Origin of the sequence: Aeromonas sp. s8 (assembly GCF_040907785.1) — a bacterium.
Lineage (GTDB): Bacteria > Pseudomonadota > Gammaproteobacteria > Enterobacterales > Aeromonadaceae > Aeromonas > Aeromonas veronii.
Genome location: NZ_JBFOCL010000019.1, coordinates 1 through 56205 on the forward strand (window position 1 = coordinate 1; position 56205 = coordinate 56205).

Annotated in this window: 55 protein-coding genes and 7 tRNA genes (1 of these 62 only partly in view); 19 read left to right on the plus strand and 43 right to left on the minus strand. The window is 59.8% G+C overall.

Translation table 11 applies throughout. The features are described 5' to 3' along the window. The 3 genes from AB5Y86_RS06560 to AB5Y86_RS06570 all read right to left on the minus strand — a co-directional run. Window positions 1-2021, minus strand: a 2021-nt coding sequence (locus tag AB5Y86_RS06560) for a retention module-containing protein (protein ID WP_368192490.1), incomplete at its 3' end; no start/stop codon positions are given. 231 nt (window positions 2022-2252) lie between these two features. Further along, window positions 2253-3914, minus strand: a complete 1662-nt coding sequence (locus AB5Y86_RS06565; RefSeq protein ID WP_005335335.1) for a putative transporter — start codon at window positions 3912-3914, stop codon at window positions 2253-2255. Between the two features lie 127 nt (window positions 3915-4041). Continuing rightward, complete coding sequence (locus AB5Y86_RS06570; protein ID WP_042080056.1) at window positions 4042-4677, minus strand: hemolysin III family protein; 636 nt, start codon at window positions 4675-4677, stop codon at window positions 4042-4044. Window positions 4678-4852: 175 nt separating this feature from the next. Between AB5Y86_RS06570 and AB5Y86_RS06575 the strand changes: the two genes are divergently transcribed. The 3 genes from AB5Y86_RS06575 to AB5Y86_RS06585 all read left to right on the plus strand — a co-directional run bounded on the left by AB5Y86_RS06575 (window position 4853) and on the right by AB5Y86_RS06585 (window position 7339). Beyond that, window positions 4853-6376: an aminotransferase class V-fold PLP-dependent enzyme gene (locus tag AB5Y86_RS06575; RefSeq protein WP_368192440.1), complete on the plus strand. Its 1524-nt coding sequence runs from the start codon at window positions 4853-4855 to the stop codon at window positions 6374-6376. 90 nt (window positions 6377-6466) lie between these two features. After that, entirely contained in the window at window positions 6467-7018 is a 552-nt protein-coding gene (locus AB5Y86_RS06580) for a septation protein A (protein WP_128835008.1), read from the plus strand. A 24-nt stretch (window positions 7019-7042) separates the two neighbouring features. Beyond that, entirely contained in the window at window positions 7043-7339 is a 297-nt protein-coding gene (locus AB5Y86_RS06585) for a YciI family protein (RefSeq protein ID WP_047436050.1), read from the plus strand. Window positions 7340-7418: 79 nt separating this feature from the next. Here the strand turns inward: AB5Y86_RS06585 and cysQ are convergent, their stop codons facing one another. The 11 genes from cysQ to rpoE all read right to left on the minus strand — a co-directional run bounded on the left by cysQ (window position 7419) and on the right by rpoE (window position 17079). Next, the gene (gene cysQ / locus AB5Y86_RS06590) at window positions 7419-8174 is read right to left on the minus strand and encodes a 3'(2'),5'-bisphosphate nucleotidase CysQ (protein WP_368192491.1); all 756 of its coding nucleotides are present in this window, start codon (window positions 8172-8174) and stop codon (window positions 7419-7421) included. Between the two features lie 203 nt (window positions 8175-8377). Further along, a complete protein-coding gene (pdxJ, locus tag AB5Y86_RS06595; RefSeq protein WP_368192441.1) occupies window positions 8378-9115 on the minus strand; it encodes a pyridoxine 5'-phosphate synthase in 738 nt (245 codons plus the stop codon). A gap of 84 nt (window positions 9116-9199) precedes the next feature. After that, complete coding sequence (gene recO / locus AB5Y86_RS06600) at window positions 9200-9910, minus strand: DNA repair protein RecO (protein WP_005335391.1); 711 nt, start codon at window positions 9908-9910, stop codon at window positions 9200-9202. Further along, a complete protein-coding gene (era, locus tag AB5Y86_RS06605; protein ID WP_005335393.1) occupies window positions 9911-10810 on the minus strand; it encodes a GTPase Era in 900 nt (299 codons plus the stop codon). It lies immediately after the preceding gene. Then, a complete protein-coding gene (gene rnc, locus AB5Y86_RS06610) occupies window positions 10807-11478 on the minus strand; it encodes a ribonuclease III (RefSeq protein ID WP_005335394.1) in 672 nt (223 codons plus the stop codon). Before rnc ends, era begins: the two co-directional genes overlap by 4 nt. Further along, a complete protein-coding gene (gene lepB / locus AB5Y86_RS06615) occupies window positions 11479-12402 on the minus strand; it encodes a signal peptidase I (protein WP_005335395.1) in 924 nt (307 codons plus the stop codon). It abuts the gene before it with no gap. Window positions 12403-12405: 3 nt separating this feature from the next. Then, on the minus strand, window positions 12406-14199 hold the full coding sequence (gene lepA / locus AB5Y86_RS06620; protein WP_005335396.1) for a translation elongation factor 4: 1794 nt from the start codon (window positions 14197-14199) through the stop codon (window positions 12406-12408). Between the two features lie 116 nt (window positions 14200-14315). Then, window positions 14316-14777: a SoxR reducing system RseC family protein gene (locus tag AB5Y86_RS06625; RefSeq protein ID WP_201972855.1), complete on the minus strand. Its 462-nt coding sequence runs from the start codon at window positions 14775-14777 to the stop codon at window positions 14316-14318. A gap of 93 nt (window positions 14778-14870) precedes the next feature. Continuing rightward, complete coding sequence (locus tag AB5Y86_RS06630) at window positions 14871-15851, minus strand: MucB/RseB C-terminal domain-containing protein (protein ID WP_005335407.1); 981 nt, start codon at window positions 15849-15851, stop codon at window positions 14871-14873. A 21-nt stretch (window positions 15852-15872) separates the two neighbouring features. After that, entirely contained in the window at window positions 15873-16475 is a 603-nt protein-coding gene (locus AB5Y86_RS06635; RefSeq protein ID WP_005335409.1) for an RseA family anti-sigma factor, read from the minus strand. Between the two features lie 22 nt (window positions 16476-16497). After that, window positions 16498-17079, minus strand: a complete 582-nt coding sequence (gene rpoE / locus AB5Y86_RS06640) for an RNA polymerase sigma factor RpoE (RefSeq protein WP_005335411.1) — start codon at window positions 17077-17079, stop codon at window positions 16498-16500. 182 nt (window positions 17080-17261) lie between these two features. On the opposite strand from rpoE, the gene nadB reads away from it, so the two are divergent. After that, entirely contained in the window at window positions 17262-18869 is a 1608-nt protein-coding gene (nadB, locus tag AB5Y86_RS06645; RefSeq protein ID WP_368192442.1) for an L-aspartate oxidase, read from the plus strand. A gap of 154 nt (window positions 18870-19023) precedes the next feature. On the opposite strand, the gene AB5Y86_RS06650 is transcribed toward nadB, so the two are convergent. Both AB5Y86_RS06650 and AB5Y86_RS06655 read right to left on the minus strand, forming a co-directional pair. Continuing rightward, the gene (locus AB5Y86_RS06650; protein ID WP_368192443.1) at window positions 19024-19416 is read right to left on the minus strand and encodes a protein YgfX; all 393 of its coding nucleotides are present in this window, start codon (window positions 19414-19416) and stop codon (window positions 19024-19026) included. 19 nt (window positions 19417-19435) lie between these two features. After that, window positions 19436-19705, minus strand: coding sequence for a succinate dehydrogenase assembly factor 2 (locus AB5Y86_RS06655; protein WP_005335417.1), 270 nt, complete (start codon window positions 19703-19705; stop codon window positions 19436-19438). Window positions 19706-19816: 111 nt separating this feature from the next. Between AB5Y86_RS06655 and ygfZ the strand changes: the two genes are divergently transcribed. Then, the gene (ygfZ, locus tag AB5Y86_RS06660) at window positions 19817-20725 is read left to right on the plus strand and encodes a tRNA-modifying protein YgfZ (RefSeq protein ID WP_368192444.1); all 909 of its coding nucleotides are present in this window, start codon (window positions 19817-19819) and stop codon (window positions 20723-20725) included. A gap of 6 nt (window positions 20726-20731) precedes the next feature. Here ygfZ and AB5Y86_RS06665 read toward each other — a convergent pair whose 3' ends face one another. Continuing rightward, window positions 20732-21613, minus strand: a complete 882-nt coding sequence (locus AB5Y86_RS06665) for a LysR family transcriptional regulator (protein WP_042080104.1) — start codon at window positions 21611-21613, stop codon at window positions 20732-20734. 125 nt (window positions 21614-21738) lie between these two features. Here AB5Y86_RS06665 and AB5Y86_RS06670 point away from each other — a divergent pair, with 125 nt between their 5' ends. After that, window positions 21739-22185 (plus strand): PACE efflux transporter, encoded by a 447-nt coding sequence (locus AB5Y86_RS06670; protein ID WP_005335423.1) that lies wholly within the window; start codon window positions 21739-21741, stop codon window positions 22183-22185. Between the two features lie 162 nt (window positions 22186-22347). Here the strand turns inward: AB5Y86_RS06670 and AB5Y86_RS06675 are convergent, their stop codons facing one another. Next, the gene (locus tag AB5Y86_RS06675) at window positions 22348-22704 is read right to left on the minus strand and encodes a hypothetical protein (RefSeq protein ID WP_047436071.1); all 357 of its coding nucleotides are present in this window, start codon (window positions 22702-22704) and stop codon (window positions 22348-22350) included. A gap of 244 nt (window positions 22705-22948) precedes the next feature. On the opposite strand from AB5Y86_RS06675, the gene cutA reads away from it, so the two are divergent. From cutA to AB5Y86_RS06695, 4 genes are all read left to right on the plus strand, one after another. Beyond that, window positions 22949-23266, plus strand: coding sequence for a divalent-cation tolerance protein CutA (gene cutA / locus AB5Y86_RS06680; protein ID WP_216952959.1), 318 nt, complete (start codon window positions 22949-22951; stop codon window positions 23264-23266). Then, window positions 23263-25062, plus strand: a complete 1800-nt coding sequence (locus tag AB5Y86_RS06685) for a protein-disulfide reductase DsbD (protein ID WP_368192445.1) — start codon at window positions 23263-23265, stop codon at window positions 25060-25062. Before cutA ends, AB5Y86_RS06685 begins: the two co-directional genes overlap by 4 nt. Continuing rightward, entirely contained in the window at window positions 25052-25543 is a 492-nt protein-coding gene (locus AB5Y86_RS06690) for a GNAT family N-acetyltransferase (RefSeq protein ID WP_368192446.1), read from the plus strand. The genes AB5Y86_RS06685 and AB5Y86_RS06690 overlap by 11 nt, the downstream gene beginning before the upstream one ends. A 70-nt stretch (window positions 25544-25613) precedes the next feature. Further along, the gene (locus tag AB5Y86_RS06695; RefSeq protein ID WP_042080037.1) at window positions 25614-26027 is read left to right on the plus strand and encodes a hypothetical protein; all 414 of its coding nucleotides are present in this window, start codon (window positions 25614-25616) and stop codon (window positions 26025-26027) included. 54 nt (window positions 26028-26081) lie between these two features. On the opposite strand, the gene AB5Y86_RS06700 is transcribed toward AB5Y86_RS06695, so the two are convergent. The 11 genes from AB5Y86_RS06700 to AB5Y86_RS06750 form a co-directional block, all read right to left on the minus strand. Further along, window positions 26082-26669 carry a hypothetical protein gene (locus tag AB5Y86_RS06700; protein ID WP_368192447.1) on the minus strand — a complete coding sequence of 196 codons (588 nt, stop codon included), beginning with the start codon at window positions 26667-26669 and terminating at the stop codon, window positions 26082-26084. Between the two features lie 240 nt (window positions 26670-26909). Continuing rightward, complete coding sequence (locus AB5Y86_RS06705) at window positions 26910-28214, minus strand: NAD(P)/FAD-dependent oxidoreductase (RefSeq protein WP_368192448.1); 1305 nt, start codon at window positions 28212-28214, stop codon at window positions 26910-26912. 159 nt (window positions 28215-28373) lie between these two features. Then, a complete protein-coding gene (fbaA, locus tag AB5Y86_RS06710; RefSeq protein WP_005340963.1) occupies window positions 28374-29453 on the minus strand; it encodes a class II fructose-bisphosphate aldolase in 1080 nt (359 codons plus the stop codon). A gap of 115 nt (window positions 29454-29568) precedes the next feature. After that, window positions 29569-30732 carry a phosphoglycerate kinase gene (locus tag AB5Y86_RS06715; RefSeq protein ID WP_120415498.1) on the minus strand — a complete coding sequence of 388 codons (1164 nt, stop codon included), beginning with the start codon at window positions 30730-30732 and terminating at the stop codon, window positions 29569-29571. 61 nt (window positions 30733-30793) lie between these two features. Then, window positions 30794-31804, minus strand: coding sequence for an erythrose-4-phosphate dehydrogenase (gene epd / locus AB5Y86_RS06720; RefSeq protein WP_005335438.1), 1011 nt, complete (start codon window positions 31802-31804; stop codon window positions 30794-30796). Window positions 31805-31864: 60 nt separating this feature from the next. Next, window positions 31865-32794, minus strand: a complete 930-nt coding sequence (locus tag AB5Y86_RS06725; protein ID WP_257687804.1) for an ROK family protein — start codon at window positions 32792-32794, stop codon at window positions 31865-31867. Window positions 32795-32906: 112 nt separating this feature from the next. After that, window positions 32907-33974, minus strand: coding sequence for a uroporphyrinogen decarboxylase (gene hemE, locus AB5Y86_RS06730; protein WP_005335440.1), 1068 nt, complete (start codon window positions 33972-33974; stop codon window positions 32907-32909). 182 nt (window positions 33975-34156) lie between these two features. Beyond that, window positions 34157-34936 (minus strand): NAD(+) diphosphatase, encoded by a 780-nt coding sequence (gene nudC, locus AB5Y86_RS06735; protein ID WP_368192449.1) that lies wholly within the window; start codon window positions 34934-34936, stop codon window positions 34157-34159. Window positions 34937-35168: 232 nt separating this feature from the next. Then, entirely contained in the window at window positions 35169-38333 is a 3165-nt protein-coding gene (putA, locus tag AB5Y86_RS06740) for a bifunctional proline dehydrogenase/L-glutamate gamma-semialdehyde dehydrogenase PutA (RefSeq protein WP_368192450.1), read from the minus strand. Window positions 38334-38662: 329 nt separating this feature from the next. After that, window positions 38663-39268: a TIGR04211 family SH3 domain-containing protein gene (locus AB5Y86_RS06745; protein WP_005335443.1), complete on the minus strand. Its 606-nt coding sequence runs from the start codon at window positions 39266-39268 to the stop codon at window positions 38663-38665. Window positions 39269-39414: 146 nt separating this feature from the next. Continuing rightward, entirely contained in the window at window positions 39415-40167 is a 753-nt protein-coding gene (locus AB5Y86_RS06750) for a potassium channel family protein (protein ID WP_005354446.1), read from the minus strand. Window positions 40168-40268: 101 nt separating this feature from the next. Between AB5Y86_RS06750 and AB5Y86_RS06755 the strand changes: the two genes are divergently transcribed. Next, complete coding sequence (locus AB5Y86_RS06755; RefSeq protein WP_005335445.1) at window positions 40269-41519, plus strand: methyl-accepting chemotaxis protein; 1251 nt, start codon at window positions 40269-40271, stop codon at window positions 41517-41519. A gap of 145 nt (window positions 41520-41664) precedes the next feature. Here AB5Y86_RS06755 and gltX read toward each other — a convergent pair whose 3' ends face one another. Then, entirely contained in the window at window positions 41665-43080 is a 1416-nt protein-coding gene (gene gltX, locus AB5Y86_RS06760) for a glutamate--tRNA ligase (RefSeq protein WP_368192451.1), read from the minus strand. 274 nt (window positions 43081-43354) lie between these two features. Between gltX and AB5Y86_RS06765 the strand changes: the two genes are divergently transcribed. The 3 genes from AB5Y86_RS06765 to AB5Y86_RS06775 all read left to right on the plus strand — a co-directional run bounded on the left by AB5Y86_RS06765 (window position 43355) and on the right by AB5Y86_RS06775 (window position 46708). Further along, window positions 43355-45457: a methyl-accepting chemotaxis protein gene (locus AB5Y86_RS06765; protein ID WP_362784770.1), complete on the plus strand. Its 2103-nt coding sequence runs from the start codon at window positions 43355-43357 to the stop codon at window positions 45455-45457. Window positions 45458-45556: 99 nt separating this feature from the next. After that, entirely contained in the window at window positions 45557-46225 is a 669-nt protein-coding gene (locus AB5Y86_RS06770) for a LysM-like peptidoglycan-binding domain-containing protein (protein WP_103250429.1), read from the plus strand. Between the two features lie 273 nt (window positions 46226-46498). Continuing rightward, the gene (locus AB5Y86_RS06775; protein ID WP_005338972.1) at window positions 46499-46708 is read left to right on the plus strand and encodes a cold-shock protein; all 210 of its coding nucleotides are present in this window, start codon (window positions 46499-46501) and stop codon (window positions 46706-46708) included. A gap of 239 nt (window positions 46709-46947) precedes the next feature. Here AB5Y86_RS06775 and AB5Y86_RS06780 read toward each other — a convergent pair. From AB5Y86_RS06780 to orn, 8 genes are all read right to left on the minus strand, one after another. Then, window positions 46948-47023 (minus strand) — tRNA-Gly (locus tag AB5Y86_RS06780). A 24-nt stretch (window positions 47024-47047) separates the two neighbouring features. After that, a tRNA-Gly gene (locus tag AB5Y86_RS06785) sits at window positions 47048-47123 on the minus strand. Window positions 47124-47147: 24 nt separating this feature from the next. Continuing rightward, window positions 47148-47223: transfer RNA gene (locus AB5Y86_RS06790), tRNA-Gly, on the minus strand. Window positions 47224-47247: 24 nt separating this feature from the next. After that, window positions 47248-47323: transfer RNA gene (locus AB5Y86_RS06795), tRNA-Gly, on the minus strand. Window positions 47324-47348: 25 nt separating this feature from the next. Next, a tRNA-Gly gene (locus AB5Y86_RS06800) sits at window positions 47349-47424 on the minus strand. 33 nt (window positions 47425-47457) lie between these two features. Beyond that, window positions 47458-47533: transfer RNA gene (locus AB5Y86_RS06805), tRNA-Gly, on the minus strand. Window positions 47534-47570: 37 nt separating this feature from the next. After that, a tRNA-Gly gene (locus AB5Y86_RS06810) sits at window positions 47571-47646 on the minus strand. Window positions 47647-47824: 178 nt separating this feature from the next. Continuing rightward, window positions 47825-48370, minus strand: a complete 546-nt coding sequence (gene orn / locus AB5Y86_RS06815) for an oligoribonuclease (protein ID WP_042080584.1) — start codon at window positions 48368-48370, stop codon at window positions 47825-47827. A gap of 91 nt (window positions 48371-48461) precedes the next feature. Between orn and rsgA the strand changes: the two genes are divergently transcribed. Genes rsgA through AB5Y86_RS06840 form a run of 5 tightly spaced genes read left to right on the plus strand, consistent with a single transcriptional unit; the run spans window position 48462 to window position 51296 of the window. After that, window positions 48462-49496 (plus strand): small ribosomal subunit biogenesis GTPase RsgA, encoded by a 1035-nt coding sequence (gene rsgA / locus AB5Y86_RS06820; RefSeq protein WP_368192452.1) that lies wholly within the window; start codon window positions 48462-48464, stop codon window positions 49494-49496. A 28-nt stretch (window positions 49497-49524) separates the two neighbouring features. Further along, on the plus strand, window positions 49525-50397 hold the full coding sequence (gene asd, locus AB5Y86_RS06825) for an archaetidylserine decarboxylase (protein ID WP_026034874.1): 873 nt from the start codon (window positions 49525-49527) through the stop codon (window positions 50395-50397). Next, on the plus strand, window positions 50394-50663 hold the full coding sequence (locus tag AB5Y86_RS06830; protein ID WP_368192453.1) for a VF530 family DNA-binding protein: 270 nt from the start codon (window positions 50394-50396) through the stop codon (window positions 50661-50663). Before asd ends, AB5Y86_RS06830 begins: the two co-directional genes overlap by 4 nt. Further along, window positions 50653-50904, plus strand: a complete 252-nt coding sequence (locus tag AB5Y86_RS06835) for a DUF2960 domain-containing protein (RefSeq protein WP_005338984.1) — start codon at window positions 50653-50655, stop codon at window positions 50902-50904. The genes AB5Y86_RS06830 and AB5Y86_RS06835 overlap by 11 nt, the downstream gene beginning before the upstream one ends. Before the next feature lie 2 nt (window positions 50905-50906). After that, a complete protein-coding gene (locus tag AB5Y86_RS06840; RefSeq protein ID WP_323918732.1) occupies window positions 50907-51296 on the plus strand; it encodes a hypothetical protein in 390 nt (129 codons plus the stop codon). A 97-nt stretch (window positions 51297-51393) separates the two neighbouring features. Here the strand turns inward: AB5Y86_RS06840 and AB5Y86_RS06845 are convergent, their stop codons facing one another. The 5 genes from AB5Y86_RS06845 to gpt all read right to left on the minus strand — a co-directional run. Then, a complete protein-coding gene (locus AB5Y86_RS06845; RefSeq protein ID WP_368192492.1) occupies window positions 51394-52683 on the minus strand; it encodes a glutamate-5-semialdehyde dehydrogenase in 1290 nt (429 codons plus the stop codon). Continuing rightward, window positions 52683-53786, minus strand: coding sequence for a glutamate 5-kinase (gene proB / locus AB5Y86_RS06850; RefSeq protein WP_005358365.1), 1104 nt, complete (start codon window positions 53784-53786; stop codon window positions 52683-52685). The genes AB5Y86_RS06845 and proB overlap by 1 nt, the downstream gene beginning before the upstream one ends. Before the next feature lie 179 nt (window positions 53787-53965). Then, window positions 53966-54358 carry a sigma factor-binding protein Crl gene (gene crl, locus AB5Y86_RS06855; protein ID WP_005339003.1) on the minus strand — a complete coding sequence of 131 codons (393 nt, stop codon included), beginning with the start codon at window positions 54356-54358 and terminating at the stop codon, window positions 53966-53968. Between the two features lie 62 nt (window positions 54359-54420). Continuing rightward, window positions 54421-55689: an esterase FrsA gene (gene frsA / locus AB5Y86_RS06860; RefSeq protein ID WP_005349360.1), complete on the minus strand. Its 1269-nt coding sequence runs from the start codon at window positions 55687-55689 to the stop codon at window positions 54421-54423. 172 nt (window positions 55690-55861) lie between these two features. Continuing rightward, on the minus strand, window positions 55862-56205 hold the 3' portion of the coding sequence (gene gpt / locus AB5Y86_RS06865) for a xanthine phosphoribosyltransferase (RefSeq protein WP_005339007.1). 124 nt of this gene lie beyond the right edge of the window; only the last 344 of its 468 coding nucleotides appear in the window; the start codon falls outside the window, past its right edge; it ends in the stop codon at window positions 55862-55864.

Consider the following 56205-nt stretch of genomic DNA (forward strand, 5'->3'; position numbering starts at 1 on the left):
GTCTCGCCTTTGCCCAGGTACTGCACCAGGCTGTTGTCGACGTTGTAGGTCCAGGTGCCGTCAGCCGTGATGCTCAGGCTGCCCAGTGCATCCGGGCTCGCGGTGATGCTGGCCGCGTCGGTCTTGAACGCCACCTCATCCGCGCCGTCCACGTCGCTGATCTTCAGCTGGCCGCTGTCGCTCAGCAGGCCTGTGCTCGAGACGTTCAGGTCTTCGGTCACCGCGCCCGCGTCATCGCTGCCGCTGATCTGTACCGAGCCGTCGTTCACCCCGGTGATGATGATGGTCACCGTGTGCGGTGTGCCATCGACACTCTGCACGGTGAAGGTCTCTTGCTTGGTCTCGCCTTTGCCCAGGTACTGCACCAGGCTGTTGTCGACGTTGTAGGTCCAGGTGCCGTCAGCCGTGATGCTCAGGCTGCCCAGTGCATCCGGACTCGCGGTGATGCTGGCCGCGTCGGTCTTGAACGCCACTTCATCCGCGCCGTCCACGTCGGTCACTGTCAGCACGCCGGTATCGGTCAGTACATCTGGGCTGGCATCTTCAGTCACAGCGCCGGTGTCGTCACCCGCGATGATGGCAGCATCATTGACGGGGGTAACAGTTCCGGTAACACCGCCTGTCGAGCTGTTCACACCATCGGTAATGGTATATTCAAAAGAGATATCACCATTGAAATCAGGGGCTGGCGTAAAGATCAGCTGGCCATTACTCAAGGTGACGGAACCATTACTGATCGCTACTGTGCCGCCTTCGGCAATGGATTGGCCATTGATGGAGGTAATAGTGAGGCGATCACCATCCGCGTCTGTGTCGTTGCCAAGCACATTAATGGTGACGGTGCCGTCCTCCTCCACGCTGAACTGGTCGTTGCTTGGCAAGGGGGCTGCATTCACCACGCTGTTGTCGGTTCCCTTGGGTGAGGTGTTACCCACAGGGTCGGTCAGAGTGGCATCCACCGTGATCGGGCCGTTGACCGGCAGATCCGTGGTGGGTATGGTCAAAGTAACCTGTGTACGGCCGATATCATCGGCTGTCAGAATAGTGCTGGAATCAGGCACGCCATCACCATTCCAGTCTACATCAAGGCGATCGCCGATCTTGGCATCACCCGGTAAACGGATAATGACACCCACTCCGGTTTCACGCTCATTAGCAGAGATGACACTATCTGTCCCATCTAGGATTTCGACCTGTGGAGCGGAAGGTGATGCACTGTCAACGCTGCCGTCATCGGTAGCACTGCCGGTATTGCCTGCAGGATCTGTCACTGTGGCGGTCACGGTATAAGAGCCCTCAGCCAAAGGGGTCACCACATCCACGGTGAAGGTACCGCTGGGTGTGACAATCGCGGTCAGGGTTTGTTGATTACCGTTTGCATCGGTGACTAGCAGGGTCACGATGCTGCCAACGGGAGCATCTGTGGTTCCGGTCAGGGTCGGAGTGGTGTCATTGGTGTTGTCTGGCGCAACGACGGAAATGGTGGGCGGAGTCAGGTCAAATACCTCATCTTCGCCAGCAGCACCCAACGGTGGCTCACCATTGGCGTTGTAGGTGGTATCGAAGGTAGCTTCAGCAATGGTTGCGGAACCGGTACGGTCGATGGTAACAAAACCGCCGTTGCCACTGGCACCGGCGACGCCCCCAATACCGCCACCACCGGCGGCAGGTGCACCGCCTGCGGCAGAGGCTTCAAAGGCCTGGGTCGGGTCCGCGCCGCCCAAAATGGCCTGTTGTAGGGCACTGATATCATCAGGAGTACCTGCAGCGCCGTTTTGCGCCAGCTGGGGAGCATCTCCCTCTTCGGCAGGCTCACTCTGTTCGCTGGCTGGTTGCACAGTGAACGACTGTCCGCCGCCCATGAAACTGGCGCCATCCGGCGACATGATCACCGCCCCTTTCGGCAGCACATCACCTTCAGCCAACAGCTTCCGGCTGCCATCTGCGGCAACCAGATAAATTTGTCCTTTAAGTTGGGTTACGGTTACGCCCTGTTCCAAGGTAACGGCATTGGTGATCATGTTCTCTCCTGAATCCTGATTTGAATGCAATAAGCCACAGCCTACTTTGCAGACTGAGGGGAAAAATAACCAGCTCGAAAATTCGAAAGGATAGACCGATTTGAGGCTGAACTGTTCAGCCAGACAGAAGTGTATAAAGCGAGGTTGCGAGAGTGGTAAAAACCAAAATTATCAATAAATTACAGAATGATGACAGGAGCATGACAAGGCATGCTCCCGTCAGGATGAATCCTAGGCTCCCGCCCAGAGGATTATAGCCAGCAGCTGTGGCGAGATGATCCGCAGGAACATCACCAGCGGGTAGACAGTGGCGTATGAGAGCGCACTGGCGCCACTGGTCGGGTGCATGGCGTTGGCAAAGGCCAGCGCGGGAGGATCAGTCATAGAGCCGGCCAGCAAGCCGCACAGGGTCAGATAGTTCATCTTGCCGTAGAGGCGCGCCAGCACACCGACCACCAGCAGCGGGATCAGGGTGATCGCCATGCCGTAGAGCATCCAGGCTGGGCCATCACCGTTGATCAGGGTATCGACGAAACCGGCACCGGACTTGAAGCCGACCACCGCCAGAAACAGCACGATCCCGATCTCCCGCAGCGCCAGGTTGGCACTGGGGGGCATGAACCAGTAAAGCTTGCCGATGCTGCCGATCCGCGACAGGATCAGCGCCACCACCAGCGGCCCACCCGCCAGACCCAATTTGAGAGCGGCCGGGAAACCGGGCAGGTAGAAGGGGATGGAGCCGAGCAATACGCCAAGGCCAATCCCGATAAATACCGGCAACATCTGCACCTGTTGCAGCTTTTGCTGCACGTTGCCGACCACATTGGTCACCGCTTCGATGGCATCGAGACGGCCAACCAGGTTGAGGATGTCACCAAACTGCAGGCTGGTCTGGCTGGTCGGCACCAGTTCGATACCGGCACGGTTGAGACGGGAGATCACCACGTCATAGCGCTGTTTGATGTCCAGATCGCGGATCTTCTTGCCAAGAACCTGCTCGTTGGTCACCACTACTCGCTCGACGCGCAGATCGGTGCCCCGGGTCGAGAGCGAGGTCTCCACCTCCTCCCCCAACACCAGCAACACCTTGTGCAGCGCGTGACGCTCACCCACCAGGTGCAGCAAGTCACCCAGTTCGATACGGGATTCCGGCCGTGGCACCATCAGCTCGTCGCCCCGTTTGAGCCGTGAACAGATGACATCAGACTCGTCGAGACTCGGGATCTCGCTCAGCATCAGGCCGTGCATGTTGGGGTTGCGCACCGCGATGTTGATGGTCTGCAAGCTCTCCTTGGTTTTACCGGTTTGTAGCTCGAACTGGGCGGCTTCATCGTCGATCTTGATGCGAAAGAAGACCCTGACCAGCCACATGGTGAGCAAAATGCCACAGATACCAAACGGATAGGCAACCGCATAGCCCATCCCCATCAGGCCGGTAGAGCCAGGCGCGGCGCCCAGCTCGGCCAGGATCTGCTGGCCAGCACCGAGGGATGGCGTATTGGTGACGGCACCGGAGAAGACCCCCAGAATGACCGGCAACGGCACATCGAAAAATTGATGCAAGCCAGCGGCCACCACGCAGCCAAGGATGACCAGCAAAGCGGCAAAGGCGTTGAGTTTGAGACCCGAACTGCGCAATGACGAGAAGAAACCCGGCCCAACCTGGATGCCGATGGTATAGACAAACAGGATCAGGCCAAATTCTTGAATAAAGTGAAGCGTTTGTGCATCCAGCGCGAGATCGGAGGCGCCTGCAAAGTGACCCACTATGATGCCGCCGAACAGCACCCCCCCTATTCCCAAGCCAACGCCATAGACTCGCCAGTTTCCCAGCCAGAGTCCTAGCACTGCCACCAGCGACAACATGCTGATGGAAAGCGCGATTTCACTCATTTCGTGCATCCTTTGCGAATTGAACTGGCCCTAGCTTGTCAGCAAACGCTGATGCCAACTGTGTGATACCGCACGAATTTATCCTTTTACGCGCTAAAAATACCAATTAAGGGCTAGTTGCAAGACGTTAGGCGACGTAGCCGTAAATGGCCATAAAGTGACAAACACTGCCACCCAGCACAAAGAGATGCCAGATAGCGTGGTTATAGGGGATCTGCTTGGCCACATAGAAGATGACCCCGAGGCTGTAGATAAGGCCACCGAGCCCGAGCAGCAGCAGCCCCTCACCGGCCAGATGGATATAGAGCTGATAGATGACCACCAGCGACAGCCAGCCCAACATCAGGTAGGTAAAGAGCGACAACTTCTTGAAGCGGTTGATAAACACCAGCTTGAACACCACACCAGCCAGCGCCAGGGCCCAGATCACCACCATCAAGCCCTTCGCCAGCGGCGTGTCGAGCGCCACCAGCAGGAAGGGGGTATAGGTGCCGGCAATCAGCAGATAGATGGCGCAGTGATCAAACACCTTGCACCAACGTCTGGCCCGCCCTGACCCCATGCTGTGATAGAGGGTCGAGGCGAGATAGAGCAGCACCAGACTTCCACCATAAAGGCTGTAGCTCACCAGCGCCTGCGTACCCTGCCCCCATCCCTTGATGAGCAACAGCACCAGCCCGACAATCCCCAGCAACAATCCCGCACCATGACTCAGCCTGTTTGCCAGCTCCTCCCGGGGGGAGTAATCCATCACACCACTCATAACATCGACTCCACAATAACTGCGGCTCACTCTACCCAGCGCCATTTCGGAGTACAAGTGTTCGCTTAAAAAATGGAGTGGCTGTCACCTGCCAACCTTTGGTGTATGCTCTGCCGCCGATGCCCGAGACAAGCGGCATAGACACCTACCCCGGTGACCTGGTCTGGAGAACCTGATGAAGTTGACTGAGCTGTTTGCACAAGCAGATCCCGCCTTTGGCGAGGCGATGAACACCTTGCTGGAGAGCTTCCACCACTCCGACGACAGTCAGGCCCCCTATCAGCGCGACCTGTTCACCCACCAGCTCGATCAATCCCGCATGCCTGCAGTCGGCCAACCTATCGAGGAGTATCTGGCGCGGCTGGCCACTCTGGTGCCCGGCGCCTCGCACCTCACCTCGCCACGCTACATGGGCCACATGACGGCGCCCCTTCCGGCCTATACCGCCGAGCTGTCGCGCCTGCTGGTGATGCTCAACCAGAATCCGATGAAGATGGAGTCCTCCCGCCTGCTCAGCTTTCTGGAGCGGGAGGTGCTGGCCAAGCTGCACCGCCTCATCTATGGCAGGGACGATGCCTTCTACGGCGAGCAGATGCATGCCAAGGATGCCGCCCTCGGCGTCATGACCAGCGGTGGCACCATCGCCAACGTCACCGCCCTCTGGCTGGCCCGCAACAGCGCCTGTGGCGACAACCTGTTCGCCCTCTTTGAGCAGGGCTATCGCGGCGCCGTCATTCTGGGTTCCCGGCTGATGCACTACTCCTTCGACAAGGGGATGGATCTGCTGGGACTGGGCGCCCGCAGCGTCTGGCGCCTTGAGACCGACGAGCAGAACCGTCTCAGTCTGGCTGCGCTGGAGCAGGCGCTGATCCAGTGCAAAGAGCAGAAATTGAAAGTGCTGGCGCTGGTCGGCGTGGCAGGCAGTACCGATTTTGGCTCCATCGATCCGCTGCCGGAGCTGGCAGCCATCGCCGAGCGCGAGCAGATCCACTTCCACGTGGATGCGGCCTGGGGCGGCCCGACCCTCTTCTCCCCCCGCTATCAAGGTCTGCTGGCCGGAATAGAGCAGGCCGACACCGTCACCCTCGATGGCCACAAGCAACTGCTGGTGCCGCTTGGTACAGGCATGCTGCTCTGCCGCCAGCCCGACCTGATGATGGCGGTCAAGCGAGAGGCGCCCTACGCCATTCGCGCCACCTCGTTCGATCAGGGTCGCTTTACGCTGGAGGGCACCCGCCCGGCCAACGCCCTCTATCTGGATGCCGCTTTCCAGCTCTTCGGCCAGCAAGGCTATGCCGACCTGATCGAGGCCAACTACGACCGAGCCCGGCTAATGGCCGAGTTCATCGAAAGTGACCCCGCCTTCGAGCTGATGTCGGCACCGGTGATGAACCTGCTCTCCTACCGCTGCATCCCGCCCCATCTGCAGGGCAAGGTGCTGGACGAAGCGGCCAACGAGCAGATCAACGCCTTCAACGTGGCGCTACAAAAAGCCCAGCGGGCCGAGGGGCACAGCTTTGTCTCCCGTACCCAGCGGGCCGTGGTGCGCTACGGTGCCCAGCCGCTTACCCTGTTGCGTGCCGTGCTGCTCAATCCCCTGATTGAAGAGCGCCATATCCGCGACCTGCTGGCCGATCAGCAGCGACTGGGGCTCACCATTGCTCGCCAACTGTTTGGCGATAGCGCGGAACCGGCGTAAAAATGAGCGGTCTTATTCATTTGCCGTTGTCTGCTGTACAGGTAGACTGGGCGAAATTTGCAGGCCATCTTTGAGGACTAGGCGCCAACAATGAAGCAATTTATTGAATTTATTCCACTTATCGTTTTCTTCGCGGTCTACAAGTTCTACGACATCTACATGGCCACCGGCGCACTGGTGGTAGTCACCGGTCTGCAGCTCGCCTATAGCTGGATCCGCTATCGCAAGGTCGAGAAGATGCAGCTCTTTACCTTCCTGCTGGTCGGCTTCTTCGGCGGCCTCACCGTCTTCTTCCACGATGACACCTTCATCAAGTGGAAAGTGACTGTCATCAACGTGCTGTTCGCACTGGGTCTGCTCATCAGCCGCTACGGCTTTGGCAAGAATCTGATCAAACAGATGTTGGCCAAGGAGCTGCAGGCACCCGATGCAGTCTGGGACAAGGTCAATCTCGGCTGGGTCGGCTTCTTTACCGTCTGTGGCCTGCTCAACCTCTACGTGGCGTTCAACCTGCCGCAGGAGATGTGGGTCAACTTCAAGGTGTTCGGCCTGCTGGGGATGACGCTGGTCTTTACCCTGCTGAGTGGCGTCTACCTCTACCGCCACATTCCGGCTGATCAAAAAGAACAGCTGAAAAAATAACCCTCATCAGAAAAGGATTGTCTCATGTGGTATCTCATCTACTCCGAAGATGTCCCCGATAGCCTGCCACTGCGCAAGCAAGTTCGCCCTGCCCATCTGGCTCGCCTGCAAGCCCTGCAGGATGAGGGTCGGCTGCTGACCGCCGGCCCCAACCCGGCTATCGATGCCGAAGATCCGGCAGATGCAGGCTTTACCGGCAGCACCGTCATCGCCGAGTTTGCCTCGCAGGCTGACGCCAAAGCCTGGGCCGATGCCGATCCCTATGTGGCAGCTGGCGTCTATGCCAAGGTCACCATCAAGCCGTTCAAGAAGGTCTTCTGATCCAAAGCACATAGCGAAATAAAAAAGGCCGGACTGGCAGTTCACTCCAGTCCGGCCTTTTTGCATCCCGATATCAGCCTCACGCCCTGGCGACAAACCAGGGGTTGAGGATATCGGGCTTGTTGTAGGCAAGGGACGAGCCATCGAGCTGGGTGACGCTGCCCCCCGCCCCCTCCAGCACCGCCTGCGCCGCACCAGTATCCCACTCGCAGGTAGGAGCGAGGCGCGGATAGAGCTCGGCGCACCCCTCGGCAATGATACAGAACTTGAGGGAGCTGCCCATCGAGACCAGCTCGATCTCGCCAAAAGGAGCCAAGAAATCGAGGGTCTCCTGCGACAGGTGGTTGCGACTGCCCACCACTCGCCACGCCTCGCCTTCACGATGAGGCCGGGTCTGGATAGGCTCGCGCTTGCCATCGGCGATACGCCAGGCACCGAGCCCCTTTCCGCCATACCAGAGCTTGTCCAGCACAGGGGCATAGACCAGCCCCCAACGCGGCGCCCCCCCTTCAATCAACGCGATATTGACGGTGAACTCGCCGTTGCGGGAGACAAACTCCTTGGTTCCGTCGAGGGGATCCACCAGCCAGTAGCGGGACCAGCCGTGGCGCGCCGCCATCACCTCGGACCCAGACTCCTCAGACAGTACGGGAATATCCGGAGTCAGCCGTGCCAACCCCTGAACGATCACCTCATGAGCCCCCTTGTCGGCAGCGGTAAGCGGGCTCTCGTCGCTCTTGTACTCCACCGCGAAGGGCTGGCTGTAGATGGCCATGATGGCCGCCCCCGCCGCGCGGGCGACAGGTTCAAGTTCGGTGATATCGGGGTGGTACAGGGTGTGATCCATAACAATCTCGTCCAACTCACAGGGTCAACCAGTGTAACCCTTTTGACATCAACTGCTTATAGCCGATTGTGCTGGGTTATTACGGCGCGGGAGTCGCCATCGTTTGAACAGGGCCAAAAACAACAAGGGACGCCGTGGCGTCCCTTGTTGTTTTTGGCAGCCTGTCTCAGGCCGCGGGCCTATTTTGCAACTCAGATCCCCTGACGGGCTTCCTTCATCAGCAGGCGCATATCGCTCACGGCTTTGGCCAGACCATCGAAGGCGGCGCGGCCGATGATGGCGTGGCCGATATTGAGCTCATAGAGCTCGGGGATGGCGGCGATGGCCTTGACGTTGTGGTAGTGCAGGCCATGGCCGGCATTGACCTTGAGCCCCTTGCCAGCGGCATAGGAGGCGCCGGCGGCGATACGCTTGAACTCGGCGTTGCGCTCGGCATCGGTGGTGGCATCGGCGTAACGGCCGGTGTGGATCTCGATAAAGGGGGCGCCACTCTCGGCAGCTGCATCAATCTGGATGGGATCGGCATCGATAAAGAGGGATACCTGGGCACCCACAGCAGAGAGGCGGGCAACTGCGTCAGTCACCTTGTCCAGCTGACCGGACACGTCCAGACCGCCCTCGGTGGTCACTTCGGTGCGCTTCTCCGGCACCAGACAGACGAAGTGGGGCTTGATGCGGCAGGCGATGCCGATCATCTCTTCGGTCACCGCCATCTCCAGGTTCATTCTGGTCTGGATAGTCTGGCGCAGGATCTCCACGTCGCGGTCGGTGATGTGGCGGCGATCTTCACGCAGATGCACGGTAATGCCATCGGCCCCGGCCTGCTCGGCCACGAACGCAGCCTGTACCGGATCCGGATACTGGGTGCCACGGGCGTTGCGCAGAGTCGCGATATGGTCGATGTTCACACCCAGATAGATTTCACTCATTGAGAACTCCTTGAAAGGCTTCATCTGTTGACTGCGCGGTCAGCGAATCACACCGCGCCAATATCCGTATGTCTGTAATCTGTATCAGCCTTGCATGCTGGCTTTGCGTTTTAAAAACAGCTCCCGGCTCTTTAGCTGGCGCTTGCCCAGATAGGGTTGCAACGCCAATCGGCTGAAACGTTTGGCCGCCTGCAGCAAGGGAGGGGTATCGAAACGTCCCTCGGCAAAGGCGAGCAGGTGGGCACCGAGAAACAGGGTACGGGGATCCGGCGCCCGCTCGCAAGCAACAAAGCCCAATTCACGCTCGAAGCCATAGAGCAAGGTCGGCTCGATGGGCGACTCGTCGTCCGCCGTGTATTCGAAATCCACCGCATAGCCGAGCGCCTGCAACAGCAGGAACTCGAAGCGACGCAGCGGCAGCTCCGGCGTCTCGCCGTCGGCCAGCGCCATGATGGCACGGGCATAGGCATCGAATACTTCGGGGAACGGGGTGTGCGCTTCCAGCAGGTAGTAGACCAGCTCGTTGAGATAGAGGCCGTAGAAGAGGCGATCGCCGCCGAGACGCAGGGAGTGATCCGGGCATTCGACCTGGGTGAGGTTCTTGAGATCCCCCTTGCCACGCCAGGCGATGGTGAGCAGGGTAAAGGGTTGCAGCAGCCCCTTGAGAGGGGAGCGTGGCCCGCGAGAACCGCGAGCCACCAGAGTAAATCGGCCACTATCCTGGGTGAAGACCTCGACCAGCTGGCTGGTCTCCCGATAGGGCCGACTGTGGATGACGAAAGCTGGAGTCAGCAATCAGTCGTCGCCATACCCGAGGCTGCGCAGGGCGCGCTCATCATCAGCCCAGCCCGACTTGACCTTAACCCACAGCTCGAGGTGCACCTTGTTCTGGAACAGACGTTCCATGTCGAGGCGCGCTTCGGTGCCGATGGTCTTGATCTTCTCGCCCTTGTTGCCGATGACCATCTTCTTCTGGCCATCGCGCTCGACCAGGATCAGGCCGTGGATGTGGTAGAGGCCGTTCTCTTCCACCTTGAAGCGCTCGATCTCCACCGTCACCGAGTAGGGCAGCTCCTCACCGGTGAAGCGCATCAGCTTCTCGCGGATGATTTCGGAGGCCATAAAGCGGGAAGAGCGGTCGGTCACGTAATCTTCCGGGAAGAAGTGGACGTTTTCCGGCAGCAGATCCTTGGCCCACTCGCGGATCTTCTCCACGTTGGTGCCCTTTTCGGCACTGATGGGCAGAATATGGGCGAAGTTCATCTGTTGGCCCAGCCACTCAAGGTGCGGCAGCAGATCTTCTTTCTCTTTGACGTTGTCGATCTTGTTGACCGCCAGCACCACCGGGCACTTGAGATTGCGCAGCTTGCCCAGCACCATCTCGTCGTCTTTGGTCCAGTGGGTACCGTCGACCATGAACACCACCATGGCCACATCACCCAGCGAACTGGTGGCGGCACGGTTCATCAGACGGTTGATGGCCCGTTTCTCTTCAATGTGCAGACCCGGGGTATCTACATAGATGGTCTGGTAGTTATCCTCGGTGTCGATCCCCAAAATCCGGTGACGGGTGGTCTGGGGCTTCTTCGAGGTGATGCTGACCTTCTGGCCAAGCAGCTTGTTGAGCAGGGTGGACTTGCCCACATTCGGGCGGCCCACGATGGCAACAAAGCCGCAGTAGGTGGTATCTGTCATGACAGTTTTTCCAATGCTTGCTGCGCCGCGGCCTGTTCGGCCTTGCGACGGCTGGTGCCGACCCCGACGAGGGGACCATCCAGACCTTCCACGTCACACTGGACAGTGAACTCCTGGTTGTGGGCCTCGCCCTTGACGTTGGTCACAGTGTAGGTCGGCAGGGATTTGCGGCTTCCCTGCAAAATTTCTTGCAGACGGGTCTTGGGATCTTTCTGCTCGATGCCCGGCTTGATCTCTTCCAGGCGGCTGGCGTACCAGCTCAGCAGCAGTGTCCGCACCGTCTCAAGATTGGTATCCAGATAGACGGCACCGATCACCGCCTCGACCGTGTCGGCCAGAATGGATTCGCGGCGAAAACCGCCGCTCTTGAGTTCGCCGGGGCCCAGGATCAGGTGATCCCCGAGGTCAAACTCCCGGCCCAGTTCGGCCAGGGTCTTCTCGCGCACCAGGGTGGCGCGCATCCGGCTGAGATCCCCTTCCGCCGCTTGCGGGAAGCGGTGGAACAGATCATCGGCAATCACCAGACTCAAAATCGAGTCACCCAGAAATTCCAGTCGTTCATTGTGACGGGAACCGGCGCTGCGGTGAGTCAGCGCGCGGGTCAGCAGTTCCAGATCCGCAAAGACGTGCCCGAGACGGGACTGCAGTCTGTTCATCTTGATATTCATTTACTTGATTCCGCCAATGCGGTTGAAGCGCACACCTGTCGGTACCCAACTTGGCAGCAGGGAGCCTTCTTCGCGCTCGAATTCAAAACTTATCCAGATAGCGACCGCCTTGCCGACCAGATTCTGCTCGGGCACAAAGCCCCAGAAGCGGCTGTCGGTGCTGTTGTCGCGGTTGTCGCCCATCACGAAATACTGGCCTTCCGGTACCACCCACTCGTCGGGGTAGGTGCCGGGCTGGCGATAGTAACGGCCAACCATGTCGGGCATCAGCGGATTGCGCAGGGTCTCGTGGGAGACATCGCCCAACTGCTCGGTATAGCGATCAAGGGGGATCCCCATCTGGGTAAATTCGCCTCTTTGTTCAAACTTGACGTCGAGCTTCTTGAAGCCCGGACACGTTTTCCCTTCCTGCTCTTCGCACTTGGGCCGGATCATCAGCTCCTTGTTGCGATAGATAACCCGATCACCCGGCATGCCGACCACCCGCTTGATGTAGTCAACGCGCGGTTCAAGGGGATACTTGAACACCACCACGTCGCCACGCTTGGGCTCGCCAGTCTCGAGGAACTTGGTGTTGGTCACCGGGTCCCGCAGACCGTAGGCAAATTTTTCCACCAGGATGAAGTCGCCCACCAGCAGGGTGGGCATCATGGAACCTGACGGGATCTGGAACGGTTCAAAAATGAACGAACGCAGGATCAGCACAAAGGTGATGACCGGGAAGACCCCGGCGGTCTGCTCAATCCAGACCGGCACGGGGGCCACCTTGGCCAGGGTCTTCTCATCCAGGTGGGCACCGCCATGGGCACGAGCCACGGCAATCTTGGCGGCGCGCTGCTTGGACCAAATCATCTTGTCCAGACACCAGATAACACCGGTGATCGCGCAGACCACCACCAGGATCAGGGAAAACGTGCTTGCCATCTATTAATCCTTTCCGACGTGGAGAATCGCGAGGAAGGCTTCCTGCGGCACGTCGACACGGCCGAGGGACTTCATCCGCTTCTTACCTTCTTTCTGCTTGTTCAGCAGTTTCTTCTTACGACTCACGTCACCACCGTAACACTTGGCGGTTACGTCTTTACGCAGAGCCTTGACGGTGCTGCGAGCGATGATCTGGTTGCCGATGGCCGCCTGAATCGCGATATCGAACATCTGGCGCGGGATCAGCTCGCGCATCTTCTCCACCACCTGACGACCGCGATACTGGGCGTTGTCTTTGTGGGTGATGATGGCCAGGGCATCGACCCGCTCACCGTTGATCATGATATCCAGACGGACCATGTCGGAGGTTTCGAAACGCTTGAAGCCATAGTCCAGCGAGGCGTAACCACGACTGGTGGATTTCAGACGGTCGAAGAAGTCGAGCACCACTTCCGCCATCGGGATTTCATAGGTTAGTGCCACCTGCTTGCCGTGGTAGACCATGTTGGTCTGCACGCCACGCTTCTCGATACAGAGGGTGATGACGTTGCCCATGTACTCCTGCGGCAGCAGGATATGACACTCGGCGATCGGCTCGCGCATCTCCTTGATGCTGGTGATGGCGGGCATCTGGGCCGGGCTGTCGATGTGGATAGTAGAACCGTCGGTCAGCTCGATCTCGTACACTACGGTCGGCGCCGTGGTGATCAGATCCAGATCGTATTCACGCTCCAGACGCTCCTGAATGATCTCCATGTGCAGCATACCGAGGAAGCCACAACGGAAGCCGAAGCCCAGCGCAGTGGAGCTCTCCGGTTCGAAGAACAGGGAGGCATCGTTCAGGGAGAGCTTGTCGAGGGCGTCACGGAACGACTCGTAGTCATCGCTGGAGATGGGGAACAGACCCGCATAAACCTGCGGCTTCACCTTCTTGAAGCCAGCCAGCGCCTTGTCGGCACCGTTCTTGGCCTGAGTCAGGGTATCGCCCACCGGCGCGCCGTGGATGTCCTTGATACCGCAGACAACCCAACCTACCTCGCCGCAACCCAGACCCTGGGTATCCACCTGCTTGGGCGTGAAGATACCGATACGATCGACCCCCCACACCTGACCGGTACTCATCACCTTGATCTTGTCGTTCTTCTTCAGGGAACCGTTCTTGATCCGAACCAAAGAGACAACGCCCAGATAGGAGTCGAACCAGGAGTCGATGATCAGCGCCTGCAGCGGGGCATCCGGGTCACCTTCCGGTGCCGGGATCTTGGCGACGATCTCTTCCAGCACCAGATCAACACCCAGGCCGGTCTTGGCGGAGCAGCGCACCGCATCAACCGCGTCGATACCGACGATGTCTTCGATCTCCTCGGCAACCCGCTCGGGTTCTGCGGCCGGCAGGTCAATCTTGTTCAGCACCGGCACCACTTCCAGATCCATTTCCATGGCGGTATAGCAGTTGGCCAGAGTCTGTGCCTCAACCCCCTGGCCGGCATCCACCACCAGCAGCGCCCCTTCACAGGCCGCCAAAGAGCGGGAGACCTCGTAGGAGAAATCCACGTGGCCCGGGGTGTCGATAAAGTTCAGCTGGTAGGTGTTACCGTCTTGTGCCTGGTAGTTCAGGGTCACACTCTGTGCTTTGATGGTAATGCCGCGCTCGCGCTCCAGATCCATGGAGTCAAGCACCTGAGCCTGCATCTCGCGGTCGGACAAGCCACCGCAAGTCTGGATCAGACGGTCCGACAGGGTCGATTTACCGTGGTCGATGTGCGCAATAATCGAAAAGTTACGAATGTGTTTCATCGAGCAAGAGTCACTCAAAATTAGTTAAGGTCAGTTATGGAGGCGCGATTTTACTGGATAACCCGGCTGACGGCCATTCTTTAGTCGCCAGCGCCAGTGAAATAGCGCCTGTTCAGTCAGGGGAGGATGCGGACAGGGACGACCACGCCGAGCATCTGCGGGCCGTAGCGCCCCTGATCCAGGCGGTTGGAAAAGTAACGAACCAGTAAAAAGCCCAGCACGCCCCCCAGCAGGCAGCAGAGAATGGTAATCCCCTCCCCGCCCGAGAGCAGCGGCGCCAGCCAGAGCTGCCCCAGCAAGGCGCCGGCCAACAGACAGAAAAGCGGCAGCACATAGACCAGCGTAGCCCCGCGCAGCAGACTCTCTTGCGGGATACCGAGCCTCACTTGCTGGCCAACCCGCACCTCGGCGGTCAGCCTGACCCGCAAGCGGGGAGCTTTCAGGGGAAATGCCTTGGCCACGGTGCCGGTACCGCAGTTGGACTGCTGCTGACAACCACTGCAGGCGGAGCGACGCTCGCACTCCACCCAGGCATGGTCACCCTCAATGGCCACCACGGTCGCCAGCTCTTCACTCATCTCATTCACGGCAACACCTCGGGTTCACACAATCAGGGGATCTGACCACGACTCGCCACGCTCGGCAAGCGGGGAACAACCCCGCATCCCCCGTTACTGCACCGCTTCGTTGCGGGCCAGCGGCTGGACCGACTCGGCGATGCGCTTGGCGGTTTCGGCAGGCACCTCGCCGACCACGGTGATCTCGACCCCTACCTCGTTGACATAGCTCACCAGCGAGGTTGCCCCCTGGCGGATCAGCTGCTGGCGCACCGCCTGCTTGGGATCGACCCGGGAGACGTAAACCGAGAGATCCACCAGCCCGTCGGAGAGCATCATGTAATCCACCGGCATACTGGTGGTCACCAGCTGGTGCCGGTCTTGCGACAGCACCTTGAAGCCATCGGGCAGCCAGGTAATCTGCCAGTTCAACTGCTGTTGTGGCGCTGGATAGGCGTCCTCCAACGCCAGCGCCGGAGGCTGCTTGCTGTTGGCCAGCTTCACCAGCCAAGGGGCCGGTTTGCTCTGCAGATCCAGCTCGACACCGAGCACCTGCTCCACCAGATTGCCTTCCCGCTCGACCATGTCGATCCGCAGCAGCAAGTGGCTCTGCTCATCAATCCAGAGCACGAAACCATATTTATCGGCCTCTTTAGGCACCAGCCTCACCACCTGTGCCACCACACCGGCGACCCGGCTGCGGCCGGCCAGCACAGGATCATAGCTCTCCAGCACCTGCGCCAGCGGCATCTTCACCAGGGTCGACCAGATGCCGGGGAAGCGGGCATCCTTCAGGGTGTAGGGATCGTGGCTGTTTTCAAAGAAGGTGTATTCGTTCTGGCGCTGGAGATACTCGATCGCCTTGCCGTCGAGGTAACTGAGGTGGGCCACTTCCTTGCCGTTGATCACGGCATGGCTGATCCGGATCGGTTCAAGACGCCCCTGACGGGCCTTGACCATGGACAACTCGAAATTCTGTTGCTGCACGGCACTCTGCATCTGCTGCAACAAGGCCTCGGCCGACTTATCGTCGGCCGAGGCCTTGGCACTAATCAGCAGGAGAGAGGCCAGCAAAATACGGCTGGACTGGCGCACGTTTGTATCCCTGACAATTCGTTATTGTTGGATCTGTCTGTCTTGCAACAGGCGCTGCTGCAACTGGTGGTCACGCAGGAAGGCGTTAATCCGCTCCCGCTGCTCCTGCATCTGCTGTTCGGTCAGCCCTTGCTGACGGGCTCGGGCGCCATCCTGTTGCGGATAGTGAACACTCACAGGCGCCGCACTGCCACCGATTGGAATGGTATTGAGCACCGGATTGGCCGGAACGCCATCCTGTCCCTGATACTGCTGCACCCCGAAGATAACGGCAGCGGCCACAGATGCCGCAATGGCATATTGACCCAGCTGCTGACCGACACGGCGGAACAACGGAACCACATTGGAATCTGTCTTGACCGGTGCAACGGCAGGTTGCAGCACGGGAGCCGTCTCGACCGGCTTGGGTGCCAGTATGGTGGGCTCATCCTCCAGCGCAGCCATGATGCTGTCACTGAGATCCAGTTGCAGATTGACCGGCAGGTCACCCCGCATGGCATCGCCGATCAGGTGGTAACGACCCCAGGTATCTTGCAAGTCGGAGTCCATCTCCAGCTCGTTCAGTACCTCTGCGTCACTCAGGTCACCATCCATCAGGGCAGAGATTTGCTCTTTATTTGCCATAAGTTAACCCGTCTTTCCCCAGTTAATTCTCGATCAGAGGTTGCAGCTTTTTATCGATTGCTTCCCTCGCCCGGAAGATACGGGATCTGACCGTACCCACTGGGCAATCCATGATTTCGGCAATCTCTTCGTAGCTCAGCCCTTCCAGTTCGCGAAGGGTGATAGCTGTCCTCAGGTCTTCCGGCAATGCCTCTATGGCTGAAAACACGGTGCGTTTGATCTCGTCAGTCAGCGCCAGGTTTTCGGGGGTTGAGACCTCTTGCAAGGCTTCACCACCACCATAAGACTCCGCTTCGTCAGCCTCCACATCACTGCTGGGCGGCCTGCGCCCCTGGGAGGTGAGATAATTCTTCGCCGTGTTCACGGCAATTCGGTACAACCAAGTGTAAAAAGCACTTTCGCCACGGAATGTCGGCAATGCACGGTAGGCTTTTATAAAGGCCTCTTGCGCCACATCGGGCACATCACCGGGATTGTTGACATACCTGGCAACCAGGTTGACCACCTTATGCTGGTATTTTTTTACCAACAGGTTGAAAGCTGCTTTATCGCCGCGCTGGACCCGTTCAACCAGCTGTTCGTCCAGTAGATTCTGGTCGCTCATCAGAGCCGTAAAACCCCCATCAGGTTATCGTTTTTCTTTTCCGGCCCTTCCTAAGCGCACAAGTTCAGACAGGGAGAATCAGAGAAAGTTCGCTTCAATTGAAAAAAATGTGATGCAGGCTGCATCCTCGCCCTCGCTTGGGCTACCATGGTGCCAGTTCTTAATCCAGGCCAATGATACTTATGAAAGCAAGTGTTGAATACCTTTGCGATGTACTGATCATTGGCAGCGGTGCCGCTGGTTTGTCCCTCGCGTTGCGATTGGCAGACCACGCCAAAGTCCTGGTTCTGAGCAAGGGGCCCATCAGTGAAGGGGCCACTTTCTATGCGCAAGGAGGCATCGCTGCCGTTTTCGACGAAACCGACAGCATCGAATCCCACGTGAGCGACACGCTCAACGCGGGCGCCGGGTTGTGTGACCCGACAGTGGTGGAGTTCACCGCTCGCCACGCCCGCGAATCCATTCAGTGGCTCATTCAACAAGGGGTCCCCTTCGATCAGGAGGAGAACGCCGACGGTGAATCCCAGTACCACCTCACCCGGGAAGGGGGCCACAGCCATCGCCGCATCTTCCACGCTGCGGATGCCACCGGTAAGGCGGTGCAGCTCACCCTGATCGATCAGGTGCGCGCTCACCCCAATATCCAGCTGATGGAGCGCTTCAACGCGGTCGACCTCATCACCACCCGCAAGCTCAACCTGCCAGGCAACAAGGTGCTGGGCGCCTACGTCTGGAACCGCAATGCCGAGCAAGTCGAGGTGATCCGTGCCCGTTTCGTGGCACTGGCCACCGGTGGTGCCTCCAAGGTCTACCAGTACACCTCCAACCCGGATGTGAGCTCTGGCGATGGCATCGCCATGGCATGGCGGGCCGGCTGCCGGGTGGCGAACCTGGAGTTCAACCAGTTCCACCCCACCAGCCTGTTTCACCCGGACGACCCCAACTTCCTGCTGACCGAAGCGCTGCGTGGCGAGGGGGCCTATCTGCGCCGCCCGGACGGCAGCCGCTTTATGCCGGAGTTCGACGAGCGGGCCGAGCTGGCACCGCGCGATATTGTCGCCCGCGCCATCGACCACGAGATGAAGCGGCTCGGGGCGGATTGCATGTATCTGGACATCAGCCACAAACCGGCCGACTTCATCATCAAGCACTTCCCGACCATTTATGAGCGCTGCCTCGCGGTCGGCATCGACATCACCAAGGAGCCGATGCCCATCGTGCCGGCCGCCCACTACACCTGTGGTGGCGTGATGATCGACAACAACGGCCAGACCGATATCCCCGGCCTATACGCCATCGGCGAAGTGACCTACACCGGTCTGCACGGCGCCAACCGCATGGCCTCCAACTCCCTGCTGGAATGCGTGGTCTATGCCCATCAGGCGGGTGCCGACATTCTGGCCAAGCTGCCGATGAGTGTGGAGCCGCCGCGCCTGCCGGTGTGGGACGAGAGCAAGGTGGAAGATTCCGACGAACTGGTGGTGATCCAGCACAACTGGCACGAACTGCGGTTGATGATGTGGGACTACGTGGGGATAGTGCGTACCAACAAACGCCTGGCCCGCGCCAAGCGCCGCATCGACCTGCTCAAGCAGGAGGTGCAGGAGTACTACGCCAACTTCCGCGTCTCCAACAACCTGCTGGAGCTGCGCAACCTGCTGCAGGTGGCCGAGCTTATCGTCAACTGCGCCCTGCAGCGCAAGGAGTCTCGCGGCCTGCACTACAACCTGGATTATCCGGATATGCTGCCGGACTCCAAACCGACTGTGCTGACCCCGGAACGGGATTAATTCCCTTCCCGCAAAGCGTTGCAGCAATCAGTGACCCCGCCCCGGCGGGGTCACTTGTTTTCAACCGTTTTTCAGCCACAAAAAGAGTGTCGCCAGCCACATGGCAACAGCTTATCGCGATAAATCAGCGCATGGTCATCACGGAAAGCAGGCATCAGCGCCGAGACGGCAGAAAGTGGATGGCTCGCGCCAGCAGGCGGTAATGTTCGGGGGGAAGGGCATCGGAGAAGAGCCACAATTGCCGTGGCGACACAGCTCCACTCTCTTGCGGTTCGGGACAAAGCGCCAGCCTGAGCACACCGGGCAGAATGCGGCTTTTCTTGTCGAGCTGATAGCGGCGACCTTGCCACTGCAACCACTGACCATCCCAGACAAGCTCGAACGGGGGCTCGGCAAGCGCACGCCAGCTCAGCCAGAGCGCCACCAGCCAGACGGGCAGCAACAGCGCCCACTGCCAACCGGCAATCAGGCCAGCCACCGGCCAAAGCAGCAACAGAAAGAGGGCCACCAGCAAATATTGCCGATGGCGGGAGGGGTGAACCTTCATGATCACCCGCTCCACGGTATTACCCCTGGCGGTCGTGGCGCGCCTGATTGCGCTCCAGGATCATCGGGATCATGGCGGCAAATGCGGGATCGGCAGGTACACCATGACCCATGCACCATTTGAACAGATCCGGATCGTCGCTCGCCAGCAGGCGGATAAAGGTCTGCTGATCGGCTTCGCTCAGGGAGTCGAACTCGTGTTCGAAAAAGGGCATAAAGATCACATCCAGCTCGAGCATACCGCGACGGCAGGCCCACTTCAGGCGGGATTTTTCAACTGGGCTCAACATGGCACTCTCCTTACAAAGACCGGGGGATGGTACCAGCTGGATTTTCCGGCTGACAAACATTAGTTACGTCTTTACCATGCAGCTCACATACTTTCTCTCTGGAATACCATCGTGAGCCTGCAACCACCTGTTTTTCCTGCCGAGCCGACCCGCTTCCCCCTGACCAAGCTGGCCATCACCCGTATCAGCGGCCAAGATCGCGCCAAATATCTGCAAGGTCAGGTCACCTGTGATGTCAACGCCCTGCAACCGGGGCAACAGACCCCGGGCGGCCACTGTGATCCCAAGGGCAAGCTGTGGAGCAATTTCCGCCTGCTCTGCCTCGACGACAGCCTGCTGCTGCTGACCAGCCCTTCAGTGCTGGAACGTCAGTTGCCGGAGCTGAAGAAATTTGCCGTCTTCTCCAAGGTCGAGATAACCGCCGATGAGCGTCACGCTACCGGGATCGCCGGTACGGGCAGCGACGGCTGGATCGCCACGCAGTTTGGCCTTCTGCAGAGCGGTCTTATCGACGGCGGCATGGCGGTGAAGATTGAGCAGGATCGCTGGCTGCTGGTGAGCAATCAACAAGCCGACGCCCTGCCGCAAGGTGACGAGTCACTCTGGTGGGGGCTCGAGATCAAGGCGGGTCTGCCGCACATGGAAGCGGTGCATCAGGGGGAGTTCATCCCGCAGATGCTCAACCTGCAGGCACTGGACGGCATCAGCTTCAACAAGGGCTGCTACATGGGGCAGGAGACGGTGGCCCGCGCCAAGTATCGCGGCGCCAACAACCGTGCCCTGTTCCTGCTGGCGGGGACTACCGGCGAGCCGGTCGCCAGCGGCGATACCCTTGAACTGCAACTGGGTGACAACTGGCGCCGCAGCGGCATGGTGCTCAACGCCTGGCAACAGGCCGGGCAGGTGTGGCTCACCGCCGTACTGCCGAAAGATACCGAGGCTGACGCCCAATTCCGCCTCAAGCAGGACGAAGGCTCCCGCCTCACCCTGCAACCCCTGCCTTACGCCCTGACCGAGTAAGGTCGGCTAGCGAGGCACCCGCGCCAGCAGTGCCTCCTTCAGCCAGCGCCCCGCCTGCCCCAGCGGGCGGGCGCGATGCCACTGCAGCTCCAGCGCCAGCGCGTGGCTGGCGATAAAGTCCGGCTCCAACACAACAACCTCGCCCCGCTTCAGCGGTTGATGCAGCAGAAATTCCGGAATAGCGGACCAGCCAAGGCCCCGCTTGACCAGCTCCAGCACCCCGAGATCCCCCTCGACCCACCACACCTGAGCCGAGATGCGAAAACGCTGGCGCTCACTCCCTTCCCGTCGGCCGGTCACCATCAGCTGACGTGCCCCCTGCAGATCGACCTCCCGCAGCGGCTGCTTGCGGGCCAGCGGATGATCCGGTGACACCACCAGCGGCATGGTCACCTCCCCCAGCGAACGGGCAACAATCTCCCGCTGGGGATGCACTTTCTGATAGCTGATGCCGAGCTGGGCCCGGCCAGTCACCAGCATCTCGGTCACATCCTCCATCAGCGGGAAGAGCAGCTCCAGCTCCACGGTCGGGTAACGAGTGGCGAATTCCTCCAGCAGGGTGCCGAGCCAGGGGAGGTGGGAGTCATCATCGATGGCCAGAGTGAGCCGCGTCTCCACCCCGGCCGCCAGCTCCCCGGCAATGGATTGCAACCGTTCACTCTGCGCCAGCAGGATCCCCGCCTCCTGCACCATGCGGGCCCCCGCCTCCGTCAGCTGCGGATAGCGGCCGCTGCGGTCAAACAGAGTGAGCGCCAGATCGATCTCCAGATTGGCGATAGCGCTGCTCACTACCGACTGCGCCTTGCCCAGCTTGCGGGCGGCAGCGGAAAACGAGCCGGTTTCGGCGGCCGCCAGCAAGATCCTCAGTTGTTCCAGTGATGGCGTCATCTTATGGCCCTCCGGCAAGCCCTCTCATCCATCTATTTTAGCGATGGATACCAACATGAATCTATCGCTAAAGATCTATAGATTAACCAGCAATCCGTGAATGAACCTGATTGAGAGAGTGACTTATGCGTACCCGTAACGATCGCCTGCGCCATGCCATTGGCTTTGAATTCATTGGCCTGCTGATTGCCGCCCCGCTGGCCAGCTGGGTTACCGGGGTCGGGCTCAACCATATGGGCCCGCTGGCACTGTTCTTCTCGGTGCTGGCCACCGTCTGGAACTACATCTACAACATCGGGGTCGACAAGCTGCTGCTGAAATATCAGGGCCATACCCACAAGACCCTGTGGCAACGGGTGCTGCATACCTTCGGCTTTGAGGGCGGTCTATTGATCGTCGCGCTGCCGGTCATGTCCTGGTGGCTGAGCGTCAGCATGCTGGAGGCGCTGGTGCTGGATCTGGGCTTCGTCGTCTTCTACCTGATCTATGCCTTCGTCTACAACTGGGGCTATGACAAGGTGTTCCCCATCCCCCGCGAAGTGCCGCACGGCATGCCACAAGAGGCGCGCTAAGGCACGAATCAGTTGGATTGAAACCGAGAAGTGAAGGGCAACAAGGAAAGACTACAGAAGAAACGACACGGCCCCATCATGGCAGACATGATGGGGCCGCAAGAGGGATCAGCGCTGGCAGGCCGGCTGATTCAGAGGTAAGGATTCAGGCCTGCCCGTCGCTCAAGCCTGGGCCTTGAGCTCTTCGCCGCTCTCGTCGGCAGCGACAGCCTCTTCAGGCTGGGCCTGAGCGGCCTGCAGCGCTTCCAGCTCGCTCTGATAATCGCTCAGGATCTGCTGGGCAACCGCCATATCTCCCTTGTGTTTGCGCTCGAACAGATGGTGCTGCACCACGCCGTTGAGATACTCCACCGTGATGGGCTGCTCCAGGGTGGCCATCAGCTCCTCTTTCTCCAGCTCGGCATTGATTTCATCGGCGGTCGTGCGCAGCAGCCCGGCCAATTGAACCAACATGCGGCGCTCACCTTCGCGCAGCAGGCTCAACATGCGGTTTCTCTGCTGCTCATTCTGTTGGGTCATACATTTCCTTACGTCAATTGGGAACAAGCCCGCTCATTCTGCCCTGTCCCCATGACAGCGTCTATCTCATGCCCCCCACAAATTTTTGGCGCTGGCTCACAAATGGCTACAGATGCTATTTGAAGCGCCTCTGGGGTATAGTAGCCGCTGATTTTCAGGCGCTTTTTTCACCTTCATCCGCATAAAGGGATGAGATGGCAAGGGCGCCTGCCCGGTTTACCCCAACGAGGTGAAGATCCACTTTATGACCGACGCCATTGTGGTGCTCTGCACCTGCCCAGATCAAACCAGTGCCGACCTTCTCTGCGAACAGCTGCTGAACCAGCGGTTGGCCGCCTGCATCAATCAACTGCCGGGCATTACCTCCGTCTATCGTTGGCAAGGCAAGGTGGAGCGCGCCACCGAGATCCAGCTCATCATCAAATCCCGCCAGTCGCGCTTTGCCGAGCTGCAGGCATGTATTCAGGCCAATCACCCCTATGAAGTGCCCGAGCTGCTGGCCCTGCCGGTGAGTGCCGGACTACCCGCCTATCTCGACTGGCTCAATGGGGAGACCCCATGACATTCAACCGCTTGCTCTCTCCCCTGTTGCTGCTCTGTGCCCTGCTGATGACAGCGATGGGCAGCTCCCCAGCCCACGCCAGCGGCGCCGATCTGCTCAGCTCGCTGGGCATTGAGGCCAATGCCAAACCCAAATTTTTGCAGGTCGATGAGGCCTTTCAGATCGAGAGCGAACAGCGTGGCGATCAGCTGCTGCTGACCCTCCATATCGCCGACGATTACTACCTCTATCGCCACAGCCTGCGCTTCAAGGGGAACAACCTCACCTTCAGCGAGCCGACCCTGCCGGAAGGCACAGAGCACGAGGATGACTTCTTCGGCAAGACCCGGGTCTACTACCAGCAGGTAAGCATCGCGGTGCCGCTCAAAGAAGTGGGCGACGGCGCCACCCTGCGGGTGCGCTATCAGGGCTGCACCGACGGCCTCTGCTACCCGCCGACCGACAAGCTGATCGATGTGGCCCCGCTGGTCACGGCAACCACAGCATCCACTGCTGAAACGGCACAAAGCGTCGCACCGGTTAGCCAGCAGGATCAGCTCGCCGCAGCCCTCGGCAATCAGGGGTTCTGGCTCAGCATCGTCGCCTTCTTCGCGCTGGGGCTGGGGCTCGCCTTCACCCCCTGCGTATTCCCCATGTACCCAATCCTGACCGGCATCATCGCCGGTGCCGGCCATCGCCTCTCCACCGGTCGCGCCTTCCTGCTCTCCATGGTCTATGTGCAGGGGATGGCGGTCACCTACACCCTGCTGGGGCTGGTAGTGGCCTCGGCAGGTCTTAAATTCCAGGCGGCGCTGCAACACCCCTATGTGCTGATCGGCCTCTCGGTGATGTTCGTGCTGCTGGCCCTCTCCATGTTCGGACTCTATACCCTGCAACTGCCGAGCAGTTTGCAAACTCGGCTCTCCGGTCTCTCTAACCGCCAGCAGGGCGGCTCTGTGGCCGGGGTCGCTATCATGGGAATGATCTCCGGGCTGGTCTGCTCACCCTGCACCACGGCGCCGCTCTCGGGGGCACTGATCTACGTGGCCCAGAGCGGCGATCTCTGGCTCGGCGGGGCGGCGCTCTATGCGCTGTCACTGGGGATGGGTCTGCCGCTGCTGCTGCTCGGCACCTCGGGTGGCAAGCTGCTGCCCAAGGCGGGCGCCTGGATGGATGTGATCAAGCAGCTGTTTGGCTTCGCTCTGCTAGCAGTGCCGATCCTGCTGCTGTCACGGCTCTGGAGCGATCAGATTGCCACTCTCGCCTGGTTCGGCTGGGGGCTGCTGCTGTGCGGTTATCTCTATCACCACAACCAGCACCAGCCCCACTCGGTGGCCAAAAGCGTGCGCGGCTTCGTACTGTTGCTGGCGATGATCAGCGCCGTGGTAGTGGGCAAGGATCTGCTGCAACCGGCCCCCCCTGCTGCCATCACGGCGGATACCAGTCAAACGGTACCGCAGTTTATCCGCATCAAGACGCTGGATGATCTCAAGGTGCAGCTGGCCGCCGCCCGCGGCAAACCGGTGCTGCTCGACCTCTACGCCGACTGGTGCGTCGCCTGCAAGGAGTTCGAGCACAAGACCTTCAGCGACCCGGCGGTGAGGGCGCGCTTCGGCCAGATGGTGCTGCTGCAGGCGGATGTCACTGCCAACGACGATGCCGATATCGAGCTGCTCAACAGCCTCAATGTGCTGGGGCTGCCGACCCTCATCTTCTTCGATCGCGTGGGCAAGGAGCTGACAGGGCAGCGGGTCACCGGCTTCATGGGACCTATCCCCTTTGCCAAACATCTCGAGATGGTAAGTGATGCACACTGAGTTGCGTCGGCTGCAGACAAGCGATGCACCTGCCTTGCAACGGCTGTTCGAGCAGGCCCTCTCCTATCAGGCGGCGGTGAGCAATGACCCTCTCTCTGCACAGGCAGGAGAAGAGGAACTTGTCGCCTGCCCATCCGGCCTGCCTCTCTCCGACAAACATCTCATCGGCCGCTGGGAGCAGGGAGAACTCACCGCTGTCATTGATCTGCTGCGCGGCTACCCCAATCCAGACACCGCCTATCTGGGTCTGTTACTGGTGGGGGAACCCTGGCAAGGGAGTGGCCGTGGTCAGTCGCTCTATCTTCACGCCTGCACGCTGGCAAGCTCATGGGGGGCTACCCGGCTTCGCCTGTCAGTGATTGCCAGCAATGAGAGTGCTCTATCCTTCTGGCTGCGCAGAGGGTTCACCGAGTGCTATCGCCGCGAGCTGGCTGGTTATCGGGCCGAGGCCATCGTGCTGGAACGTTCACTGGAACCGTGAGCCGAGGTTTGCCGCCGCGCATTCGCGTGGCACAATCGCCCCTCTCGTTTTGCACTTGTCCGGAGTTTTGATGAAAAAGTGGTTCATCCCCCTGCTAGCCCTCTGGCTTTATGGCTGCAGTGCAGGGCCCGGTGAAGAGGATATCCGCCAGCAGGTCACCGCCAAGCTGCTGGCCGAGACAGACGCCAACCTGTTCGATATCAGCGACTTCACCATCCTCGGCAAGGAGGAGCGGATGGAGGGGGTCTATCTGGTCAAGGTGAGTTACCAGCTCCACTTCAAACAGGGACTCGATCAGTTGCAGGTGTTGCACGACGAGGATCTGGTCTACGACCGGGTTGGCCCCTTCCAGCAGGAGATGGGTCTGATGGAGCTCGAGCGTAAATATGGCGAGTTCGAGGCGGGCCAGGTGCTGCCACAAGAGGCCGAGGTGTGGATGATGAAGGACGAACAGGGATGGCGGCTGGCGGAACCGGCCCAATAAAGCGCTTTCCGCCCCCTATGCTCTGCAACGGCTGGGCTGCCGTTGCCAACCAGCTCAAACCTGGGTATCGACCCGATACCCTTTTCGCTCGGCAGGTTCGTTCGGCAGCTTGCTGGCCAACCCTGACAGCACCTCCTTGAGGGTGACCCCGCTCTCTGCCGCACCACTGCTCTCCAGCAGCTTGGTAAGCTGGCTCTGCAAGGGGTTGACCGCTTCACGCTCGGCTCCTTGCTCGCTCTCTTTTCCCTGCTTGCCCTGTTGATCCAGCTTCTCCAGCAGGCGCTCCAGATCCCGCTTGAGCGGGTTCTCGCTGCTGTCGGCGATGGCGAGTTTGCGCTGTTCCTGCTCTTGCCGCTGTTGTTGCTGCAATGCCAGCTGTTGCTCCTGCTGCTGTTGCAGGGAGCCCATCATGGTGTTGATGAACGCTTCCAGCGAATCTCTGATTGAGATGCTGCTTCCGCTGCTATCCTCCCCTTGCGGTGACAGCCCCAGCTCATCCAGCACAGCGCCAAGGTCGCGCACCAGGCTGTCACTGCCCGTTGATGGTGAAGTCGCAGCCCTCTCCTGTACCTGCACGGCGGGAGAACCCTGCCGTTGCGCCAGCGGGCTGAGCCCGCCTGACGCGACCACATTTATCTCCATCTTGGCCCTCCTCTCCCCGCCCTCTGGCCCTTTTTCGGCAAATATTCCGGCAATCTGACAAACTCTTGCCCCTTGGCAGATAACCGCACTCACACCTAAAAGATAGCGCCAACCGGACGAGATTGGCGCGAATGCATCTTTTGGTCTATCGGGCGGAACGATAGTGCCAACCCGCTATAAACAAGGGGTTGGCAAAAAGGGGCCACGTTCAGCCAGCACTGCGCAGGCTGACAATGGGGGTCAGAAGATATCCTTCATCCGGTGCCACAGCATACCCAGTGCCAACAGCGGGGAGCGCAGCGCCGGGCCGCCGGGGAAGGTGATATGGGGCACACTGGCAAAGAGATCGAAACCCCGGCTCTCGCCGCGGATCGCCTCGGCCACCAGCTTGCCCGCCATATGGGTGGCGTTGAGGCCGTGACCCGAATAGGCCTGGGCGTAGAGCACATTGGGATGCTCCTTGAGACGGCCAATCTGCGGCAGCCGGTTGGCACCAATCCCGATCATGCCGCCCCACTGAAACTCGATGGCAGTGCCAGCCAGCTCGGGGAAGACCCGCAGCAGCTTGGGCAACATAAAGGCCTTGATATCGCGGGGATCCCGGCCGGAGTAGTTGCAGGCGCCGCCAAACAGCAGGCGGCCATCGGCAGAGAGGCGGTAGTAGTCGAGGGCCACGTTCTGATCGCACACCGCCATGTTTTGCGGCAACAAGCGCTGGCGCAAGCGGCGATCGAGCACCTCGGTGGCGAGGATGTAGGAGCCCGCGGGCAGCACCCGCCCCCCCAGCTCCGGATTGAGGTCATTGAGATAGGCGTTGCAGCCGATCACCAGATAGTCGGCGGTGACCCGGCCATGAGCCGTGGTCACCTCGACCTGCTTGCCGTAATCGATATGGGTCACTCTGGAGTGTTCAAACAGGGAAACCCCGAGGCTGGCAGCGGCTCGCGCCTCGCCGAGCGCAAGATTGAGAGGATGCAGGTGGCCGGAGCCCATGTCGATAAGGCCGCCGATATAGCGATCCGATCCCACCACGGTATGGATATCTTCCCGCGGTACCAGCTTGAGTTCGTGCTCATAGCCGAGGCTCGCCAGATGGTCGAGATCCTCCTCGAAGCCAGCCAGATGACGCTGACGGGTGGCCAGATCGCAGTAGCCCCAGGTGAGATCGCACTCGATGTTGAAACGCTCGACCCGCTCGCGTACCAGCTGCACCGCCTCCAGCCCCATCAGGTCGAGCTCGCGCACCCCATCCTCACCAATCCAGCGGGCAAACTGGCTGGTATCGTGGCCGATACCGCGAATAAGCTGACCGCCGTTGCGCCCGGAGGCGCCCCAGCCGATACGGTTGGCCTCCAGCAAGGCGACCTTGTAACCGGCATCAGCCAGATTGATGGCGGTATTGAGACCGGTAAAACCGCCGCCGATGATGCAGACGTCAGCCTTATGCTCCCCCTCCAGCTCGGGCCACTGTTGCGAGTCGTTGCGGGTGGCCGCGTAGTAGGAGGCGACGTGCTCCTGATATCCGTTGTGCTTTCCTGCCTGCATACTCAGCATCCTGCCTTGGTTGCAAATTGTTTAATAAAATAAGCAAAGTTGTTTCGATAATACCCAGTTCCCCCTCCACTCACCAACCGGTGCGGATCACAGAAATGCAAAAGGCGCCCCGAAGGGCGCCTTTTCATGCAATCAAGGTGCTGTAACGAATTACAGTACGTCGATGGCGTTCAGGTCGGAGAATGCTTTCTCCAGACGAGCGATCATGGAAGTCTGACCTTCACGCAGCCATACGCGCGGATCGTAGTACTTCTTGTTCGGCTTGTCGGCGCCTTCCGGGTTGCCCAGCTGGCCTTGCAGGTAAGCTTCGTTCTTCTTGTAGAAGTTCAGCAGACCTTCCCAGGTTGCCCACTGGGTGTCGGTGTCGATGTTCATCTTCACTACGCCGTAGGAGATGGACTCACGGATCTCTTCCAGAGTGGAACCTGAACCACCGTGGAATACGAAGTCCAGAGACTTGGCTGGAACGCCGAACTTCTCGGAAACGTACTTCTGGGAAGCGTCCAGGATGGACGGGGTCAGCTTGACGTTACCCGGCTTGTATACACCGTGTACGTTACCGAAGGAGGCAGCGATGGTGAAACGCGGGCTGATCTTGGACAGACGCTCGTAAGCGTAAGCAACATCTTCCGGCTGGGTGTACAGAGCGGACTGATCCATGTGGCTGTTGTCGACACCGTCTTCTTCGCCACCGGTGCAACCCAGTTCCAGCTCCAGAGTCATGTTCATCTTGGCCATGCGGGTCAGGTACTCGCAGCAGATGTCGATGTTCTCTTCCAGAGACTCTTCGGACAGATCCAGCATGTGGGAGGAGAACAGCGGCTTGCCGGTTTCAGCAAAGTGCTTCTCGCCCGCTTCCAGCAGACCGTCGATCCACGGCAGCAGCTTCTTGGCAGCGTGGTCGGTGTGCAGGATTACCGGCACGCCGTAAGCTTCGGCAACAGCGTGAACGTGCTTGGCACCAGAGATGGCACCCAGGATGGCAGCTTTCTGACCTTCCAGCTTCAGACCCTTACCGGCGGTGAACACGGCACCACCGTTGGAGAACTGAACGATAACCGGCGCTTTAACCTTGGCGGCAGCTTCCAGTACGGCGTTCACGGAGTCGGTACCAACGCAGTTTACGGCCGGCAGAGCAAAGCCGTTCTCTTTAGCGATGGCGAACACTTTCTGAACGTCATCACCAGTGATCACGCCGGGTTTTACGAAGTCGAAAATTTTCTTAGACATGTTTAATCGTCCTGTCTCGTATGCCGTTAATAAAAAATGGGGGGTTCATCATGAACCGGCACAGCGGGCACATGATAAACGAAACGGGAGGCTTTTGCCCCCCGTTCCGGGTCAATTAGGCTTTGGCGCGCTGTTCCAGAATCTCAACAGCCGGCAGAACCTTGCCTTCTACGAACTCCAGGAAGGCGCCGCCGCCAGTAGAGATGTAGGAGACTTTGTCAGCGATGCCGAACTTGTCGATGGCAGCCAGGGTGTCACCACCGCCAGCGATGGAGAAGGCCGGAGAAGCAGCGATGGCTTCAGCGATAACCTTGGTGCCTTCAGCGAACTGGTCGAACTCGAACACGCCAACCGGACCGTTCCACAGGATGGTCTTGGCGTTCATGATGATGTCAGCCAGGGCCTTGGCAGAATCCGGGCCGATGTCGAAGATCATGTCGCCGTCGGTCACATCGTTAACAGACTTGATGGTGGCCGGAGTGGACTCGGAGAACTCGGCACCTACAACCACGTCGGTGGTCACAGGAATGTTGGTCTCGGCAGCCAGTTTCTTGGCGGTGTCGATCAGGTCGTGCTCGCACAGGGACTTGCCGACGTTGTGACCGGCAGCAGCGATGAAGGTGTTGGCGATGCCACCACCGACAACCAGCTGGTCAGCGATCTTGGAGAGGGATTCCAGAACGGTCAGCTTGGTGGAGACCTTGGAGCCGCCAACGATGGCAACCATCGGGCGCTCGGGCTTCAGCATGGCTTTGCCCAGGGCTTCCAGTTCACCCGCCAGCAGCGGGCCGGCACAAGCGACCGGAGCGAACTGAGCCACACCGTAGGTGGAACCTTCGGCGCGGTGAGCAGTACCGAACGCATCCATTACAAAGACATCACACAGGGCGGCGTATTTTTTGGCCAGCTCTTCGGTGTTCTTCTTCTCGCCTTTGTTGAAGCGGCAGTTTTCCAGTACAACCAGCTCACCGGCAGCGACTTCTACGCCATCCAGGTAATCCTTGGCCAGGCGAACCGGGCAGGACAGAGCGTCTTTCAGATAGTTGACAACCGGAGCCAGGGAGAATTCTTCGTTGTATTCACCCTCGGTCGGACGACCCAGGTGGGAGGTGATCATCAGCTTGGCGCCCTTTTCCAGAGCCAGCTTGATGGTCGGCAGAGTCGCAACGATACGTGCATCGGAGGTGACCTTGCCGTCTTTTACCGGTACGTTCAGGTCAGCACGGATCAGAACGCGTTTACCCGCCAGATCCAGGTCAGTCATCTTGATAACAGACATATTCAGTCCTCTATATTTTCCAGGTAATGTTAAAAACAGTAACCTTTCGCCCGGGGCAGGCTCAGCCTGCGGCCATCATGGCCCGGGTGGTATCCAGCATTCGGTTCGCGAAGCCCCATTCGTTATCGCACCACATCAACATCTTGACGAGGTTGGCATCGCTCACCCGGGTCTGGGTACCATCAATGATGCAGGAGTGTGCATCATGATTGAAGTCTACGGAGACCAGCGGTTCTTCCGTGTAATCCAGAATACCGTGTAATGTACCTCTGGATGCCCGTTGCAGGGCTTGATTTACGTCAGTAACTGTCACTTTTTTACGAACAGTAATACTGAGATCCATCGCTGTTACATTGATGGTCGGCACCCGCACCGCGATCGCCTCAAACTTGCCGGCGAAGTGGGGCAGGATACGCTCCAGCCCCTTTGCCAGCTTGGTGTCCACCGGAATGATGGACTGACTGGCAGCGCGGGTTCGGCGCAAGTCACTGTGGTAGGCATCGATGACTTGCTGATCATGCATGGCCGAATGAATTGTCGTAATAGTACCACAATTTATCTCGAATTCTCGATGCAATGTTTCAATCACCGGCACCACGCAGTTGGTGGTACAGGAGGCGTTGGAGACGATCCGCTCCGCTCCGGTGAGGGTATGATGGTTGACCCCGTAGACCACGGTGGCATCCACATCGGCATCCGCTGGGTGGGAGAAGAGCACCTTGCCCGCCCCCGCCGCCAGATGCAGCTCGGCATCGGCCCGCGAGCCGAATACCCCGGTGCAATCGAGCACCACATCCACCCCCAGCGCCCGCCACGGCAGCTTTGACGGATCCCGCTCGGCAAACAGAGAGATGAGATCCTCCCCCACCAGCATGCTGTTGCCCGCCAGTTGCACCGGATGGTGGAAGCGACCGTGACTGGTATCGTAACGGGTCAGGTGCACCATGGCCTCGGGGGCCGCCAGCTCGTTGATGGCGACGATCTTGATGGTCTTGTCGCGCCCGCTTTCATAGAGGGCTCGCAACACGTTGCGACCGATCCGCCCGTAACCATTGATGGCAATCTTGATCATCGAGAATCCGTTTCCTTGAACCAGCAACAGGGCGGCGCACCGGCCCCCCGGGAGACCCGGCTACGACAGCAGGGCCTCCTTGAATTCACCGCGGGCCAGCAGTGCGGCCCCGAATACCCCGGCACTGTCGCCAAGGGCAGGAGCAATAATGGGGGCTCTGAAGCGGGGATTAAAGAGGAAGGGCAAAATTGTCTGCCGCCCGGCGCTGTAAAGGCTCTGCACATTGCCCACCCCGCCACCGATGACGATCACATCCGGGTCGAGAATATTGACCACGTTGGCCAGCGCCTGACCAAACAACAGATGCAGCCGGTCGATGGTGAGCTTGGCCACATGATCGTGAGCCGTGGCGGCCGCGATTTGGGCGAGCGAGAGGCGGCGCTTGGCCTTGGCCTCGTACCAGGCCTCCAGCGCCGGGCCGCTGATCAGGGTCTCGACGCAGCCGCGCTTGCCACAGTAGCACTCGGGACCATCGGGAGAGAGCACGTTGTGGCCCCACTCACCGGCGATGCCGTGGTGGCCGTTGAGGATCTGGCCGTTGATGACGATGCCGGAGCCGACCCCGGTGCCCATGATGATGCCGAACACCACTTTCGCATCGGGATGGTGCTGGCGCACTGCACCGAGATGGGTTTCTGCCAGCGCGAAGCAGTTGGCGTCATTGGCGATCAGCACCGGCACGCCCAGTTTGCGCTCCAGATCCTCCTTGAACGGCTTGCCGTTGAGCTCGGTGGTGTTGCAGTTCTTCATCAGGCCGGTCTGCGGATCACGCGCCCCCGGCGTGCCCATGCCGATGACGGCCGGGCGCTGGCCAATCTTCTCGGCGCACTCTGCCACCAGCTTGGCAATCTGGCCGATCATGTGGTCATAACCGCCCGCCCGCTCGGTGGGGATGCGGTGGCGCAGCAGCACCTCGTCGCCATCCAGCACCACGCATTCACACTTGGTACCGCCAAGATCGATACCCCAATCCAGTGACTTGCTGCTCATCTTGCCTCCTGCACTGGCGCCACGCGTTCGTCATCGCGGCGCCATTTTTTAATGTAAAACGGGGCCTTTCGGCCCCGGATATCAAACAAACTCTTCTTCTCTCGCCCCGGCCTTAGCGACCGTGGTACTGGGCAGAGAGCTCGTGTACCGCGTTGACGAACACGCCGGCGTGTTCCGGGTTCACATCCTGATGGATGCCGTGGCCGAGGTTGAATACATGGCCATTGCCGTGACCGAAACCGGCCAGAATGGAGGCGACCTCTTCACGGATGCGAGCCGGGGTAGCGTAGAGCATGGAGGGATCCATGTTGCCCTGCAGCGCCACCTTGTCGCCGACCCGGCGCTTGGCATCGGCAATGTCGGTGGTCCAGTCCAGACCCAGCGCATCGCAACCGGTGGCAGCGATCTGCTCCAGCCACTGACCACCGTTCTTGGTGAACAGGGTGACCGGCACGCGGCGACCGTCGTGCTCGCGGATCAGGCCATCGACAATCTTGTGCATGTACTGCAGGGAGAAGTCGCGGTAATCACGCGGGGTGAGCACGCCGCCCCAGGTGTCGAACACCATGACAGCCTGCGCCCCCGCCTTGATCTGGGCGTTGAGGTAAGCAATCACGCTGTCGGCCAGCTTGTCGAGCAGCAGGTGCAGGGTTTGCGGCTCTGCGTACATCATCTGCTTGATCTTGGTAAATGCCTTGGAGCTGCCCCCCTCCACCATGTAGGTGGCCAGGGTCCATGGGCTGCCGGAGAAGCCGATGAGCGGCACTTCACCCTTCAGCTCGCGGCGGATGGTGCGCACCGCGTTCATCACGTAGCCCAGCTCATCTTCCGGATCCGGAATGGGCAGCGCCTGCACATCGGCCATGGAGGTGATCGGACGCTCGAAGCGTGGGCCTTCACCCTGCTCGAAGTAGAGACCGAGCCCCATGGCATCGGGCACGGTGAGGATGTCGGAGAAGAGGATGGCGGCATCGAGCGGGTAGCGGCGCAGCGGCTGCAGGGTGACTTCACAGGCCAGCTCGGCGTTGCGGCACAGGGACATGAAATCCCCCGCCTGGGCGCGAGTCGCCTTGTATTCCGGCAGATAGCGCCCTGCCTGGCGCATCATCCATACCGGGGTCATGTCCACGTCCTGACGCAGCAGGGCGCGCAGGTATCGATCGTTCTTCAGCTCTTTCATCCCAGTTCCTGAGTTCGTATCACGCATAAAATGGCGGCCATAATACCACTTTGCCCACCGGATCGGACTGCCCAAAACGTGGCAAATGGACGCGCGGTTGCAAAGATGTGAAGGGGCGCAAACCTGACCGCCCCGCTTGTAACAAGAAGTGCAAAAAGATTGGCGAAAAGATAAGCGCCTCGTTACCCCTCGCCCGCCAGCGAACGCTCGATCAGCCGCCGGGCGATGGTGCCGTGGGGCGGCAAACGCGGCAAGCGGTCGGCGGTAAAGAAATCGGCAGCGACCAGTTCGTCATCCTGCACCCGGATTTCGCCGCTCTCGTAGTCGGCGGTAAAGCCCATCATCAGGCTGTGGGGGAAGGGCCAGGGCTGGCTCGCCACATAGCGCACATTGCGCACCCGGATGCCGCTCTCCTCGAACACCTCCCGCGCCACGCACTGCTCGAGGTTCTCTCCCGCCTCCACAAAGCCGGCCAGCACGGTATACATGGGATCGTCCGCCTGATAGTGACGGCGATGGGCCGCCAAGAGGATCTCCGGCCCCTTGCGCACCGCCACTATGATGCAGGGGGAGATACGCGGATAGGCCGTGTGGCCGAGGTGGCACACCTGCGCCCACTCCCCCGCCTTCGGGGTCATGGGGGCGCCGCACTCGCCGCAGAAACGGTGGGTGCGGCGGAAAGTGACGAGCTGCCAGGCGCGGCCGGCGAGACGAAACCCCTCTTCATCCCCCGCCACCATCAACTGGCGCAGAGGGCTCATAGCGCTCGTGTCGGCCTCATCACCCAGATCGAGCAGATAGCAGGGCAGCCCCTGCCACTCGTCAAAACACTCGAAATGGGCGTCAGCCAGCGCTGCGGGCAGGCACGCTTTACTTCCTTGTGGCACCTCTCCCTGCTGATTGAGCAGTACCAGATGATCGCCCCCCAGCACGAACCAGCGGGCATGTTCGGTTAATGACATCAGATGAACACTCTCGTTAAAACAGAACCCTGGCTACGGCGGGCCCGCCAAGAGGCAAACGCCATGCGAATGGCCCCCATCTTACGACCAGCACGGGTCGCTGACGACCCCGCCGTGGCCGATTGTTCCATTCGTAAAAACGGATGGTGCAAATGATGGTGCAAATAAAGAGGCCGCCCGAAGGCGGCCCGCTGTTATCCGGTATCCCGTATCCGGCCTCTATCGACGCGGATCAGGCATCGCCCATCGCCAGCAGGGAGGCGTTGCCCCCCACCGCCGTGGTGTTGATGGTACGGGTCTTCTCGGTAACAAACCGCCCGAGATAGTGAGGGCCACCCGCCTTGGGACCGGTGCCGGAGAGCCCCTGCCCGCCGAACGGCTGCACCCCGACCATGGCGCCGATCTGGTTGCGGTTGATGTAGACGTTGCCGACGTTGATGCGACTCGCCAGCTCCTCAGCGTGGGATTCATTGCGACTGTGGATCCCGAGCGTCAGGCCGTAGCCGGTGCCGTTGATGTCGCTGATCACCTTGTCCAGATCCCGGGTGGCGTAGCGCACCACGTGCAGGATGGGGCCGAACTGCTCCTTGGCCAGCTCGCGGATGGAGCCAATCTCCAGTGCGGTCGGCTGGACAAAGTGCCCTTCCATGGTCGCGGCCGGCATCGGCGCCTGGGCAATCAGGCGAGCTCGCGGGATCATGTAGGCCAAATGAGCATCCAGCCCCGCCTTGGCATCGGCATCGATCACCGGGCCTACGTCGGTGTTGTGCTCGGCCGGGTTGCCCACTTTCAGCTCCTGCATGGCGCCGGTGAGGATCTCCAGCACCCGCTCGGCGATCTCCTCCTGCAGGTAGAGCACCCGCAGGGCCGAGCAGCGTTGACCGGCGCTCTGGAAGGCGGCGCTCACCACATCGCGCACCACCTGCTCCGGCAGGGCGGTGGAGTCAACGATCATGGCGTTCTGACCGCCGGTCTCGGCGATGAGCGGCAGGATGGCGCCATCGCGCTGGGCCAGGGTCATGTTGATCAGCTTGGCGGTCTCGGTGGAGCCGGTGAAGCATACGCCGCCGATACGCGGATCGGCTGTCAACTTGGCACCGACGGTGGCGCCGTCACCGGGCAGCAGTTGCAGCACGTCGCCCGGAATACCAGCTTGATGAGCCAGAGTCACCGCCAGATGGGCGATAAGGCCGGTCTGCTCCGCCGGTTTGGCGATAACGGTGTTGCCGGTGGCCAGCGCAGCAGCAATTTGGCCAAGGAAGATCGCCAACGGGAAGTTCCACGGGCTAATGCAGACAAAGACACCGCGCCCCTGCAGGAACAGCTCGTTCTGCTCGCCGGTATAACCGGGCAGCAGGGTCGCCTGCCCCATCAGGCTGCGGGCCTGCACCGCGTAGTAGCGGCAGAAATCCACCGCTTCACGCACTTCGTCGATGCCATCTTGCAGCAGCTTGCCCGCTTCGCGGGTACAGAGGGAGACAAACTGCTCGCGGTTCGCTTCCAGCAGATCCGCCAGCTTCTCCAGCGCGGCGGCCCGCTCGCTCACCGGGGTTTCGCGCCAGCGCGGGAAGGCAGCGTGGGCAGATGCCAAGGCCTGCTCCACCGCCTGCTCGTCGGCCCAGTGGATCTTGCCAACGGTGAGGCTCACATCCTGCGGGCTCAGCACGGTGCGGGCTTCGCTGCGCTTGAGGGTCTCACCATCGACGATGGGCCCTGCCAGCCACTGCTTGCTCTCCAGCTCTTTCAAGCGGGCGAAGAAGGGGCGCTGGATGGAGAGGATGTTCATGTTGACGCCGCTGGAGTTCTTGCGATCGGTGAAGAGGTTCACCGGCTGCGGAATGCGGTCGTTGGCAAAGCCGGAGTAGCGCTTGAGGGTGCGCAGCGGATGCTCGGCCAGCGAGTCCACCGGGGTGTTGGGGTCCACCAGCTTGTGAACGAAGGAGGTGTTGGCCCCGTTCTCCAGCAGGCGGCGCACCAGATAGGGCAGCAGATCCTTGTGGGCGCCGACCGGCGCATAGATGCGGCAGTGCAGGCCGGGATTGTCGTTCAGCACAGCGTTGTGCAGCTCCTCCCCCATACCGTGCAGACGCTGGAACTCGAACTGGCGATCGCCAGCCATCTCCAGAATGCTGACCACGGTATTGGCATTGTGGGTGGCAAACTGGGGGGCGATAAAGCTGCGAGTCGGCTCGCTCAGCAGGTAGCGGGCGCAGGCGAGGTAGGAGATATCGGTACCCGCCTTGCGGGTAAACAGCGGGTAGCCAGGCAGGCCCGCCTGCTGGGCATATTTCAGTTCGCTGTCCCAGTAGGCGCCTTTTACCAGTCGCACCGGAATGAGGTCACCCTGCTCGCGAGCCAGTGCGGTGAGCCAGCAGAGTACCGGCAGGGCGCGTTTGGAGTAGGCCTGCACCACCATGCCGAGCTTGCCCCAGCCACGGTTGGCGTCGGAGCGGTAGAGCTGTTCGAACAAGTCCAGCGACAGCTCGAGGCGGTCCATCTCCTCGGCGTCGATGCTGATGGCCACATCCTTGTCGCGGGCGAGACGCACCAACCCCACTAGCCGCTCGCACATCTCGCCAAGCACCCGTTCACGGTTGGCCACGTCATAGCGCGGATGGAGCGCCGAGAGTTTGATGGAGATAGAGGGGGCCGGGCCGCCGTCGCTGATCCGCTCGTTGCCCACCGCCTCGATGGCGTTGTGATAATCGGTCAGATACTTGTCGGCATCCTGCATGGTCAGCGCAGATTCACCCAGCATGTCGTAGGTGTGGGTGTAGCCCAGCTCGCGGGATTTGCGGCTCGCCTTGAGCGCCTCTTTCATGTCGCGCCCCAGCACGAACTGCTTGCCCATGATCTTCATGGCGGCATACATGGCAGAGCGCACCACCGGCTCCCCCAGCTTGTTGACCATGCGCCCCAGCAGGTTGGCCGGGTTGCCGTCCAGCTTTTTGTCGAGCTTGATGATCTTGCCAGTCAGCATCAGCCCCCAGGTGGAGGCGTTGACCAGAGTGGAGTCGCTCTTGCGGAAATGGGATGACCAGTTGGCGCCGGAGAGCTTGTCCTTGATCAGGGCATCGGCGGTCTCGGCATCGGGAATGCGCAGCAGCGCCTCGGCCAGACACATCAGGATGATCCCCTCCTGGGTATCGAGGCTGTACTCCTGCAGGAAGGCGTCGATACCGTCACCGGAGCCGCTCTCCTTGCGCACCTTGGTCACCAGAGTACGGGCACGCTGGGTCACCTGCTCCAGCGAGGCGCCATCCCCCGGCAGCATGGCCGACAGTTCGGCCAGATAGGCATTTTCATCCACCACGTAGTTTTGAGTGATGGCTTCGCGCAGGGCGGCCAGATCGGAGGGGATATAGTCAGCGGCAAGCACTTGAGTAGCTTTGAACATATGGGGTCTTCCTGTACGCCCTAGGGCTGATATCGACAAAGGCGGACGCGCCGCCGAAACGCCGATAATGTATACAATGTTGCACCCTATATGAAATGAATTTGTTGCCAATCTTTAACAAAGATCGCTCATTCCCCCCATGAATTCCCTTTTGAAGCCAATACGCCAGCAAGCGTGAGGGCCATCTGACTTCATTTTGTATACGATCTGCCGCCACTCTATCGCAAAGCAGCCACGCATTCCGCCCAATAGCGGATGTCCCCAATGCGCCCAAAAAAAGAAGGGCCGCCACGGCGACCCTTCTCAGCAATTCATTCAGCCAGATGCTGTCAGTTCATCCAGCGATCGCCACGGCTGCGACGACGGGGCAGCATGGGCAACAGGATGCCAAGCAGGATACCGGCACCCACCATGGCACCACCACGGATAAACCAGTCCATCTGCATGTCGTGCTCCTGGTTGTCGTAGCTCTGGGTCAGGGCATCATTCTGCTCTTTGAGATTGCTCATCTCCTCACCCTGACTGACCAGCTGGGCCTTGAGAGCGGCGATCTCCTTGCTCTGGGCAGCGATCTGGCCATCCTTCTCGGTGAAGCGTTTCTCGTTGTCACCGTTGAGGTTCTGCAGGCGATCTTTAAGCTCATCGCGCTCTTTTTCCACCTGGGGCAGACGCTCGCGCAGGCTGATCTGGCTCTGCAGTTCGCTGTTCTTGATCCACCCCTCGCGGCCACGACCGTCCACCACCTGGGTGAAACCGGCCTCGCTGTTCACCGCCTTTACCTCCAGCGGTTCACCAGCCTTGACGCTGCCAAGGATCCGGTACTGGGTACCCGGGCCATTGTGGATATAGGTAAAGATGTTGTCTGAAACATAACGGGTATCGGCCAGTGCCTGTTGGGCACACAAGCAGATCAAAATCCCGAGAAGGGCGCGCATGGTCGATCGGTTCTCTTTTTCAGGTTTGGACAAGAGGTTGAATGTTAAGCCGCCAGCAGGTTAAAGGACAAGCAAAGAAAAAGCACCTCCCCCCAGATAAAGAGCGCAGAGTTGCGAGTCACCTCGCAACTTGCCCGTCTGCGGTCTCACTTGTTTTTCAGCTCCTGCACCTCGCTGCGCAGGGCGCGGATCTCCCGCAGCAGCTCCTCTTGCTGGTTGTTGTAGTGATGACGCCACTTGTCGGTCTCGCCATCCCCCTTGTTGGGCTGCAAAAACAGGCTGGCCATGAAACCGCTGATGGCACCGAACAGACCGACCCCGAACAGGATCAGCAGGCTGGCGACAAAGCGCCCCTCCTCGGTCTTGGGCACCAGATCCCCGTAACCCACTGTCGAGAGGGTCACCAGCGTCCACCAGAACGCGTCGTAAGGTGTCTCAATCTGGCTGCCGGGCTGGCCTGACTCAATCCAGTACATGACGCCGGAGCCCACCCCCAGCAGCAGGAAGAACAGAAACAGGATGCCGGAGAGGGTGGTCTCGTTGCGCTCGCGACGGAACATGGCCCAGAGATCCGGGTGCTCCTTGAACAGCTGATAGACCCGCCACAACTGGATCAACCGCGCCCAGCGCAGCTGCTCCGCCATCGGCAGGCTACCCGGCAGATAGATCCAGTTGGCCTTGAAATAGGCCTTGCGATCGGAGGCCCGGATCCAACCATAAGCAAAGTGCGCAAGGAAGAAGTAGCAAATCAGGCTATCGAGGTCATAGAAGAGCTGCAGGGTCTGTGGTGTCAGGCTCTCATGGCCCCACCAGCGGGCCGTCACCAGCACAACCGAGATAATCGACAGAAATGCCATCAGCAGATCCATCGCCCGCAGATGAGTTAAGTGATGTCGCATACATTTTCCAACTTTAAGCACAGTGCAAATTAATAAAAGAGAAGATAATGCCGATAGTCCTGAGGGCAAAGGAAAAAACGGCTTTTAAAAGGAGAATGACAATGCAGCTGAACCTGCTGGAGAAAAGAATGAGCAACATCCGGTTGGTACCCAAAGTGGTGCTGCTGATGGTGTTCAGTACCCTCCTGCTACTGACAAAACTCTGGTTTGACGCCAACAATCTGGAAGCGACCCTGCTCAGCGAAGGGCTCGATCCCGCCAAGGCGGATGCGATCTCCAATCGCCTGCTCTGGACCGGTCTGATGGAGACCGCCATCATGGGGCTGCTGTTCGTGATCCTGCTGCTCACCGGCTCCCGCCTGATGGTCAAGCAGGTGCACTATCTGGTGGGCCTGCTGGAACGCTTCGCCAAGCGGGACCTCAGCCACAAGGTACTGCTCAAGTCTCGTGACGAATTCGGTGACATCGCCAAGGCGGTCTCCCACTCGCAGGAGAACCTCAAAGAGGTATTTGGCAACCAGCGCGCCGCCTGCAAGGAGCTCAACGACATCGCCTCCCAGGTGACCCTTTGCATGGAAGAGGCCAACGAAGCGATCAACGAAGAGTTCACCCAGATCGAACAGCTGGCCAGCGCCATGAGCCAGATGGTCGGCGCCATTCGCGAAGTGGCCGCCCATGCGGATCAGGCCTCTCACGCCACCGCCGAAACCAGCCAGCTGGCGGAAGAGGGGAGCCGCTGCGTCGCCGATACAGTCAGCACCATCGACACCCTCTCCGGCAACATCCAACGCTCCGCCACCGTGGTCAACGAGGTGGAGCAGGGGGTCGAGCGCATTGGCTCTGTGGTCGACACCATTCGCGGCATCTCGGAACAGACCAACCTGCTGGCACTTAACGCGGCCATCGAGGCGGCCCGCGCCGGTGAAGCGGGTCGTGGCTTTGCCGTGGTGGCCTCCGAAGTGCGCGAGCTGGCCAACCGGGCTCAGGCCGCCACCGTCGAGATCCAGAAGATGATCGAACAGCTGCAGGGCAATGCCCATCAGGCTGGCGAGCTGATGGCCCAAAGCGTACAGCAGGCCGACAAGGGGGTGGAACAGGTGACCCAGGCCGGTACCCAGCTCGCCACCATAGTGCAGCGGGTACAGGGTGTCGCCGACATGAACCGCCACATCGCCGCGGCATCCGAGCAGCAGAGCTCGGTCGCCGAAGAGATGCGCGGTAATCTGGAACAGGTCAAACAGATCGCCGAAGGCTCCGTCGTAGTGCTGCGCGAACTGCAAGAGGCCTCCGAGCTAGTCGAGCAGCACAGCAAGGAGCTCGACAGCCAGATCCAGTCCTTCAAACTCGTCTGACAGCTCTCCCTGGCCGGGCATAACCGCCGTTGTGCCCCGCCGCAGCTCCCGGCCATAAAAAAATCCGAAACCAGTGGTTTCGGATTTTTGCTATTCAGTATGTGGCAGAGCGGGGTAATCCCCTCGTCTGCCACATCGGCAGAGCTTACTCGGCAGCCATGCGGGCTTCGATGTAAGCCAGTGCGCGGTCGATACGCGCCAGAACACGCTCCTTACCCACCAGCGCCATTACGGCGTCGATGGCAGGGGACTGACCCAGACCGGTGACGGCCACACGCAGCGGCATACCAACCTTGCCCATGCCCTGACCCAGCTCGGCGGCGGTCGCTTCTATCAGCTCGTGCAGCGCTTCGGTGGTCCAGCTATCCAGTGCAGCCAGCTTGGTCTTGGCCAGAGCCAGCGGCTCGGCAGCAACGCCACGCAGGTGCTTCTTGGCTGCCGCTTCGTCGATCGCCTCAAAATCTTCGAACAGATAGCGGCTCTGGGCGGCCATCTCGACCAGGGTGTTGCAGCGCTCGGCCAGCAGGGTGACCACGTCGGCCAGCGCCGGGCCATTGCTGGTGTCGATCTTCTGGTTTTCCATGTGCCATGCCAGATGCTTGGCCACATAGGTCGGATCCAGGCTGCGCATGTAGTGGTTGTTCAGCCACAGCAGCTTGTCGGTGTTGAAGGCAGAGGCGGACTTGGAGATGGCATCCAGGCTGAACAGCTTGATCATCTCGTCCAGGGTGAAGATCTCCTGATCACCGTGGGACCAGCCCAGACGTACCAGATAGTTCAGCAGCGCTTCCGGCAGATAGCCGTCGTCGCGGTACTGCATCACAGAAACGGCACCGTGGCGCTTGGAGAGCTTGGCGCCGTCGTCACCCAGGATCATGGAGACGTGGGCAAACTCCGGCACCGGCGCGTTCAGCGCCTTGTAGATGTTGATCTGGCGCGGGGTGTTGTTGATGTGGTCTTCGCCACGCACCACGTGGGTGATCTCCATATCCCAGTCATCGACAACAACACAGAAGTTGTAGGTCGGCGCGCCGTCGGTACGGCGGATAATCAGATCGTCCAGCTCGGTGTTGGCGAACTCGATGCGGCCACGGACATGGTCATCGAACACCACTGAACCTTCGGTCGGGTTGCGGAAGCGGATGACGTGCGGCGCATCGGCCGGGTGATCGTGGGCGTGGTCGCGGCACTTGCCGTCGTAACGGGGCTTCTCGCCGTTGGCCATCTGGCCTTCGCGCAGTGCTTCCAGACGCTCTTTGGAGCAGAAGCACTTGTAGGCGCGGCCATCAGCCAGCATCTCGTCGATCAGACCGTTGTAGCGATCGAAGCGCTTGGTCTGGTAGTAGGGGCCCTCATCCCAGTTCAGCTCCAGCCATTCCATGCCCTCAATGATGGCGTCGATCGCCTCCTGAGTGGAACGTTCCAGGTCGGTATCCTCAATACGCAGCACGAACTCACCGCCCTGGTTCTTTGCAAACAACCAGGAATAGAGTGCGGTACGGGCACCGCCGACATGCAAAAAGCCGGTCGGGCTGGGAGCAAAACGGGTTTTGACTTTCATCTTTAAGCCTTGTGTAGAGGGCCTTGGGCCAATTCGTTAGAAAAAACCGTCACATTTTAGCACCGACAATCACGGATGGGAAAACCATGACGCCATTGCGGGCTAAAGTAGGGGATTAAATCTGTCGCCATTTGCATCTGTAGCCCGATATTTGAAGAGGATCGCAAAACCGAAGCCCCGTTTCCGATTTGCTATGCACAATGCTGGAGAGCTGCCTCCTCCGGTCGATACCCAAATAACGCTCACCACACTTCTCACGAACAAGGAAGAGACGATGCAGTTCCGTTCTATCCAGAATCGCATTCTAGTGATGGCCGGGATCGCCATGACCGCAGCCCTGGTCATCCTGATCCTGCTCAACCAATACTCCGGCAAACAAACCCAACAACTCACCATCAGCTCCAGCCGTGAAGCGCTGCAGCAGGAGGCATGGCAGAAGGTCAGCGCCAATGCCCGCGCCGAGGCGGCCACCATCACCCAACTGCTGCAAAAAGGGCTCTCCTACACCCAGCAGATGGCCAGCGCCCTCGCCCTGCAACAACAGGGCAAACTGCCGCTGGATCGCCAGCAGGCCACCGACCTGCTCAAGGCACAACTGGCGCTGGAGCCCCAGCTTTATGGCGCCTTCGCCGGCTTCGAGCCCAACGGTTTCGACGGTCAGGATGCCAGCTTTGCTGGCCAGAGTGCGCTGGGCAGTGATGACAAGGGGCGCTTCGTGCCCTACTTCTATCGCGACAAGGATCAAATCGGTACCGATCTGCTGCTCTCCATCGAAAAAACCGACCCGGACGAATTCGGCAATCCCGCCAACGACTACTACGCCTGCCCGAAGCGGGAAGGACGATCTTGCCTCATCGATCCCTTCAAGGTGGATATCAACGGTCAGCAGGTGCTGGTGAGCACGATCACCACCCCCATCATGGTGGATGGTCAGTTCAAGGGGATTGCCGCGCTCGATCTGGCGGTGGACTCCATCAGCCGTCAGGCCAAGAGCCTCAACAGCAACATCTATGATGGCCAGGGGGAGACCCTGATCGTCAGCGCCGCCGGTGTCATCACCGGCACCAGCGGCGATGCCAGCCTGCTCGGTAGCAGCGCAAGTAAGGTGCTGGGCAACCAGTGGCAGCAGTACCTGAAACCGGAAGTTCAGCGTCAGGAGCTGGACGAGTCATTCCGTATTTCCGTCCCCATCATGGTGCCGGGAATGAGCCGCAACTGGGCCATCATCGTCACCCTGCCCTACAAGGTGGTACTGGCGGGCGCCGATCAACTGGAAAAACAGCTGAGCGACATGAACCAGGCAGCCATGACCCAGCAATTGGTGGGCGCCTTTATAGTGCTGGTGCTGGCGCTGGCCACCATGCTGGTGATTGCCCGCAGCATCACTGGTCCCATCCGTCAGATGGTCAGCTTGGTGGATGACATCGCCGATGGTGAAGGGGATCTCACCAAACGTCTCACAACCCGCTCGGTGGATGAGCTGGGGGATCTCGCCAAGGGGATCAACCGCTTTATCGACAAGCTGCAAGGGCTGCTCGGGGATGTGCTCAAGACTGCTAGCGAGGTGAACCGTTATGCCGGTGACACCGATCGCATTGCCGGTCAGACCGACAACAATCTGCAGCACCATCAGGCCGAGATGGAGCAGATGCTGACCGCGGTACAGGAGATGTCCTACGTCAGTCAGGAGGTCGCCACCCACGCCAACAACACAGCCGACTCGGCCAAACAGGCGCAAAGCGCTGCCGATCAGGGCAAGGAGCGCTTCCAGCAGGTGATCCAGTCGATGCACAAGGTCGCGGCAGAAGCCGGTAAAGGGGCCGAAGTGGTGGAAGGGCTGGCTCACGACAGCGCCCAGATCACCAGCATCCTCACCGTCATTCAGGGGATTGCCGACCAGACCAACCTGCTGGCCCTCAACGCCGCCATCGAGGCTGCCCGGGCTGGCGAACAAGGCCGCGGCTTTGCGGTGGTGGCCGACGAGGTGCGTAAACTGGCGGGCAATACCCAGCAGGCGGTACAGAACACCCAGGAGTTGATCGAGAAGATCCGCCTCAGCTCCACCAATGCAGTCAACGCCATCACCCAGAGCCAGCAGCTGACCCATCAGGCGGTGGGCGAGGCGGATCTGGCGGAAGAGGCGCTCGGCAGCATCTACCAGGCCATCTCCACCATCAACGACATGACCTATCAGATCGCCTCCGCCGCCGAAGAGCAGAGCTCGGTCTCAGAAACCGTCTCCGGCAACCTGTCAAAAACCAACGCACTGGCCAACGACATTGCTCAGGATGCGACCGAAACGGCCAAAGCCAGTCAGGCATTGCGTCAAGCGGCCGACAAATTGCAGCAATTATTGGGTCAATTTCGTCTCAGCTGATAATTTTCCGCATCAGGACTCTCCCCCTCGGGGGCGAGTCCGTTTACCATAGGCGACGAATTTGCCTGATGGCAGGCAATGTAGTGAGAGGTAAATGCCGTGCCCACCCCGGACCGTCGCCCACGAGGCCATAACAGACGAGCCCAGCAGCGTCGCCAAGACGAATCACAAGGATCCCTGCTCCATCGCATCAATGCCGCGACCCTGTCCCTGCGCCAACGTTTTGGCCAAGGGATGAGCAACCTCGGCCAACGTCGCCAGGATGCCAAAGCAGGCAAATTCAAGCTGTCCAGCCCGCTGCCCCGCAAAAACACCATAGGTCTGCTGATCCTGATCCCGCTCTGGCTGCTGGTGCTGGCCTGGGAGCCGGCACCATCCGCCCCCAAAGCCGCCCCTTCCGGCTCTCTGGAAGTGCCGCTGGCCGTGCCTGCTCAAGCTCTAACTGTCGGTAATGGCGCGGCAGGCAGTGCGCCCGCGGCAGCCAAGCCGGTCGAAGAGAAGGTTAACGGCACCTGGCTGCAACACGATGTGCAGGCGGGTGAGACCCTCTACTCCATCTGGCGTAAATTCGAGTTGCCGGGTGCCGAGCTGAGCCGCCTGATCGCCATCGAGGGGCCGGATCGCCCCCTGACCCGCCTGCAATCGGGCCGCTCTATCTTCATCCTGGTGGACGACACCCGCCGCATCCAGCGGGTGGAGATCCGCTCCTACGGTCAGGCAGTCTACCGCTACGACCGGCAAGGCGAAGGCTTCGCCCTCAAGGAATAACAACACGGGAGGCGCTGGCTTCCCGTTTTTTTCAGTCAAATATCTTCAAATAAGCTACTGACTTCACAATATTTTTAGCTTGTTCAAAAAACGAAAGGGGTCAAATTGACAAGGATCGGCGCTAACGTACAATCGTTTGTGCTTTAGACAGGGATTGTTCTACGTGCTACTGGGACAAAGAGACGTGGTCAGTCATGAGCCAACCCCTGCTTGCAAGGCAAATGCAGCCCAGCACGGGCTTAGTTTCATTTTGTTATTGATAGGATTTAGCACATGTCTGACATTCGCACCGGCCAGGTAAAATGGTTCAACGAAACCAAGGGTTTTGGCTTTATTGAACAATCCCAGGGTCCGGACGTATTCGTTCACTTCTCCTCCATCCAGAGCACCGGTTTCAAAACCCTGGCTGAAGGTCAAAAAGTCCAGTTCACTGTGACCCAGGGCAAGAAAGGCCCTCAGGCTGAAAACGTTACTCTGGTCTAAGCCCGCGCCAGTGAATCATGCAGGAGGAGCCAAGGCCCCTCCTCTTTTTTGCCCGCAATTCTCGCCTCCCACCACCTGTCACAACCGCTTGCCTCGTACAATCCGCACCATGAGCCCACATCCCCTTCCTGTTGGCAGGAGGTGGTAGAAACGCGCTGAGTAAACGCCAGATACGACAAAGCATCGCAGCGCGATGTGAAGGGCAATTCAAAGGGATTATGAAAACTTCGAAGAGAGATTGGAGCGGGAAACGAGACTCGAACTCGCGACCCCGACCTTGGCAAGGTCGTGCTCTACCAACTGAGCTATTCCCGCAACAGAATGTCATTTACAAGTGATTGGAGCGGGAAACGAGACTCGAACTCGCGACCCCGACCTTGGCAAGGTCGTGCTCTACCAACTGAGCTATTCCCGCAACGGAATGTCACTTACAAATGTTTGGAGCGGGAAACGAGACTCGAACTCGCGACCCCGACCTTGGCAAGGTCGTGCTCTACCAACTGAGCTATTCCCGCAACAGAATGTCATCTGCAAGTGATTGGAGCGGGAAACGAGACTCGAACTCGCGACCCCGACCTTGGCAAGGTCGTGCTCTACCAACTGAGCTATTCCCGCATCGGAATATCACTTACAAATTTTTTGGAGCGGGAAACGAGACTCGAACTCGCGACCCCGACCTTGGCAAGGTCGTGCTCTACCAACTGAGCTATTCCCGCAACAATTTGGTTGTCTTGAGGCTGGCTGATGATTGGAGCGGGAAACGAGACTCGAACTCGCGACCCCGACCTTGGCAAGGTCGTGCTCTACCAACTGAGCTATTCCCGCATCGGGCTGGTTTGCACCAGTGTCATCATCAGATTTTTGGAGCGGGAAACGAGACTCGAACTCGCGACCCCGACCTTGGCAAGGTCGTGCTCTACCAACTGAGCTATTCCCGCAACTACCTTAAAACAGGCCGTACAGCATTTGGTTGCTTGCGCTACTGTACGGGAGCCGAATTATAAGAGCAGTCATTCCAATTGCAAGGGCTTTTTTGTCTGGTTGCGCGCGTTCGCTCAAAAGCTGGCCGAACTGTCGATTTTAGCAGCCAGCGCATGACAACCCCTTGCCGGGGAATCAGATCTTGAAGACGTGGCTGCGATAGAACTGCAACTCGGCGATGGATTCGCGGATATCGTCCAGCGCCTGATGAGTACCGCTCTTCTTGAACTGATCCAGCAACTCCGGCTGCCAGCGGCGTACCAGCTCCTTGATGGTGCTGACGTCGACGTTGCGGTAGTGGAAGAAGGCTTCCAGCTCGGCCATGTGCTTGACCATGAAGCGGCGATCCTGACCGATGCTGTTGCCGCACAGCGGGCTGGTACGCTCCGGCACCCACTGGCGAATGAACTCGAGGGTCTCGGCAATGGCTTTCGCCTCGTCGTGCTGACTCGCCTTGACCCGGGCCACCAGACCGCTCTTGGTATGGGTGTTGACGTTCCAGTCGTCCATCTTGGCCAGCTCTTCATCACTCTGATGAATGGCGATGACCGGCCCTTCGGCCAGTACGTTCAGATCCTTGTCGGTGACTATGGTGGCAATCTCCAGTACCACGTTCTCTTCGGGGTCGAGACCCGTCATCTCCATGTCGATCCATACCAGGTTCTGCGCGCTGACTGTCATGATTGCTCTCTCTATTGGGAGGAATGGCGGAATTTTGCCAATTTGCATGTATCATACTGGCTTTGGATCTGTTCATAAACTGGCGAATCGAGTGGCAAAGAAAGCAAAACTCAATCTGGGTCAACAAAGGCGCGTCCAGGCCAACCGCGAACGGCGGCTGCAAAAAGATCACACCACAGTGGTGGATGACACCCTGTTTGGCCCCGCCATCGAAGGGGTGGTGATCAGCCGTTTTGGTCAGCACGCAGACGTGGAAGCGGTCGATGGCACCATCCACCGCAGCAACCTGCGGCGCAGCAGCATCAGCAGTCTGGTGTGCGGCGACAAGGTGGTGTGGCGTCCCGGCCTCAATGCCGCGACAGCGGGCGTCATCGAGGCGGTGCATCCGCGCCACTCGGTACTGACCCGGCCGGACTTCTACGACGGTGTCAAACCCATCGCCGCCAATATCGACCAGATCATCATCGTCTCGGCGGTGATGCCCGAGTTCTCCACCAACATCGTCGACCGCTACCTGGTGGCCGCCGAGGATGTGGAGATCCGCCCCCTCATCGTGCTGAACAAGGTCGATATGCTGGATGATGTGGCCCGCGCGCGCATCGAGAGCCAGCTCGAAACCTACCGCAAGCTCAATTACGAGGTGCTGCTGGTGAGCTGCGAGAGCGGTGAAGGGCTGGATGAGCTGAAAGCCAAGCTCACCGACAAGATCAGCATCTTCGTCGGCCAGTCCGGGGTGGGCAAGTCGTCCCTCACCAACGCCCTGATGCCGGGGCTGGATGTGCTGACCGGCGAGATCTCCGAAAACTCGGGGCTCGGCCAGCACACCACCACCACGGCGCGGCTCTACCACTTCCCGAGCGGTGGCGATCTCATCGACTCCCCGGGGATCCGCGAGTTCGCCCTCTGGCATCTGGAAGCCGACCGCATCACCTGGTGCTTCGTCGAGTTTCGCGACTATCTGGGTGGCTGCAAGTTCCGCGACTGTACCCACAAGGACGATCCCGGCTGTGCCCTACGGGCAGCAGTCGACAGTGGCGCCATCAGTGCCGATCGCTTCCACAACTATCACCGCATCCTGGAAACCATGCAGGAAGCCCGTCACGGTCGCCAGCAAGCGCGCCTGTGACCCTAATAAACCTACGTTGATGATGAACATGAGCATTACTGACAACCTGAAAATTGCCGGTCAATACTGTCTGCCCAAGCACGCCCTCTCCCGTCTGATCGGCAAGTTTGCCGCCGCCGAAGCGGGCAACATCACCACCAAAGTGATCGAGGCCTTTATCAAGCAGTATCAGGTCGACATGAGCGAGGCGCTGCACGAGAGTCCGGCCCACTATAAGAGCTTCAACGAGTTCTTCACCCGCGAGCTCAAGCCCGGTATCCGCCCCGTGGTAGAAGATGCCATGACCCTGGCGCTGCCGGTCGATGGCACCGTCAGCCAGCTCGGCCCCATCCAGCAAGGTCGCATCATCCAGGCCAAGGGCCACGACTACAGCGCCCGCGAGCTGCTGGGTGGCTATGAGGATTTGGTGGCGCCGTTCAAGGATGGCGACTTCGCCACCATCTATCTGGCGCCCAAGGATTATCACCGCATCCACATGCCGCTGGATGGTGTGCTGGAGAGCATGGTGTTCGTGCCGGGGGATCTTTTCTCCGTCAACCCGCTCACCGCCGAGAACGTGCCGAACCTGTTTGCTCGCAACGAGCGGGTGGTCGCCACCTTCCGCACCCCGCACGGCCCGATGGCGCTGGTGCTGGTCGGTGCCACTATCGTGGCCAGCATCGAGACCATCTGGGCCGGCAACATTGCGCCGACCAAAGAGAAGAAGGTGGTGCGTTGGGACTACACCGGCGACGAGGCCATTACTCTGCAGAAAGGCGCCGAAATGGGCCTGTTCAAGCTGGGCAGCACCGTGGTCTGCCTGTTTGGCCCGGGCATGCTGGCCGGTTTCGAACCTCACTTGGCCAACGGGGTCACCACCCGCATGGGTCAGCCCTTTGCCAAGCTGGCGGAGCAGGCATGAGCGAGCAACCGAACGCCTCGCAGAAGAACAACCCGCTGCACGGGCTGACGCTGGAAACCATCGTCACCGCGCTGGTCGAACACTACGGCTGGGAAGAGCTGGGGCAGCAGATCAATATCCGCTGCTTCACCGATAATCCCAGCATCACGTCCAGCCTGAAGTTCTTGCGCAAGACCCCCTGGGCTCGGGAGAAGGTCGAAAGCCTCTACCTCTACGTCCAGCGCAAGCAAGCCAAATCGAAGAAGGAAGGGCAAGATGGCCTTTAAGATTACGTACACCTATAAAAAACAGGCCAAAGAGATCGGCTACGCGAACGACAAGTTCCGCAGCATCTACGACGCCATCGCCGCTGCCGAAGGGCTGGATCTCACCAGTTTTCACGCTATGGAGGCCCAGCTGGCTCAGGTTTGTCGCCGTGACAAGAAAAGCGTGAAGGATTACCAGGAGAACTACTTCAAAGAGTTGGGATTCTCCAACATCGTCATCGAACGGGATCTTCAGGAGTAACCATGCGCACCTTGACCCTGATGGCCGCCTCTCTGCTGCTGGCGGCATGCAGTACACCGGAACAACATCTGGTTGGCAGCGATCGCAACAGTCACGGCTGTATCGGCAGTGCGGGCTATCAGTGGTCAGCGCTGACAGGTAAATGTGTGCGCCTGTTTGAGCAGGGTATCCGGCTCAATCCGACCGATGCCAGCCAGACCAGCAGCGCCTTCGTGCTGTTCAATGCCGACCAGACGCAGGCCGAATTGCATCTGCCAAGCGGCGAGCAGCACCTGCTGACCCGTCAAGGTGCGGAGGGCAACTGGTCGTGGCAGGGTAGCGGCTACACCCTCTTTATCTGGAAGGGTTATGTGCTCAAGCACGGTGACAAGGCGCTCTATCACGGGGAATAACCCCGAGGGATATCGCACTGCGTGGTATCGGCACGATACCCGCGGAAAAAATGCCGACCCAAGGGGTCGGCATTTTTGTATCTGACACAACCGGTTATCAGGCACGGCTGAGGTAATCGGCCTGCCCTACCCACTTGTAGCTGGTGAGCTCGGTCAACCCCATGGGGCCACGGGCATGCAGCATCTGGGTCGATACCGCCACCTCGGCCCCCAAACCAAACTGGCCACCATCAGTGAAACGGGTGGAGGCGTTGACATAGACAGCCGCCGAACCGGCCCCATTGACGAAACGCTCGGCGTTGGCCAGATCGTTGGTCAGGATGGCATCGGAGTGACCGGCGTTGTGCTCGCGCATATGGGCCAGTGCTTCGTTCACATCCGCCACCAACTTGACCCCCAGGGTCAGCCCGAGCCACTCGGTATCGAAATCCTCCGGCCCCGCCTCGCACAGGTTGTCGGCACCCGCCAGCAGCATCATGGCGTTGGGCGCAGCCACCAGCGTTACCTTGCGCTCGTTCATCAGCGTCACCAGCTGCGGCAGGAAGGTGGCTGCCACCTTCTCGTGCACCAGCAGGGTATCGAGGGCATTGCAGGCGGAGGGGCGTTGCACCTTGGCGTTGTCGATAACCGCCAGAGAGCGCCCCAGATCGGCACTCTCGTCGACGAAGATATGGCTGATACCGAACCCACCGATGATGACCGGGATGGAGCTGTTCTCCTTGCACATCTTGTGCAGGCCGGCACCGCCGCGGGGGATGATCATGTCCACATAGCGGTCGAGGCGCAGCAACTCGCCGACCAGCGCCCGATCCGGGTTGTCGATGTACTGCACCGCCGCCTCGGGCAGACCGGAGGCCGCCAAGGCATGCTGGATCACCCGCACCAGCTCCAGATTGGAGTGGAAGGTCTCGCGCCCGCCACGCAGTATGCTGGCGTTGCCGGTCTTGAGGCAGAGGCTGGCGATGTCGATGGTGACGTTGGGACGCGCCTCGTAGATGACGCCGATAACCCCGATGGGCACCCGACGACGGGAGAGGCGCAGGCCATTCTCCAGCACTCGGCTATCCATTTCGGCGCCGACCGGATCATCCAGCGTGATTACCTTGCGCACATCCGCCACGATACCGGCCAGCCGGGCCGGATTGAGCAGCAGGCGATCCAGCATCGCCTCTGACAGGCCAGCCTCACGGCCGGCGGCGATATCTTTCGCGTTGGCGGCAAGGATCTGTTCACTGCGCGCCTCCAGCTCGTCGGCGATGGCGGCCAGCGCCCGATTCTTCTGCGCCGTGCTGATGGTAGCCAGCTGATAGGCGGCTTCACGGGCCGCCTGCCCCATTTTCTCCAGACTCATCTCGGTTCCCTTTTGTTCATGCCGTGCAACCCTGATTAGAGCAGCACCATATCGTCTCGATGGATGGCTACTGAACCATATCCATAGCCCAGTACCTGCTCAATCTGATCCGAGTGGACGCCACGCAGCTTCTCCAGCTCCAGATGGTCGTAACGGCAGATACCGCGCGCCAGCTCGGCACCTTTGGGATCGAGGATCCGCACCACATCGCCTCGAATAAAGTCGCCCTTGACGGCGACAATCCCCTTGGGCAGCAGGCTGGAGCCTTTCTCCTTCATGGCGGCGACGGCCCCCTGATCCACATGCACTTCGCCGTGAGGCGGCGGGCCTGCCAGGATCCAGCTCTTGCGCCCCTCCAGCGGGGATGCCAGCGCCGGGAACAGGGTGCCAATCCGCTCACCCTTGGCAAGACGGCCGATCACCTCCGGCATCTGGCCGGTAGCGATCACCACGTTGACACCGGCTCGACGGGCCACATCGGCGGCCTGCAGCTTGGTGGCCATACCGCCGGTGCCGAGGCCGCTGACACTGTCACCCGCCAACGAGCGCAGGGTATCGTCGATGGTCTGCACCTCTTCAATGAGCTGGGCATCGGGATTGGTACGCGGATCGGCGGTAAACAGCCCCTTCTGGTCTGTCAGCAGGATCAGCAGATCCGCATCCGCCAGAATGGCGGCCCGTGCGGAGAGGTTGTCGTTGTCGCCGACCTTGATCTCGGCGGTCGCCACCGCATCGTTTTCGTTGATGACCGGAATAATGCGGTGATCGAGCAGGGTTCGCATGGTGTCGCGGGCGTTGAGGTAGCGCTCCCGATCTTCCAGATCGGCGCGGGTCAGCAGCATCTGGCCGATATGCAGACCATAGAGGTTGAACAGATCCTGCCATACCCGAATAAGCTGGGTCTGACCAACCGCCGCCAGCATCTGCTTGTTGGGCAGGGTTGGCGCCAGTGGCGGGTGACCGAGGTGTTCACGCCCGGCGGCGATAGCCCCTGATGTGACGACCACGACCCTGTGGCCGTGACGGTGCAAGGCCGCACACTGTCTGACCAGCTCGACCATATGGGCACGGTTGAGCTGGGAAGACCCCCCTGTGAGCACGCTGGTGCCCAACTTGACGACTATGGTTCTGTTTTCCATGGGAGCATAAAGGCTAAAAAAGTAAGGAATATCTTTATACCCACGGCCATGGTGCCCTGCAAGGCAATTAACGCCGGGGTGAGGAGATGGGGCAAGGCCCGGATGATTGCGGTCGGAAGGGGAGATGGCTGACTGATGGCCCGGCAAACAGCGGGATGCTGCTCACCGGGCATCAGGGATCAAGCAGCGGTCACGGTCAACTCATTGGTAACCTGATCCGCTGGCGCTAACTGGCACTCCAGTGCCGTCAGTTTGTCGCTGATGAGCTTGTAGAAACGGTTGAGGGTCCGCTCCACTTCTACCTGGTGCTTCTTGGGGATCGGCTTGTCCAGCCACTCACCATCAGCATTGTAGAAACCGAGCTGATAGTGGTAACGGAAGTGGTGATCGTCCTGCTCCAGCACCAGCCACCAGCCCCAGAACTCCCGTTTGTCCGGCGCCGGCTTGGCGCTGACACAGACCGACAAACAGTCGAAACGATAACGCCCCTCTTCGCAGAGATCTTCGCGCAAATAGGGGCCAATGGCAGCAAACTGCCTCAGCAGTCGCTTGTAGGTCACTCTTTCAGACATGTTAACCTCCCTGTTAAACAAGCCGCGCCACCTCGGGATGGCGTCAGTTCTTTAGCGCAATGTCAGGTACACAAATGCTGTTTCAGCCACTCGACGATTTCGTCCAGTGCCTTGTCATACACCTCCAGCAAAGGCTGTTTGTCGAATACGATGGCCTTGCCGTTACGACTGGCCGCCGCCAATGCCCGTACATCCTGCTCGGGACAAATAAAATCTCGCTTGTGTCCAATACTCAATATCGGCACAGAGGTGCGAGTCCCCAGTAATCCTTGTGTTTTAAGTGAAAATACCTGGCACTTGGTACGCATGCCATCCCACTGCGCCGCATCCGCCCCCAACCGGTTGGCCAGACTGTCCCGCATCATGCGCGGGCACTTGGCAAACAGCTCCTGATTGGTAAACACCTGATTGACCCCGGCGCCGACACAGACCACGGTCCGCAGCTTGAACGGTTCAATAAAGGCCAGTCTGGCTGCGATATTGCCCGCCAGCCGCATCCCCACCATGGCGATACGCTGATGATCGACCCAGGCCACTTCGGAGAGGTAATGGAGCACCGCCTGATGAAGGCGGCTGGTATCCTGCACCAGCGGCCAATGCTCGGCATAGCCAACCCCGGGCATATCGAGGGAGAGCATGCCGATACCGTTGGGCTCGAGCCGTTTGAGATAGAAGTTGAGGAAATCGAGCTGCAGGGAGTCGATCCCGCCGCTGATGATCACCAACGGCACCGGTTTTTCGGTCGTCGGCAGGTGGAGATAACCCTGAATATGCTTGCCGCGAAAAGGCACCTGGATCTCTTTGAGCGGCACCTTGAACAGGCGACCCGCCTCGCGATAGGCCATGTTGCCGAGCAGCTGGGCCTGATCCGCCAGCTCGTCATCCTTGAGATGGGGATAGCTGGCGATGGAGTAGTAGCGCACCGCCTTGAGCAGCTGTTTCAAGGCGCCAGAAGGATCACCCTTCTCGCGCAGTTCGCGGCCCTGCTTGAAATAGTTGCCAGCCACCTGGCTCCATTCGTAGATCCAGTTGCCGGGCACATAGCCCTTGATGGTATCGAGATAGCAGTCATGGGTGCGCTCGCCGGTCGCCATGGCGATACGGGCCAGGGTCTGCTCCACTTCGATGGGATCAGCACCCTGCCAGGTCCAGGAGGGGCGACGCAGCAAGCGATACCAGCTCTTTGACATGGAGCCGTCGATAAACATCTCGTCTGACTCGGCTTGCGCCAGATCAGCCGCACTGGAGTTGGAGATCTCGGATGTTTCCAATACCTTCTTGACGCGGGTAAAGAGCTGTTCGGTCAGGTTTAGGTCTTCGTTCAAGTCCAAGATAGTGTCCCATTCATATCAGGCAATAGCTCATCTTAACCACTTTTACTGCCCATCAGCCACCCTGCAACAGATTGATACACAAAAAAACAGGGCTCCAAATTGGAGCCCTGTGAAACCATTATTGCCGGTTGCGACCAATGGACGCAGCGAGCGTCACATCCCAATCCCGTTACTTTTCGTCGCAGATCGGTGTGGCGAACTCCAGTGCCATATCCCACGGCTGTTCAATCCAGGTATCCTGCGGGATCGCCACTTCGAAATCGTCCAGCAGCGCTTCGCCCATCGGCTTGGCGAAAATCGCGATGAACTTGGCTTTCGGGTAGAGCTCGCGGATCGCCTTGGCGGTAGTGCCGGTGTCCACCAGATCTTCCACCACCAGCCAGCCTTCGCCGTCACCAGCGGTGGTGGCAGCCTTCACGACCACCAGCTCGCGCTGGCTGTCATGGTCATAGCTGGAGATGCAGAGGGTTTCCACATTACGAATGCCAAGTTCACGGGCCATCAGGGCTGCGG

Bases quoted from the DNA above. Each gene is read 5' to 3' on its own strand.
- AB5Y86_RS06695 (WP_042080037.1), top strand. From the start codon at position 25,614: ATGAAAAAGTGGTTCATCCCCCTGCTAGCCCTCTGGCTTTATGGCTGC.
- AB5Y86_RS06685 (WP_368192445.1), top strand. From the start codon at position 23,263: ATGACATTCAACCGCTTGCTCTCTCCCCTGTTGCTGCTCTGTGCCCTG.
- AB5Y86_RS06655 (WP_005335417.1), bottom strand. From the start codon at position 19,705: ATGTTGAGCCCAGTTGAAAAATCCCGCCTGAAGTGGGCCTGCCGTCGC.
- AB5Y86_RS06650 (WP_368192443.1), bottom strand. From the start codon at position 19,416: ATGAAGGTTCACCCCTCCCGCCATCGGCAATATTTGCTGGTGGCCCTC.
- rnc (WP_005335394.1), bottom strand. From the start codon at position 11,478: ATGAATATCAAGATGAACAGACTGCAGTCCCGTCTCGGGCACGTCTTT.
- AB5Y86_RS06835 (WP_005338984.1), top strand. From the start codon at position 50,653: ATGGCCTTTAAGATTACGTACACCTATAAAAAACAGGCCAAAGAGATC.
- AB5Y86_RS06755 (WP_005335445.1), top strand. From the start codon at position 40,269: ATGCAGCTGAACCTGCTGGAGAAAAGAATGAGCAACATCCGGTTGGTA.
- epd (WP_005335438.1), bottom strand. From the start codon at position 31,804: ATGATCAAGATTGCCATCAATGGTTACGGGCGGATCGGTCGCAACGTG.
- lepB (WP_005335395.1), bottom strand. From the start codon at position 12,402: ATGGCAAGCACGTTTTCCCTGATCCTGGTGGTGGTCTGCGCGATCACC.
- AB5Y86_RS06625 (WP_201972855.1), bottom strand. From the start codon at position 14,777: ATGAGTGAAGAGCTGGCGACCGTGGTGGCCATTGAGGGTGACCATGCC.
- nudC (WP_368192449.1), bottom strand. From the start codon at position 34,936: ATGTCATTAACCGAACATGCCCGCTGGTTCGTGCTGGGGGGCGATCAT.
- AB5Y86_RS06665 (WP_042080104.1), bottom strand. From the start codon at position 21,613: ATGACGCCATCACTGGAACAACTGAGGATCTTGCTGGCGGCCGCCGAA.
- AB5Y86_RS06675 (WP_047436071.1), bottom strand. From the start codon at position 22,704: ATGACCCAACAGAATGAGCAGCAGAGAAACCGCATGTTGAGCCTGCTG.
- gltX (WP_368192451.1), bottom strand. From the start codon at position 43,080: ATGAAAGTCAAAACCCGTTTTGCTCCCAGCCCGACCGGCTTTTTGCAT.
- fbaA (WP_005340963.1), bottom strand. From the start codon at position 29,453: ATGTCTAAGAAAATTTTCGACTTCGTAAAACCCGGCGTGATCACTGGT.
- era (WP_005335393.1), bottom strand. From the start codon at position 10,810: ATGACAGATACCACCTACTGCGGCTTTGTTGCCATCGTGGGCCGCCCG.
- AB5Y86_RS06580 (WP_128835008.1), top strand. From the start codon at position 6,467: ATGAAGCAATTTATTGAATTTATTCCACTTATCGTTTTCTTCGCGGTC.
- proB (WP_005358365.1), bottom strand. From the start codon at position 53,786: ATGGAAAACAGAACCATAGTCGTCAAGTTGGGCACCAGCGTGCTCACA.
- AB5Y86_RS06725 (WP_257687804.1), bottom strand. From the start codon at position 32,794: ATGAGCAGCAAGTCACTGGATTGGGGTATCGATCTTGGCGGTACCAAG.
- AB5Y86_RS06840 (WP_323918732.1), top strand. From the start codon at position 50,907: ATGCGCACCTTGACCCTGATGGCCGCCTCTCTGCTGCTGGCGGCATGC.
- asd (WP_026034874.1), top strand. From the start codon at position 49,525: ATGAGCATTACTGACAACCTGAAAATTGCCGGTCAATACTGTCTGCCC.
- AB5Y86_RS06705 (WP_368192448.1), bottom strand. From the start codon at position 28,214: ATGCAGGCAGGAAAGCACAACGGATATCAGGAGCACGTCGCCTCCTAC.
- AB5Y86_RS06565 (WP_005335335.1), bottom strand. From the start codon at position 3,914: ATGAGTGAAATCGCGCTTTCCATCAGCATGTTGTCGCTGGTGGCAGTG.
- crl (WP_005339003.1), bottom strand. From the start codon at position 54,358: ATGTCTGAAAGAGTGACCTACAAGCGACTGCTGAGGCAGTTTGCTGCC.
- AB5Y86_RS06700 (WP_368192447.1), bottom strand. From the start codon at position 26,669: ATGGAGATAAATGTGGTCGCGTCAGGCGGGCTCAGCCCGCTGGCGCAA.
- pdxJ (WP_368192441.1), bottom strand. From the start codon at position 9,115: ATGAGTGAAATCTATCTGGGTGTGAACATCGACCATATCGCGACTCTG.
- AB5Y86_RS06635 (WP_005335409.1), bottom strand. From the start codon at position 16,475: ATGGCAAATAAAGAGCAAATCTCTGCCCTGATGGATGGTGACCTGAGT.
- orn (WP_042080584.1), bottom strand. From the start codon at position 48,370: ATGACAGTCAGCGCGCAGAACCTGGTATGGATCGACATGGAGATGACG.
- AB5Y86_RS06575 (WP_368192440.1), top strand. From the start codon at position 4,853: ATGAAGTTGACTGAGCTGTTTGCACAAGCAGATCCCGCCTTTGGCGAG.
- AB5Y86_RS06690 (WP_368192446.1), top strand. From the start codon at position 25,052: ATGCACACTGAGTTGCGTCGGCTGCAGACAAGCGATGCACCTGCCTTG.
- nadB (WP_368192442.1), top strand. From the start codon at position 17,262: ATGAAAGCAAGTGTTGAATACCTTTGCGATGTACTGATCATTGGCAGC.
- AB5Y86_RS06715 (WP_120415498.1), bottom strand. From the start codon at position 30,732: ATGTCTGTTATCAAGATGACTGACCTGGATCTGGCGGGTAAACGCGTT.
- AB5Y86_RS06570 (WP_042080056.1), bottom strand. From the start codon at position 4,677: ATGAGTGGTGTGATGGATTACTCCCCCCGGGAGGAGCTGGCAAACAGG.
- AB5Y86_RS06745 (WP_005335443.1), bottom strand. From the start codon at position 39,268: ATGCGCGCCCTTCTCGGGATTTTGATCTGCTTGTGTGCCCAACAGGCA.
- hemE (WP_005335440.1), bottom strand. From the start codon at position 33,974: ATGAAAGAGCTGAAGAACGATCGATACCTGCGCGCCCTGCTGCGTCAG.
- AB5Y86_RS06585 (WP_047436050.1), top strand. From the start codon at position 7,043: ATGTGGTATCTCATCTACTCCGAAGATGTCCCCGATAGCCTGCCACTG.
- AB5Y86_RS06775 (WP_005338972.1), top strand. From the start codon at position 46,499: ATGTCTGACATTCGCACCGGCCAGGTAAAATGGTTCAACGAAACCAAG.
- cutA (WP_216952959.1), top strand. From the start codon at position 22,949: ATGACCGACGCCATTGTGGTGCTCTGCACCTGCCCAGATCAAACCAGT.
- putA (WP_368192450.1), bottom strand. From the start codon at position 38,333: ATGTTCAAAGCTACTCAAGTGCTTGCCGCTGACTATATCCCCTCCGAT.
- lepA (WP_005335396.1), bottom strand. From the start codon at position 14,199: ATGAAACACATTCGTAACTTTTCGATTATTGCGCACATCGACCACGGT.
- AB5Y86_RS06670 (WP_005335423.1), top strand. From the start codon at position 21,739: ATGCGTACCCGTAACGATCGCCTGCGCCATGCCATTGGCTTTGAATTC.
- AB5Y86_RS06750 (WP_005354446.1), bottom strand. From the start codon at position 40,167: ATGCGACATCACTTAACTCATCTGCGGGCGATGGATCTGCTGATGGCA.
- rpoE (WP_005335411.1), bottom strand. From the start codon at position 17,079: ATGAGCGACCAGAATCTACTGGACGAACAGCTGGTTGAACGGGTCCAG.
- AB5Y86_RS06765 (WP_362784770.1), top strand. From the start codon at position 43,355: ATGCAGTTCCGTTCTATCCAGAATCGCATTCTAGTGATGGCCGGGATC.
- AB5Y86_RS06830 (WP_368192453.1), top strand. From the start codon at position 50,394: ATGAGCGAGCAACCGAACGCCTCGCAGAAGAACAACCCGCTGCACGGG.